Source organism: Nocardia sp. NPDC051321 (genome assembly GCF_044455225.1).
In the GTDB taxonomy this organism is placed as follows: domain Bacteria; phylum Actinomycetota; class Actinomycetes; order Mycobacteriales; family Mycobacteriaceae; genus Nocardia.
Genome location: NZ_JBITEM010000015.1, coordinates 57672 through 113305, shown reverse-complemented (window position 1 = coordinate 113305; position 55634 = coordinate 57672). Strand labels below are relative to the sequence as shown.

General features: G+C 66.6%; 59 protein-coding genes and 1 tRNA gene (2 of these 60 cut by a window edge). 39 read left to right on the top strand and 21 right to left on the bottom strand.

Going from position 1 to position 55634, the window contains the following annotated elements:
* Positions 1-192, bottom strand: partial view of a helix-turn-helix domain-containing protein gene (locus ACIA8C_RS32845; RefSeq protein ID WP_397141454.1) — the 5' portion only. It extends 1086 nt beyond the left edge of the window; the window shows 192 of its 1278 coding nt (coding positions 1-192); it begins with the start codon at positions 190-192; its stop codon lies beyond the left edge, outside the window.
* A 675-nt stretch (positions 193-867) separates the two neighbouring features.
* Between ACIA8C_RS32845 and ACIA8C_RS32840 the strand changes: the two genes are divergently transcribed.
* Both ACIA8C_RS32840 and ACIA8C_RS32835 read left to right on the top strand, forming a co-directional pair.
* Positions 868-1161, top strand: coding sequence for a hypothetical protein (locus ACIA8C_RS32840; RefSeq protein ID WP_397141452.1), 294 nt, complete (start codon positions 868-870; stop codon positions 1159-1161).
* Positions 1162-1303: 142 nt separating this feature from the next.
* A complete protein-coding gene (locus ACIA8C_RS32835; protein WP_397141450.1) occupies positions 1304-2470 on the top strand; it encodes a DMT family transporter in 1167 nt (388 codons plus the stop codon).
* Between the two features lie 109 nt (positions 2471-2579).
* On the opposite strand, the gene ACIA8C_RS32830 is transcribed toward ACIA8C_RS32835, so the two are convergent.
* A complete protein-coding gene (locus ACIA8C_RS32830; RefSeq protein WP_397141448.1) occupies positions 2580-3515 on the bottom strand; it encodes a helix-turn-helix domain-containing protein in 936 nt (311 codons plus the stop codon).
* Between the two features lie 765 nt (positions 3516-4280).
* Between ACIA8C_RS32830 and ACIA8C_RS32825 the strand changes: the two genes are divergently transcribed.
* A complete protein-coding gene (locus ACIA8C_RS32825; protein WP_397141446.1) occupies positions 4281-5447 on the top strand; it encodes a DUF3558 family protein in 1167 nt (388 codons plus the stop codon).
* Between the two features lie 334 nt (positions 5448-5781).
* Here ACIA8C_RS32825 and ACIA8C_RS32820 read toward each other — a convergent pair whose 3' ends face one another.
* On the bottom strand, positions 5782-6012 hold the full coding sequence (locus ACIA8C_RS32820; protein ID WP_397141444.1) for a hypothetical protein: 231 nt from the start codon (positions 6010-6012) through the stop codon (positions 5782-5784).
* Positions 6013-6257: 245 nt separating this feature from the next.
* Between ACIA8C_RS32820 and hrcA the strand changes: the two genes are divergently transcribed.
* The 3 genes from hrcA (at position 6258) to ACIA8C_RS32805 (ending at position 9323) form a co-directional block, all read left to right on the top strand.
* Positions 6258-7289 carry a heat-inducible transcriptional repressor HrcA gene (gene hrcA, locus ACIA8C_RS32815; protein ID WP_397141442.1) on the top strand — a complete coding sequence of 344 codons (1032 nt, stop codon included), beginning with the start codon at positions 6258-6260 and terminating at the stop codon, positions 7287-7289.
* Between the two features lie 141 nt (positions 7290-7430).
* On the top strand, positions 7431-8582 hold the full coding sequence (gene dnaJ / locus ACIA8C_RS32810) for a molecular chaperone DnaJ (RefSeq protein WP_397141440.1): 1152 nt from the start codon (positions 7431-7433) through the stop codon (positions 8580-8582).
* The gene (locus ACIA8C_RS32805; protein ID WP_397141438.1) at positions 8583-9323 is read left to right on the top strand and encodes a 16S rRNA (uracil(1498)-N(3))-methyltransferase; all 741 of its coding nucleotides are present in this window, start codon (positions 8583-8585) and stop codon (positions 9321-9323) included.
* A 26-nt stretch (positions 9324-9349) separates the two neighbouring features.
* Here ACIA8C_RS32805 and ACIA8C_RS32800 read toward each other — a convergent pair whose 3' ends face one another.
* Positions 9350-10585, bottom strand: coding sequence for an MFS transporter (locus ACIA8C_RS32800; RefSeq protein WP_397141436.1), 1236 nt, complete (start codon positions 10583-10585; stop codon positions 9350-9352).
* Positions 10586-10731: 146 nt separating this feature from the next.
* On the opposite strand from ACIA8C_RS32800, the gene ACIA8C_RS32795 reads away from it, so the two are divergent.
* The 6 genes from ACIA8C_RS32795 to era all read left to right on the top strand — a co-directional run bounded on the left by ACIA8C_RS32795 (position 10732) and on the right by era (position 16145).
* Positions 10732-11667, top strand: a complete 936-nt coding sequence (locus ACIA8C_RS32795) for a LysR family transcriptional regulator (RefSeq protein ID WP_397141434.1) — start codon at positions 10732-10734, stop codon at positions 11665-11667.
* Positions 11668-11794: 127 nt separating this feature from the next.
* Entirely contained in the window at positions 11795-12886 is a 1092-nt protein-coding gene (locus tag ACIA8C_RS32790; RefSeq protein ID WP_397141703.1) for a PhoH family protein, read from the top strand.
* A 74-nt stretch (positions 12887-12960) separates the two neighbouring features.
* On the top strand, positions 12961-13515 hold the full coding sequence (gene ybeY, locus ACIA8C_RS32785) for an rRNA maturation RNase YbeY (protein WP_040732959.1): 555 nt from the start codon (positions 12961-12963) through the stop codon (positions 13513-13515).
* On the top strand, positions 13512-14870 hold the full coding sequence (locus ACIA8C_RS32780; RefSeq protein ID WP_397141432.1) for a hemolysin family protein: 1359 nt from the start codon (positions 13512-13514) through the stop codon (positions 14868-14870). Before ybeY ends, ACIA8C_RS32780 begins: the two co-directional genes overlap by 4 nt.
* Complete coding sequence (locus tag ACIA8C_RS32775) at positions 14867-15247, top strand: cytidine deaminase (RefSeq protein ID WP_397141430.1); 381 nt, start codon at positions 14867-14869, stop codon at positions 15245-15247. The genes ACIA8C_RS32780 and ACIA8C_RS32775 overlap by 4 nt, the downstream gene beginning before the upstream one ends.
* On the top strand, positions 15240-16145 hold the full coding sequence (gene era / locus ACIA8C_RS32770) for a GTPase Era (RefSeq protein ID WP_379282572.1): 906 nt from the start codon (positions 15240-15242) through the stop codon (positions 16143-16145). The genes ACIA8C_RS32775 and era overlap by 8 nt, the downstream gene beginning before the upstream one ends.
* 117 nt (positions 16146-16262) lie before the next feature.
* On the opposite strand, the gene ACIA8C_RS32765 is transcribed toward era, so the two are convergent.
* Complete coding sequence (locus ACIA8C_RS32765; protein WP_397141428.1) at positions 16263-17702, bottom strand: amidase; 1440 nt, start codon at positions 17700-17702, stop codon at positions 16263-16265.
* A gap of 191 nt (positions 17703-17893) precedes the next feature.
* Here ACIA8C_RS32765 and ACIA8C_RS32760 point away from each other — a divergent pair, with 191 nt between their 5' ends.
* From ACIA8C_RS32760 to ACIA8C_RS32750, 3 genes are read left to right on the top strand one after another with little or no spacing between them, the layout of a single operon-like run.
* Complete coding sequence (locus tag ACIA8C_RS32760) at positions 17894-18760, top strand: alpha/beta fold hydrolase (protein WP_397141426.1); 867 nt, start codon at positions 17894-17896, stop codon at positions 18758-18760.
* On the top strand, positions 18747-19346 hold the full coding sequence (locus tag ACIA8C_RS32755; RefSeq protein ID WP_397141424.1) for a TetR/AcrR family transcriptional regulator: 600 nt from the start codon (positions 18747-18749) through the stop codon (positions 19344-19346). The genes ACIA8C_RS32760 and ACIA8C_RS32755 overlap by 14 nt, the downstream gene beginning before the upstream one ends.
* Positions 19347-19389: 43 nt before the next feature.
* Positions 19390-19527, top strand: coding sequence for a hypothetical protein (locus ACIA8C_RS32750; RefSeq protein WP_397141422.1), 138 nt, complete (start codon positions 19390-19392; stop codon positions 19525-19527).
* A 1-nt stretch (position 19528) separates the two neighbouring features.
* Here the strand turns inward: ACIA8C_RS32750 and ACIA8C_RS32745 are convergent, their stop codons facing one another.
* A complete protein-coding gene (locus ACIA8C_RS32745; RefSeq protein WP_397141420.1) occupies positions 19529-19909 on the bottom strand; it encodes a DUF1870 family protein in 381 nt (126 codons plus the stop codon).
* 141 nt (positions 19910-20050) lie between these two features.
* Between ACIA8C_RS32745 and recO the strand changes: the two genes are divergently transcribed.
* The 8 genes from recO (at position 20051) to ACIA8C_RS32705 (ending at position 26544) form a co-directional block, all read left to right on the top strand.
* Positions 20051-20803 carry a DNA repair protein RecO gene (recO, locus tag ACIA8C_RS32740; protein WP_396967479.1) on the top strand — a complete coding sequence of 251 codons (753 nt, stop codon included), beginning with the start codon at positions 20051-20053 and terminating at the stop codon, positions 20801-20803.
* Positions 20804-20863: 60 nt separating this feature from the next.
* On the top strand, positions 20864-21673 hold the full coding sequence (locus tag ACIA8C_RS32735) for an isoprenyl transferase (RefSeq protein WP_397141418.1): 810 nt from the start codon (positions 20864-20866) through the stop codon (positions 21671-21673).
* Complete coding sequence (locus ACIA8C_RS32730) at positions 21670-22101, top strand: YbjN domain-containing protein (protein ID WP_396967476.1); 432 nt, start codon at positions 21670-21672, stop codon at positions 22099-22101. Before ACIA8C_RS32735 ends, ACIA8C_RS32730 begins: the two co-directional genes overlap by 4 nt.
* Positions 22102-22201: 100 nt before the next feature.
* Positions 22202-23170 carry an ABC transporter ATP-binding protein gene (locus ACIA8C_RS32725; protein WP_397141416.1) on the top strand — a complete coding sequence of 323 codons (969 nt, stop codon included), beginning with the start codon at positions 22202-22204 and terminating at the stop codon, positions 23168-23170.
* A 1-nt stretch (position 23171) separates the two neighbouring features.
* Complete coding sequence (locus tag ACIA8C_RS32720; protein WP_397141414.1) at positions 23172-23957, top strand: ABC transporter permease; 786 nt, start codon at positions 23172-23174, stop codon at positions 23955-23957.
* Between the two features lie 255 nt (positions 23958-24212).
* Positions 24213-25379 carry a sensor histidine kinase gene (locus ACIA8C_RS32715; RefSeq protein WP_397141412.1) on the top strand — a complete coding sequence of 389 codons (1167 nt, stop codon included), beginning with the start codon at positions 24213-24215 and terminating at the stop codon, positions 25377-25379.
* A gap of 45 nt (positions 25380-25424) precedes the next feature.
* The gene (locus tag ACIA8C_RS32710; protein ID WP_397141410.1) at positions 25425-26030 is read left to right on the top strand and encodes a response regulator; all 606 of its coding nucleotides are present in this window, start codon (positions 25425-25427) and stop codon (positions 26028-26030) included.
* Between the two features lie 130 nt (positions 26031-26160).
* The gene (locus ACIA8C_RS32705) at positions 26161-26544 is read left to right on the top strand and encodes a hypothetical protein (RefSeq protein WP_397141408.1); all 384 of its coding nucleotides are present in this window, start codon (positions 26161-26163) and stop codon (positions 26542-26544) included.
* Between the two features lie 224 nt (positions 26545-26768).
* Here the strand turns inward: ACIA8C_RS32705 and ACIA8C_RS32700 are convergent, their stop codons facing one another.
* Positions 26769-27197: a hypothetical protein gene (locus tag ACIA8C_RS32700; RefSeq protein ID WP_397141406.1), complete on the bottom strand. Its 429-nt coding sequence runs from the start codon at positions 27195-27197 to the stop codon at positions 26769-26771.
* A gap of 111 nt (positions 27198-27308) precedes the next feature.
* On the opposite strand from ACIA8C_RS32700, the gene ACIA8C_RS32695 reads away from it, so the two are divergent.
* Both ACIA8C_RS32695 and ACIA8C_RS32690 read left to right on the top strand, forming a co-directional pair.
* Positions 27309-27767: a methyltransferase family protein gene (locus tag ACIA8C_RS32695; protein WP_397141701.1), complete on the top strand. Its 459-nt coding sequence runs from the start codon at positions 27309-27311 to the stop codon at positions 27765-27767.
* A 120-nt stretch (positions 27768-27887) separates the two neighbouring features.
* Positions 27888-28163, top strand: a complete 276-nt coding sequence (locus tag ACIA8C_RS32690) for a YggT family protein (RefSeq protein ID WP_396989352.1) — start codon at positions 27888-27890, stop codon at positions 28161-28163.
* Positions 28164-28167: 4 nt separating this feature from the next.
* On the opposite strand, the gene ACIA8C_RS32685 is transcribed toward ACIA8C_RS32690, so the two are convergent.
* Positions 28168-28773, bottom strand: coding sequence for a TetR/AcrR family transcriptional regulator (locus ACIA8C_RS32685; protein WP_397141404.1), 606 nt, complete (start codon positions 28771-28773; stop codon positions 28168-28170).
* A gap of 102 nt (positions 28774-28875) precedes the next feature.
* Between ACIA8C_RS32685 and ACIA8C_RS32680 the strand changes: the two genes are divergently transcribed.
* Positions 28876-29025: a hypothetical protein gene (locus ACIA8C_RS32680; protein WP_397141402.1), complete on the top strand. Its 150-nt coding sequence runs from the start codon at positions 28876-28878 to the stop codon at positions 29023-29025.
* The gene (locus tag ACIA8C_RS32675) at positions 29022-29846 is read left to right on the top strand and encodes a hypothetical protein (protein ID WP_397141400.1); all 825 of its coding nucleotides are present in this window, start codon (positions 29022-29024) and stop codon (positions 29844-29846) included. The genes ACIA8C_RS32680 and ACIA8C_RS32675 overlap by 4 nt, the downstream gene beginning before the upstream one ends.
* A gap of 105 nt (positions 29847-29951) precedes the next feature.
* On the opposite strand, the gene ACIA8C_RS32670 is transcribed toward ACIA8C_RS32675, so the two are convergent.
* From ACIA8C_RS32670 to ACIA8C_RS32650, 5 genes are all read right to left on the bottom strand, one after another.
* Positions 29952-30542, bottom strand: a complete 591-nt coding sequence (locus tag ACIA8C_RS32670) for a hypothetical protein (protein WP_397141398.1) — start codon at positions 30540-30542, stop codon at positions 29952-29954.
* Between the two features lie 205 nt (positions 30543-30747).
* Positions 30748-31728, bottom strand: coding sequence for a hypothetical protein (locus tag ACIA8C_RS32665; RefSeq protein ID WP_397141396.1), 981 nt, complete (start codon positions 31726-31728; stop codon positions 30748-30750).
* A gap of 138 nt (positions 31729-31866) precedes the next feature.
* Positions 31867-32313, bottom strand: coding sequence for a Fur family transcriptional regulator (locus ACIA8C_RS32660; RefSeq protein WP_397141394.1), 447 nt, complete (start codon positions 32311-32313; stop codon positions 31867-31869).
* A 3-nt stretch (positions 32314-32316) separates the two neighbouring features.
* Entirely contained in the window at positions 32317-32667 is a 351-nt protein-coding gene (locus ACIA8C_RS32655; protein WP_378680133.1) for an ArsR/SmtB family transcription factor, read from the bottom strand.
* A gap of 83 nt (positions 32668-32750) precedes the next feature.
* Positions 32751-33638, bottom strand: coding sequence for a hypothetical protein (locus tag ACIA8C_RS32650; protein WP_397141392.1), 888 nt, complete (start codon positions 33636-33638; stop codon positions 32751-32753).
* Positions 33639-33854: 216 nt separating this feature from the next.
* On the opposite strand from ACIA8C_RS32650, the gene ACIA8C_RS32645 reads away from it, so the two are divergent.
* Positions 33855-35246: a glycine--tRNA ligase gene (locus ACIA8C_RS32645; protein ID WP_396989357.1), complete on the top strand. Its 1392-nt coding sequence runs from the start codon at positions 33855-33857 to the stop codon at positions 35244-35246.
* 54 nt (positions 35247-35300) lie between these two features.
* Here the strand turns inward: ACIA8C_RS32645 and ACIA8C_RS32640 are convergent, their stop codons facing one another.
* Positions 35301-35753, bottom strand: coding sequence for a DUF1707 domain-containing protein (locus ACIA8C_RS32640; protein WP_397141390.1), 453 nt, complete (start codon positions 35751-35753; stop codon positions 35301-35303).
* A 172-nt stretch (positions 35754-35925) separates the two neighbouring features.
* Here ACIA8C_RS32640 and ACIA8C_RS32635 point away from each other — a divergent pair, with 172 nt between their 5' ends.
* The gene (locus ACIA8C_RS32635) at positions 35926-36846 is read left to right on the top strand and encodes an NADP-dependent oxidoreductase (protein WP_397141388.1); all 921 of its coding nucleotides are present in this window, start codon (positions 35926-35928) and stop codon (positions 36844-36846) included.
* A gap of 31 nt (positions 36847-36877) precedes the next feature.
* Here ACIA8C_RS32635 and ACIA8C_RS32630 read toward each other — a convergent pair whose 3' ends face one another.
* Positions 36878-37486 carry a TenA family protein gene (locus ACIA8C_RS32630; protein ID WP_397141386.1) on the bottom strand — a complete coding sequence of 203 codons (609 nt, stop codon included), beginning with the start codon at positions 37484-37486 and terminating at the stop codon, positions 36878-36880.
* Positions 37487-37572: 86 nt separating this feature from the next.
* Between ACIA8C_RS32630 and ACIA8C_RS32625 the strand changes: the two genes are divergently transcribed.
* Positions 37573-38808 carry an acyltransferase gene (locus tag ACIA8C_RS32625; RefSeq protein ID WP_397141384.1) on the top strand — a complete coding sequence of 412 codons (1236 nt, stop codon included), beginning with the start codon at positions 37573-37575 and terminating at the stop codon, positions 38806-38808.
* 200 nt (positions 38809-39008) lie between these two features.
* Positions 39009-40451: a molybdopterin-dependent oxidoreductase gene (locus tag ACIA8C_RS32620; protein ID WP_397141382.1), complete on the top strand. Its 1443-nt coding sequence runs from the start codon at positions 39009-39011 to the stop codon at positions 40449-40451.
* 78 nt (positions 40452-40529) lie between these two features.
* On the opposite strand, the gene ACIA8C_RS32615 is transcribed toward ACIA8C_RS32620, so the two are convergent.
* Positions 40530-41348, bottom strand: coding sequence for a MerR family transcriptional regulator (locus ACIA8C_RS32615; protein ID WP_397141380.1), 819 nt, complete (start codon positions 41346-41348; stop codon positions 40530-40532).
* Positions 41349-41392: 44 nt separating this feature from the next.
* Positions 41393-43372: a TPM domain-containing protein gene (locus tag ACIA8C_RS32610; RefSeq protein WP_397141378.1), complete on the bottom strand. Its 1980-nt coding sequence runs from the start codon at positions 43370-43372 to the stop codon at positions 41393-41395.
* 169 nt (positions 43373-43541) lie between these two features.
* Here ACIA8C_RS32610 and ACIA8C_RS32605 point away from each other — a divergent pair, with 169 nt between their 5' ends.
* From ACIA8C_RS32605 to dnaG, 4 genes are all read left to right on the top strand, one after another.
* Positions 43542-44219, top strand: a complete 678-nt coding sequence (locus ACIA8C_RS32605) for an MBL fold metallo-hydrolase (protein WP_397141376.1) — start codon at positions 43542-43544, stop codon at positions 44217-44219.
* 92 nt (positions 44220-44311) lie between these two features.
* Positions 44312-44992 carry a YdcF family protein gene (locus ACIA8C_RS32600; RefSeq protein ID WP_397141374.1) on the top strand — a complete coding sequence of 227 codons (681 nt, stop codon included), beginning with the start codon at positions 44312-44314 and terminating at the stop codon, positions 44990-44992.
* Positions 44992-46251, top strand: a complete 1260-nt coding sequence (locus ACIA8C_RS32595; protein WP_397141372.1) for a deoxyguanosinetriphosphate triphosphohydrolase — start codon at positions 44992-44994, stop codon at positions 46249-46251. Before ACIA8C_RS32600 ends, ACIA8C_RS32595 begins: the two co-directional genes overlap by 1 nt.
* Positions 46252-46396: 145 nt before the next feature.
* The gene (dnaG, locus tag ACIA8C_RS32590; protein ID WP_397141370.1) at positions 46397-48322 is read left to right on the top strand and encodes a DNA primase; all 1926 of its coding nucleotides are present in this window, start codon (positions 46397-46399) and stop codon (positions 48320-48322) included.
* A gap of 51 nt (positions 48323-48373) precedes the next feature.
* Here the strand turns inward: dnaG and ACIA8C_RS32585 are convergent, their stop codons facing one another.
* Positions 48374-48619: a hypothetical protein gene (locus ACIA8C_RS32585; RefSeq protein WP_396989371.1), complete on the bottom strand. Its 246-nt coding sequence runs from the start codon at positions 48617-48619 to the stop codon at positions 48374-48376.
* A gap of 225 nt (positions 48620-48844) precedes the next feature.
* Complete coding sequence (locus ACIA8C_RS32580) at positions 48845-48985, bottom strand: hypothetical protein (RefSeq protein ID WP_397141368.1); 141 nt, start codon at positions 48983-48985, stop codon at positions 48845-48847.
* Positions 48986-49164: 179 nt separating this feature from the next.
* Between ACIA8C_RS32580 and ACIA8C_RS32575 the strand changes: the two genes are divergently transcribed.
* Positions 49165-50064, top strand: coding sequence for an endonuclease/exonuclease/phosphatase family protein (locus ACIA8C_RS32575; protein WP_397141366.1), 900 nt, complete (start codon positions 49165-49167; stop codon positions 50062-50064).
* Positions 50065-50142: 78 nt separating this feature from the next.
* Positions 50143-50215 (top strand) — tRNA-Asn (locus ACIA8C_RS32570).
* A 171-nt stretch (positions 50216-50386) separates the two neighbouring features.
* Here the strand turns inward: ACIA8C_RS32570 and ACIA8C_RS32565 are convergent.
* Positions 50387-52537, bottom strand: a complete 2151-nt coding sequence (locus ACIA8C_RS32565) for a hypothetical protein (protein ID WP_397141364.1) — start codon at positions 52535-52537, stop codon at positions 50387-50389.
* Between ACIA8C_RS32565 and ACIA8C_RS32560 the strand changes: the two genes are divergently transcribed.
* Both ACIA8C_RS32560 and ACIA8C_RS32555 read left to right on the top strand, forming a co-directional pair.
* Entirely contained in the window at positions 52536-54023 is a 1488-nt protein-coding gene (locus ACIA8C_RS32560) for an ATP-binding protein (protein WP_397141363.1), read from the top strand. The two genes, ACIA8C_RS32565 and ACIA8C_RS32560, sit on opposite strands and share 2 nt — an antisense overlap.
* Positions 54024-54598: 575 nt before the next feature.
* The gene (locus ACIA8C_RS32555; protein WP_397141362.1) at positions 54599-55309 is read left to right on the top strand and encodes an SAM-dependent methyltransferase; all 711 of its coding nucleotides are present in this window, start codon (positions 54599-54601) and stop codon (positions 55307-55309) included.
* 3 nt (positions 55310-55312) lie between these two features.
* On the opposite strand, the gene ACIA8C_RS32550 is transcribed toward ACIA8C_RS32555, so the two are convergent.
* Positions 55313-55634 carry the end of a hypothetical protein gene (locus tag ACIA8C_RS32550; RefSeq protein WP_397141360.1) on the bottom strand. It continues 659 nt past the right edge of the window, so 322 of the gene's 981 nt are visible here — the last part of the coding sequence; the start codon falls outside the window, past its right edge; its stop codon occupies positions 55313-55315.

Below are 55634 nucleotides of genomic sequence, written 5' to 3'. Positions count from 1 at the left end.
GGCTGTGACGATTTCCTGCAATCGGTGCGCGACATCGACGAGCGTGAACCCGTACGCGATGCGATGGGCGCGCAGCAACGAGACGCCGCAATGCGACCGGACCGCGTGTACCTGGTCCCATGTCGATCCACCGGCGGCCTCGTATTCGCGGACCACCCTCCTTCCGCACGCGATGCTGTGCGGCCCGTTCATTCAATTCCCCCTTGCTGCCCTCACCTCAGCAATACGCGAACGCACGCTGTGTTGTCGGTCGGTGCGCCGCGCCAAGACGCGCTGTACTGCGGTTTCGCTCGCTCACGCGGACTCGTGCTGACCCTGCTAGCCCCGAGTCCGGTCGTGCGCGAAGGCGCATCGTGTTGGTTCGCTCGCGCATGCTCACCCATGGCTCACCCTGCTAGCCCTGAGCTCGGTCATGCGCGAGGGCGCACTATGTCCTCGATTCGCTCGCTCACGGCTCACCCTGCTAGCCCTGAGCTCCCTCGTGCGCGAAGGTGCACTGTGTTGTCGGTTTGCTCGCTCACGCATACTCATGGCTCACCCTGCTAGCCCGAGTTCTTTACGCGCGAGAGCGCTTCGTGTTGTCTGTTCGCTCGCTGTCGCTCGCTCATGACTGCACCTCGCTGGCGCTCGGTTCCGTCATGCGCGAGAGCGCACTGTGTTGTCGGTTCGCTCGCTGTCGCTCGCTCACAACATCTCCAGATCACTGCTGTTCCACTACCCGAACACGCATGACGATCTGCGTTGTCCGTGCTTACGACCGTATCCGCGTCCTGGTCCTTCGTCCATAAACATCGCGTTCTGCACGCCTGGCGCGCAAGGGCGGGGCAATCTATGGCCGGTCGCGGCGATCAGCGGCACCCTAGGGGCATGAGAAGAATCGTCATCGTCGGTAGGGTCCTGGCGAACCCGGAATGCACCGCCGACGAGGATGACCCCGTGTCATTCGCCCACAAGATGGTGCACGTAATGACGCCTATCGCGACTGCGGTGACCGCGCTGGCCACCTTCGTGACCTGCGCCTCGGCAATGAACACCGTGGCAGTGACGGTATTGGCCGCCGCGTGGGTGCTAGCCGGTTGGCTGGCCCGCGGGCGGCGCTGCCAGTGCCGGCCAGACCGGCGGCATGTCCGGTTACACCATGCCGCAGGGGGTTCCGCCTAGTCGAAATGCCACATGTAACTGAGGCACGCACGGGCACGTGACGCCGCAGCGGGACTTGTTTAGCCCCATACCGTTGTAGCTGCGGCGAATCACGTAAAAAATACCCGGGAGTACGGTTCCGGGTGTCGGTCATATCGGTAATGTGAGCGACATCAACGGGTCCGCGATCGTACAAAGCAGACAGTCAACTGACCTGCGCGGTATCGGAGCGCTGGTCCTGTTAACCGCGTCTTTCGCCATGCTCACGGTGCTGTCACGCTATCTCGGTAACGGTTTCACTCCCGCCCAACAGGTCTATCTTCGCACGGGCCTGGCGTTCTTCATCGCGATAGTCGTATTCAGTCGGTGGATCCGCTGGCGCATCATCCTCCGGACCCGCATGCGGGAATGGTGCGTGATCGTCGGACGCACTGTCCTGCTGTACGTAGTAGGGACCACATTATTTTCCAAAGCCGCGGGAATGACGGCGGTGAGCGACATTTCGTTCATCGCCGCCCTCCCGCTGGTCTCCGCGCTCGGGATGCTGTTGCGTAGCGTGCGCGTCTCCGCCGTCCGGGTGGTGTTCGTCGGCGGCTCCGCCGTCGGTGTCGCGATCCTGTCGGGATTCGGCGGAAATGCCGCGAGCTCGCTCAACTACGGCAACCTGATCGCGCTGGTCGCCATGGTGGCAATGTCGTTGGGTTATCTCGGACGGGGTTGGCACGACGGCACTTTGAACAATCACGAGCTCACCGCGTTGACCCTCGGCGTCGGCGCCGTTGGCGTTGTGCTGACTTCCGTTGTGCAAGGAGACAGTCTGCCGGATATTCCAGCGCACACATCAGCGGTAATGCTGTGGGCCGCAGTCGGTCTCGCCGGTGTGCTGAGTGTACTGAATGTCTTTCTCATCAATTATTCGTTCGAGCGCGTGGACCCGGTGCTCAGCGGCAACATGCTCACCGTCGAATGCGTGTGGGGCCTGCTGTTCGGATTGTTCTTCTTCGGCCAGATGCCCACCTGGAGCGGAATCCTCGGCGGCACAGTCATTGTGCTGTGCGCCCTAGCCCTCAACCTGCTGGACGGCCGCCCCACCCCCGCCGAAGACAAGCCCGAAGACAACGAACCCGCACCAACCCCAATCACCACGCCACACCCGGATTTCGCCCTGGCCACCGCCGACCAAACAGCCCCCGTCCTCCGAATGTACCTACCAGACAACATAAACGACCAACACCCCCACCCCGAAGAAGAAGCAGCAAGCCATTCCTGGATCGGAGCCTGGGTAAACGACCCAGCCAACAACCGAACCCCACACAGCCAAGCCAGCTGACCCCAAGCCGACTTGACGTACGTTGCATGCTCCTGACGCATGCTGCAACCTGCGTCAGGAGCGCGTTTCGTACGTTAAGTCGTTGGTTACCAACCGGAGTGGGGCGTGTTCAGGGGGTGTAGTCTTTGGCGATCTTGCGGATGAGTGTGCGGCTTTGGGGTTCGTTCAATGCGGAGCGCTGTAGGGCGGCGTGGGCTTGCTGGTATTGCTGGACCTCGTCGGATTTGTCTAGGTACAGCGCGTTGGTGTGGTTTTGCAGGTAGACGATCGGCGGCTCGGTGAGATGCGCCGTGGGGTGTGTTGGGAATTCGAGGAGCACGAACGGTCCAACGGCAAGTCCGGCGTAGGCCTCTGCGCCGAGCGGGATCACCCGCACCGAAACGTTCGGCAGCTCGCCAATTCGGGCAAGGTGAGCGAGCTGATCGGCCATCACCGCCGGGCCGCCGATCGCTCGGCGTAGGACGCATTCGTCCATGATGGCCTCGATGGTCAACGGGTTGTCGGCATCGGTCAGCCGGGCCTTGCGCCGAGTGAACAGTTCGACGCGCAGTTCCACTTCGGAGGCGGCCATTGCGGGTGATTCCACCCTGGTCATTACCCGCCGATAGGCATCGGTCTGCAACAATCCAGGCAACAGCACCGTCTGATACGAAATAATCCGCCGCGCCGCTTCCGCCAAACCGACGAACACATCGAAATGCTTCGGAATGGCATCCCCGTACGCACGCCACCACCCGGTGCGATGCGACTCTTCCGCCAGTCCGAGCAGCATGCGCGTCACGTCTTCGCGCGCGTCGTATACCGCGCACAGCCGCTCGATGAACAGCGGATTCAGCCGGACGGGTTGCCCGGTTTCCATCCGCCAGAGTGTTTGCTTGGCAACGCCTATCGCCTGGCGGGCGCATTCCGCGCTGACGCCTGAATTCTCTCGGAGCTCGCGAAGCTGTCGTGCCAGCATGCGTCGCGGGAGGGTCGATCCGGAGGGGGTCACGGCAATTCCCTTTCGTAGCCTCAGTATTGGCCAGGTTTGCAACTGGAACCGCATGACGGGAGTCCTTGGAACCTTGCGAATTTTCCGTGGTTCCACCACTGGGAATCGTTCCCGCCGATAATTTCCGGTGCTCTACTGAAGGCGCGCCCCGGTCCGTGTCGTCGAAGTACTGAAATCCTATCTGCGAGAGCGGGTTCAGGTCCACTCGAATCGCGCGTACCAAGCGACCGATCGAGGGAGTGGCGGTCCGACGTGAACGACCCACCATTCACGGATACCCCGCTGCGCAGATCACCTGTGGTCTACCCGTCCGGAACCCTCCGAAGGAGGTCTCGCGTCATGGCCACCCCGATGCGATACATCCTGCGCGGTCATCATCGACCACCTCCACGCCAGGAGGCGCACTCGCCATGCACGCTCCGTCGCCGAGAAGTCAACTGCCGCAGCCCATCAGTGCGAACGCACAGTTGCGCGGGCCGCGCGACAATCGGCCGGTAATTCTGTGCGTGACTACCTGGTACGCCGTGTCACCACTACATGTCCGCGCAAGCGCCCGGATGCGCGGCCGCGCACCCCGTGTGGCCTGTTGCCGATGAGAAGCCAAGTGCGGCAAGCCTGTCGTGTAAGCAGCGCCGACCACTTGTTGCTGCGTGGCCTACTCCGCACCGGCTCCTGGTCATGAGTTTTGTTCCGGCGGCACGGGTTCCGGCATTGATTCGGTCACGATTCGCTGGGTATTCGAGAATTAACAAGAGAGCGCCCATTATTGGGTTAACCTGCCGTGGATCGTTCGATAAGCCGAGGGAGTTGCCGTTGATAGTGGGCGGCAGTCGGCGCTGGGCGGCCGTGGTAGCGATAGCCACGGTCGCTGTCGCGCTTGGCGGATGCGGCACCATCTCCAAGGAGTCGACCGCGCGGTCCAGCGTCGAGTCCACCGCACCGCGGTCGGTGAAAGCGCAGGTAGGAGCCCCCGGCTCGGCAGAACTGGCCGCCATCGCGCCCGGCACGGCCGACCTGATGGCACGGATCCGCGCCACCGATCCATGCGCGTTGCTGAACCGCGAATTCGCCGAGCGACTCGGTGTTTTCCAGCGCTTCGACCGAAGTCCCGGCGTGGATCGCGGCAGCGGCTGGACCGGCTGCGGATTGATACTCAGTGCCCCTGATGACGCTTACTACTCGTTCAATCTGGAGCTCGACAAGCTTTATACGGCGGACAAACGCGCGGCGGACAAACCCGAACAGATCGACGGTCGCACCGTGTATCGCAGCGCGAGCAGCGACGACCGACCCGACGCGTACAGCTGCGAGTACCGAATCCCGGCCGGAGACACCGGATTCGCGCAGTTCCTCAGCGTCGCCAAGTTGGCGGGCTCGGCGAAGACGCCCGTCACCTGGTCGCAGCCATGCAGCTTCACCAGGGAGTACCTGGCCACCATCATCGACGGTCTGTCGGCATTGCCGCCGCGCGTCATCGATGACCAGGGCGGCCGGTCGCTGCTGCAGCGCAACCCCTGTGCGGCCACCGTCCAGATCAGCGCGCAATTCTCCGGCTGGCAGATGACATCGGTCGGCTGGCCCAAGGCCTACAAGTGCGCGATCACCCTCGTCCAGCCCGGTGGTGCGAACCGTGCCACCGTCGAGGTCTCCTTCGACCAAACCAGCGAGCAGATGGTCAAGACGGGCGAGGTCCTGCGCCTACCGTCGGGCCTCGACGGCGGCCAGTCCATCCAATACGCGCGGCACACGAACGTGGAGGGGTTCACCGGCATAGAGCTGCGCACGGTCCAGTCCACCGACCCGACTCGCCAAAACTCCAGTTGCGCAATCACCTTGAACTACCGCCGGGCCGACCCGCCCACCGCCAGCAACGCCCACCTGCTGACGGTTTCGGTGAACCTCGCTCCAGCGAGCCCGCCGTTCCCCTTCGACGCCTGCACCCAAGCCGCCCAGATCACCCCGACGGTCCTGCACGCGATCCCGTAGGTCCGGGCGCTCGCGTGCTGCCCCATCGGGTGCCTCGTCGTCGAGCCGTGGCAGCCGCGCCTCGTCAAACGCGGCCGCAAATGTCGGACATATCCAACGACATGGCGCAATGTAAAGAAGACGCTCGACGAGCGGTATGGCACAAGGTTGAAGCCTGGCTACGACGACGACGCCAAAATCAATGAGTTGTATGCCGTGGCATAAAGGACGATGAATGGGCGGAAATCTGGGATGACTCGGATGGCGAAGACGATTTGTAGCTAGCTTCCGATCGAGGCGGCGGGTCGTCGATCAACGGACCGCTGCCTGACGGAACTCGCTCCGCCGCCCCGAACTACGACGCGATCACGCCGTTCTGCGGCCACACCTGCGCCGTGTGTGCCCTGATCATGATCCGGGCACACACGGCCCGGAAGATCCCGTCCTCCGGTTGGTCGGTCCGGACGGACTCGTTCGTCTTGTCGATGATCAGGTTGCGGTCGAGGGCGTCTCGTAGGTCGCCGAACTGGTATTCCACTTCGTTCGGATCGTTCCTGATCTGGTTGTAATAGATCAGCAGTGCCATCTTCTGGTCCCCCTGGTCGCGAGCTTGCTTCACTGATTACCGACGCGGCAAGCCACCGATCGGTTCCATCGCGCCGAAAGTTCCCGCACCCACCCGCACCACCCACCCGCCCGGCGTGCAAGCGGGCGATTTGGGTATAGGCAATTAGACTGGTCGGGCAGACGGACCGGGATTCGCATGGTGTTGTGCGATGCGGGGTTCGCCCGTTGCGGCGGACCTGAGGACGAAGCGAGGAGGTGGGGCCGATGTCGAGCACCGAGGACAGGCGCTTCGACGTCCTGCGCGCGATCGTCGCGGACTACGTCGCGACCAAGGAGCCGATCGGGTCGAAGAGCCTGGTCGAGCGGCACAATCTGGGTGTTTCCAGCGCGACTGTTCGTAACGACATGGCGGTGCTGGAGGCGGAGGGCTACATCACGCAGCCGCACACCAGTTCCGGGCGCATCCCCACCGACAAGGGCTACCGGCAGTTCGTGGACCGGATCGCCGAGGTGAAGCCGCTGTCGGGGGCGGAGCGGCGGGCGATCATGGAATTCCTGGAGTCGGGCGTTGATCTGGATGACGTGCTGCGCCGCGGCGTCCGGCTGCTGGCTCAACTGACCAGGCAGGTCGCGGTCGTGCAGTACCCGTCGGTGTCCGCGTCGACGGTGCGGCACATCGAGGTGGTCGCGCTGAATCCCGCGCGACTGTTGCTCGTGGTGATCACCGACACCGGACGCGTCGACCAGCGCCTGGTGGAACTCGGCGCGCTGATCGATGACGAGGATCTGGCCGCCCTGCGCGGCATGCTCGGCGGTGCGATGGACGGCAAGCGGCTGGCACACGCCTCGGCGGCGGTCGCCGAGCTACCCGAGGGGGCGCCGCTGCGCCTGCGCGATGTGCTGGTCCGGGTGTCGACCGTGCTGGTCGAGACGCTGGTCGAGCATCCAGAGGAACGTCTGGTCCTCGGCGGCACTGCCAACCTGACCCGTAACGCGGCCGATTTCGGCTTCCCCGGTTCGCTGCGTGACGTGTTGGAAGCGCTGGAGGAGCAGGTGATCGTGCTCAAGCTGCTGGCCGCCGCGCAACAGCCGGGCACGGTGACGGTGCGCATCGGCGAGGAGACGCAGGTCGAGCAGATGCGCGGCACCTCGGTGGTGTCGACCGGTTACGGCACATCCAGCGCGATCCTCGGCGGCATGGGTGTGCTCGGTCCCACTCGAATGGACTATCCGGGAACCATCGCCTCGGTCGCGGCCGTTGCCCGGTACATCGGCGAGGTGCTCGCCGAACGCTGACGGCTCCGATGCCGCTGATACCCTCGTACTTCCGGCCGGATAAAGTTGAGTGCATCCGACTAATGCTGGCCATCAGCACGCGGTTGGAGCGGTGAAGCACCGTCGGCACTGTCGAGAACGACCAAGGACTAGAGAACTCAAGTGGCACGGGACTACTACGGACTGCTCGGCGTCGCGAAGAACGCGACCGACCAGGAGATCAAGCGCGCCTATCGCAAGTTGGCGCGGGAACTCCATCCCGACATCAACCCGGATGAGACGGCACAGGCCAAGTTCAAGGAAGTGTCGGCCGCCTACGAGGTGCTGTCGGATCCGGAGAAGCGGCGCATCGTCGACCTCGGCGGTGACCCGCTGGAGTCCGGCGGTGGCGGCGGCGGTTTCTCGGGCGCGGGCTTCGGCGGGCTCGGCGACGTGTTCGAGGCGTTCTTCGGCGGCATGAGCAACTCGGGTGGCGCGCGCAAGCCCCGCGGCCGGGTGCAGCCCGGCGCGGACTCGCTGCTGCGGACCCGGCTCAGCCTGGCCGAATGCGCGGTCGGCGTCACCAAGCACCTGACGGTGGACACCGCGATCCTGTGCGATGTGTGTACCGGCGCGGGCACCAACGGCAAGTCCAAGCCGGTGCGCTGCGAAACCTGCGGCGGCGCAGGCGAAGTGCAATCCGTGCAGCGGTCCTTCCTCGGTCAGGTACTGACCTCGCGTCCCTGCCCGACCTGCCGCGGCGCCGGTGAGACCATTCCCGATCCGTGCCACAAGTGTGGCGGCGACGGCCGGGTGCGCGCGCGTCGCGAGATCGCCGCGCCCATCCCGGCCGGTGTCGCGAACGGCATGCGGGTGCGGCTCGCCGCGCAGGGCGAGGTGGGCCCCGGTGGCGGGCACGCCGGTGACCTGTACGTCGAGATCGTCGAGCAGCCGCACGACGTGTTCGTCCGCGACGGCGACGACCTGCACTGCACCATCCGCGTCCCGATGGTCGACGCCACGCTGGGCACCACCGTCGTGATCGACACCATCCTGGACGGCCCCACCGAACTGACCATCGCGCCGGGCACCCAGCCGGGCGAGGTCTCGGTGCTGCGCGGCCACGGTATGCCCCGGCTGCGCTCCGGCGCGCGCGGCGACCTGCTCGCGCACCTGGACATCGTGATTCCCGCCAAGTTGGACGGCAAGCAGACCGAACTGCTGCGCAAGTACAAAGGCATGCGCCCGGGCGAGCGCGCCGAGGTCATGTCCACCCAGTCCGAGCACAACAGTGGCCTGTTCGCCAGGCTGCGGGCCTCGTTCAGCGGGCGCTGATTGGCCGCGACGGTCTTCTACCTCGACGAGGTGCCCGAACCGGGCGCCGTCGCCGTGCTCGACGGCCCGGAGGGCAGGCACGCCGCCACGGTGCGCCGCATCCGGGTGGGTGAGCCGATCACGTTGTCGGACGGGCGCGGTGTGCTCGCCGAATCGGAAGTCGTTGCGGCACAGCGTGACCGGCTGGACCTGCGGGTGCTCGATCGCACTGTCGCGCAACCCGTCTCGCCCCGCGTGACGGTCGTCCAAGCGTTGCCGAAGTCGGACCGCTCGGAGCTGGCCGTCGAGCTGATGACCGAGGCGGGCGCCGACGCGATCATCCCGTGGCAGGCGGCTCGCTGCATCGCCAACTGGGAAGGCAAGGCGGGCAAGGCCGTCGACAAGTGGCGCGCCGCCGCCCGCTCGGCCGCCCGCCAATCCCGCCGCCCCTACATCCCCGAGGTCGCGGACTTACACCGCACGCGTGACCTGCTCGACCTGATCCGAAAAGCTAAGGCGGACGGTGCGATCGTCGCGGCCCTGCACGAATCCGGCACCGGCCGCTTCGCCGAACTCTCGTTCGCCGACGCTGCCGAAGTTGTGCTGATCGTCGGACCTGAGGGCGGTCTCGATGGGGCTGAACTGGCAGCTCTGTCCGAGGCGGGCGCGGACATCGTCCTGCTCGGCCCCACCGTGCTCCGCACCTCGACGGCCGCCGCCGTAGCCTTGGGCGCCCTCGGCGCCCTGACTCCCCGCTGGTAGCGACAGCCGCACCAGGAACGCCGGTGTCAGGTCGCAGTCTGCCTCTGCGCGGGAACAGTGCGGGGCCGGGTTTGAAAGGCCAAGGTGGATACCAGGATCAAGGCCACCACTAACAGCGCCGCAACGCAGACAACAAGTCCCGCCCAGCCTTGCCTTGTGTAGGCGATGCCCGATGCGCCGCCGACAACGCCGCTGCCCACATAGAACGAGAACAGATACAGCGACGAGGCGGCGCCACGATTGCCCGCCGCGATCACCCCGACCCAAGCACTGGCCACCGTGTGCGCTCCGAAAAACCCTGCGGTGCACAGGGACATGCCGAGGATGAGCGTCACCAGGTTGTCGGGGATGGTCAGGGCCAAGCCGACACCCATCAGCACGACCGTGCCCGCGAGCACGCGAGGACGGCCGACACGATCGGCGAGCCGCCCGGCGACCGTCGCGACCGCGGTGCCCGCGAGATAGAGCAGAAACACCAAACCCGCTACCGCGTCGGGCAATTCGAACGGTGGCTGGGTGAGCCGGTAGCCGAGGAAGTTGTAGAGCGAGACGAAGGTACCCACCAGGACCAGCGCGAGCCCGAACAACGCGAGCAGCCCGCGGTTGCGCAGCTGAACGGCGAGATCGCTCAGTACAGTGCGGATTCCAGCAGGCCGGGCGACGAAACCACGCGACGGCGGCAGGCAGCGGACGAACCAGACGGTGCACACCGCAGCCGCCACCGAGATGGTCGCCTCGGCCCAGCGCCACGAGCCGAGGCCGAGGGTGAACGCCGGAATCACCCGTCCGGCCAGCCCGCCCATGCTGGTGCCCGCGATGTAGACGCCCATCGCGGCCCCGAGCCCAACGGTGCCGATCTCCTCCGCGAGATAGGCCATCGCCACGGCGGGCACCCCGGCCAGGGTCAGTCCTTGCAGCGCCCGCCCGGTCAGAAGCACTTCCAGCGACGGACTGAACGGCAGCAGCAGCCCGATCGTCGCCGAACTGATCGCCGACACCGTCATCACTCGCGTGCGACCGATCCGCGAGGACAGCGCGCTCACCGGAATGATCGCCAGCGCGAGAAACGCCGTGGTCAGCGAAACCGCAAGCGCCGCATGGGCCGGCGTCGCGTCGAACGCCGCGGACAGGCTCGGCAGCAGGGCTTGCGCGCTGTACATCGTCGCGAAGGTGGCCAACCCCGCCGCGAACAGCGCGGTGGTGATCCGGCGCTCGTGCGACGTGCGGCTCCCGGCGGCGGGCCGGGTCTTCGTCGAGGTCATGGCTTTCAGAATCGCCCGCACCCCTTCCGAAGGGAAATGAATAATAATGAAGGAGTTCATGCGTTGAGTGCATATAGAGAGCGCAGTTACAACCGCTCTGAGCTGCGCTGTGACGCTCATCACCACATATGCGGAGGTGACACCCGATGCTGAGCGAGGACCTCGAATGGTTCACCACACTCGCCCAACTGGAGCGGGTCGGTGCGGCTGCCGAACGCCTGCACATCGCCCAGCCGACCCTGTCCCGCATGCTCGGCAGGCTGGAGCGCAGGCTCGGCGTCGAGCTGTTCGACCGCCGTGGCAAACGCATCATCCTCAACGAGTTCGGCCGCATCTATTACGAGCACGCCCGCCGCGCCCATGCCGAACTCGACACCGCGGCCAAGTCCATCGCCGACCTGAACAGTCCCGCCAACGGTGTTGTGCGCCTGTCTTTTCTGCATTCCTTCGGCGGCTGGCTGGTCCCGCAACTGCTCGGCGAATTCCGCCGCGGTTCGGCCAGAATCACTTTCGCGCTGCGGCAAGGGCCCGCCGAAATGGTGGCCACCGATGTGCTCGACGGGACATCGGATCTCGGTATCGTCTCGCCGCGCCCGACCATGGCGGGCATCGGCTGGCGCGGCTTGCTGCGGCAGCGGCTCGCGCTGGCCGTGCCAACCCATCATCGGCTGGCAGGCCGCAGACAGGTGCGCCTCGACGAGGTCGCCGACGAGGACTTCATCGCCATGCATCCCGGTTTCGGCATGCGGCGCATCGTCGACGAACTGTGTGCCGCCGCCGACCTGCGCCCGCGGATAGCCTTCGAGGCCAGCGATCTGATCACCGTCGCGGGCCTGGTCGCCGCCGGTCTCGGCGTCGGTGTGCTGCCGGAGGAGGACATCGGCCCGGCGAACTCGCCGCGGGTGGCCGGGGTGAAGGCCGATGTGCGGCTGGCCGGGCCGGTGCTGATCCCGCTCGCGGACGCGGGCGCGACCCGGGAGGTCGGGCTCGTGTGGTCGGCCTCGACGTCGGCTTCGGGGGCAGCGCGACGCTTTCGTGATTTCACCGAGGATTGGGCGCAGCGACGCCGGGGAATCCCCTGATCATCCGGCCCCCGTTAGCGGCTTATTCACTGGGCGGTGTCGGTGGGGCGCGTTAAACTTTCATCAACACAGCAGCACGTCGAGACCGGAAAGCAGGCTATAGCCACTTTTGAGAACACAAGGCGAGATCGGCGACCCGACCACCTCCGCGGCAGGGGCTAGCGCTGACGACAACATCTCGGGTCCCGCAGCACGCACCGTGCGTTCCAGTATCGAACTCGCGCCCGAATCCGTGTTCCCGTTTCTCGGTTCGGCCGACCAGAACCTGCGTGAACTCGAAGAGTTGCTAGACGCGGACATTCACGTCCGCGGCAATTCCGTCACCCTCACCGGCAAGGCGGCCGACGTTGCCCTCGCCGAGCGGGTGATCGAACAGCTCGTCGCGCTCACCGGCCGGAACCGAGTGGTGACCCCGGAAGCGGTGCGGCACACCGTTTCGATGCTCACGGAGGGTTCCTCCGAGTCCCCGGCCGAGGTGCTCAGCCTGGACATCCTGTCCCGGCGCGGCAAGACCGTCCGGCCCAAGACGCTGAACCAGAAGCGCTACGTCGACGCGATCGACGCCAACACCATCGTGTTCGGCATCGGCCCCGCGGGCACCGGCAAGACATATCTGGCGATGGCCAAGGCCGTGCAGGCCCTGCAGACCAAGCAGGTCACCCGGATCATCCTCACCCGCCCCGCGGTGGAGGCAGGCGAGCGGCTCGGCTTCCTGCCCGGCACGCTCAACGAGAAGATCGACCCGTACCTGCGCCCGCTCTACGACGCATTGCACGACATGATGGATCCGGAAGCCATTCCGAAGTTGATGGCGGCCGGGGTCATCGAGGTCGCGCCGCTGGCGTACATGCGTGGCCGGACGTTGAACGACTCGTTCATCGTGCTCGACGAGGCACAGAACACCACGGCCGAGCAGATGAAGATGTTCCTCACCCGGCTCGGTTTCGGTTCGAAGATCGTGGTGACCGGTGACGTCAGCCAGGTCGATCTGCCGACCGGCGCGCGCTCGGGTCTGCGGGCGGCGAGTGAGATCCTCACCGACATCGACGACATCCACTTCTCGTACCTGACCAGCAGCGACGTGGTCCGGCACCGGCTGGTCGCCGACATCGTCGACGCCTACGACCGGGCTGAGTCGGAACGTACGCCGCAGGTCGGCCCGCACTATCCGGGCAATCGGGCGCAGCGCCGGGCCGCGAGTCGAGGCGATCGACACTGAGTTGTGCGCAATGTCGGTCATTCGGTCGACACCCAACGGCGTTGGGTGTCGACCTGCGGCATTAGGCTGACCGGGTGAGTATCGAGATCGCCAACGAGTCGGGTATCGACGTGCCCGAAGAAGATCTGGTCAGTGTCGCGCGCTTCGTGATCACCCGGATGGATGTGCACCCCGCCGCGGAGCTGTCGATGGTGCTCGTCGATCTCGACACCATGGCGGACCTGCACATGCGCTGGATGGACCTACCCGGCCCGACCGACGTCATGTCCTTCCCGATGGACGAACTCGAGCCGGGCGGGCGCCCAGACAGCCCCGAGCCTGGCCCGTCCATGCTCGGCGACATCGTGCTGTGCCCCGAGTTCGCCGCGGGCCAGGCCCGTAAGGCGGGCCACTCGCTCGACCACGAGCTCGCGCTGCTCACCGTGCACGGCGTGCTCCACCTGCTCGGCTACGACCATGCCGAGCCGGAGGAGGAGAAGGAAATGTTCGCGCTGCAGGCCACGCTGCTCGAGGAGTGGTACGAGAGCCTGCGCGAGGCACAGCGGCGGGCCGAGCTCGCCGCCCGAGACGCCAGGTTGCTGGGGAAGGCGGGCTTCACCACACCGGGTGACGCATTAGGACCCGCGTGAATTCGCTGACCCTGATACTGCTTGCCGTCCTGCTCGTCCCAGTGGGGGGATTGTTCGCGGGCATCGATTCGGCGTTGAACACGATCTCGCAGGCCCGCGTCGACGATCTGGTGCGGGCCGACCGGCCCGGCGCGGTGCGGCTGAGCAAGATCGTCGGAGACCGCGCCCGCTACGTGAATCTCATGGTGCTGCTGCGCATTCTGTGCGAAATCGGCGCCACCGTGCTGCTGGCCGCGGCGCTGATCTCGGTCTGGGAGGACGACTGGGCGCTGCTGGTCACCGCCGTCGTGATGGTGCTGGTGTCCTATGTGGTGATCGGCGTCGGCCCGCGTACGTTGGGTCGCCAGCACGCCTATTCGATCGCGTTGGCCGCGGCGCTGCCGTTGCAGTTCATCGGCGCGCTGCTGGGCCCGCTGTCCAGACTGCTGATCCTGCTCGGTAATGCGATCACGCCCGGTAAGGGTTTCCGCAATGGTCCGTTCGCCTCCGAGATCGAGCTGCGCGAGGTGGTCGAGATGGCCAGCGAGCGCGGCGTGGTGGCCGACGAAGAACGCCGAATGATCCAGTCCGTCTTCGAACTCGGCGACACCGCCGCCCGTGCGGTGATGGTGCCGCGCACCGAGATGGTCTGGATAGAAGCGGATAAGACTGCGGCACAGGCGATGTCGCTCGCCGTGCGGTCCGGGCACTCGCGCATTCCGGTGGTCGGCGAGAACGTCGACGACATTCTCGGCGTGGTGTATCTGAAAGACCTTGTGCCCTATGCGGAACGAGGCCGCAAGGTGCTGGTGCGCGAGGTGATGCGCCCGGCGGTGTTCATGCCCGACTCCAAACCTCTCGACAGTCTGCTCGACGAGATGCAGCGCAGGCGCAACCACATGGCGCTGCTCGTCGACGAATACGGCGGCATCGCCGGGCTGGTCACCATCGAGGACGTGCTCGAGGAGATCGTCGGCGAGATCGCCGACGAATACGACACCGACGAGACCCCGCCCATCGAGGACCTCGGCGACGGCCGCTACCGCGTCTCGGCCCGGCTTCCGGTGGAAGACCTCGGCGACCTCTACGGGCTCGACATCGAGGAAGAGGATGTCGACACGGTCGGCGGGCTGATGGCATACGAGCTCGGCCGGGTGCCGCTGCCCGGGTCGAAGGTCGTGGTACACGGGCTGATGCTGCGTGGCGAGGGCGGCGCGGACACTCGTGGGCGGGTGCGGGTGCACACCGTGGTGGTGCGTGCGGTGACGGACAAGGCGAAGGACACCGACGGCGAGAAGCCGAACGGCAAGCGCAAAGGTAATGGCGCGGATCGGGAGACCCCGGCCGGTCGACACGAGGACGGAGACACCGAATGACCGAATTGGATCCCGAGGACAACAAACTGCTGGTGCTGGCACGCGGCGCGATGGGCCGCGCGGGCGGGGCCAGCGGTGCGGCGGTGCGCGACACCGACGGCCGCACCTACGCAGCGGGCGAGGTCGGCCTGGCGGCGCTGCGGCTGACCGCGCTGCAGGCGTCGGTGGCGGCCGCGATCTCCAGCGGCGCAGAGGGATTCGAGGCGGCCGTGGTGGTCGGCGGACGGTTGTCGGACTTCGGGGTCGCCGCCGTGCGGGAGGTATCGCCCGCGGCCAGGATCATCTTCACCGACCGGGACGGTGCGGTATTCGAGATCGTCGACGACTCGCAGCTTGCCGTCGACACGGAGCCGGCCAGCGAGGTGCGCGGTGGCTGACCGCGAATTCCGTTCCGGCTTCGTCTGTTTCGTCGGCAGGCCGAACACCGGCAAGTCGACGCTGACCAATGCCCTTGTCGGCCAGAAGATCGCGATCACCTCTTCGCGCCCGCAGACCACCAGGCACACCATTCGCGGCATCGTGCACCGCGACCACACCCAGCTCATCCTCGTCGACACCCCCGGCCTGCACCGCCCACGCACCCTGCTCGGACAGCGGCTGAACGACCTTGTGCGCGATACGTATTCGGAAGTCGACGTGATCACGCTGTGCATCCCCGCCGACGAGAAGATCGGGCCCGGCGACAAGTGGATCGTGCAGCAGATCAAGCAGATGGCGCCCAAGACCACCTTGCTCGGGGTAGTCACCAAGATCGACAAGGTGAGCCGCGACCAGATCGGCGAGCAACTGCTCGCCCTCTCGAACCTGCTCGGACCCGACTGCGACGTGGTGCCGGTGTCCGCGGTCAAGGGTGAGCAGATCGAGGTGCTCATCGATGTCATCGCCTCGAAAATGCCTGAGGGACCGGCGTTTTACCCCGACGGCGAGCTGACCGACGAGCCCGAGGAAACCCTCATGGCCGAGCTCATCCGCGAGGCGGCACTCGAAGGTGTCCGTGACGAACTCCCACACTCGCTGGCCGTGGTGATCGAGGAGATCCTGCCGTACGAGCAGAACGAGGAAATGCTCGACGTACACGCCATCCTCTACGTCGAACGCCCCAGCCAGAAGTCCATCATCATCGGCAAGGGCGGCGCCCGCCTCAAAGAGGTAGGCACCAACGCCCGCCACCAAATCGAACACATCCTCGGCACCCGCATCTACCTGAACCTGCACGTCAAGGTAGCCAAAGACTGGCAACGAGACCCCAAACAGCTAGGCAAACTGGGCTTCTAGCCCAACGACACCCTCGCGAGCCGTCCCGGTGACTTGACGTACGTTGCATGCTCGTGACGTAGGCATACAGCATGCGTCAAGAGCATGCAACGTACGTCAAGCGGTCTGTGCAGCGCTTCAGCGGGATAGCCACCACGGGGTGGGGCGGTCGCGGTCCCAGTGGAGTTCTGACTCTAGTTGTGCGGCAACCGAAATCAGTAACGGTTCGGTGGAGGCTGTGCCCATTAGTTGGGCGCCGATGGGTAGGCCTGCGTTGGTGAAGCCGGCGGGGATGTTCACGCTTGGCCAGCCGAGGACGTTCCATGGCCAGGTGTAGGGGCAGGCGGCGGTGATGAGGTTGTTGGTGGCGTGGACGCCGATGTTGTCGATGTCTTCGGCGCGTGGGGGAGGGGTTGCGGTGGTGGGGGCCAGGACTAGGTCGTAGTCGTGGAAGAAGGTGCCGATGCGCTTGTGTAGCAAGGGTTCTGCTCGGCGGGCGGCGAAGAGGGCAGGGCCGTCCAGTAGGCGGCCGAGGCGAGTGTTGGCGATGGTGCGTGGATCTACTTGGGCGCCAGGCAGTTTCTGGTGGGCCGCGCGGATGCCTGCCATGGATCGGGGGAGGAATGTTGCGCCGATCATGAGGCCGTAGTGCAGATCGGCGATGGTGACCGTGTGGCCCAGCTTGCGCAGAGTGTCGCCGATGCGTCGTACCGCGGCGGCGATTTCGGGGTCGAGGGCGGTCCTGGTCGCGGTGAACGGGGTGCGTAGCGAGAGTGCGATGCGCAGTCGGCCAAGATCGCGGCCCACCGCTTCGGTGGCGGAAATCGCTGGGGGAGTGTGTAAATCACCTTGATGCGGCCCTGCGGCGACGTCGAGGAGCAGTGCGGCGTCGGCGACCGTGCGAGCCAACGGCCCGTTGACGGTGAGTCCGTAGAACGCTTCGGCGTGCGGCCAGGTCGAGATTCGTCCGCGCTGCGGTTTGATGCCGACGAGATTGGTCCACGACGCCGGGATGCGGACGGAGCCCGCACCGTCGGAACCCAGTGCGGCGGGCACCAATCCGGCCGCCACCGCGGCCGACGAGCCACCGGAGGAGCCGCCGGGCGTGTGATCGGCGGACCACGGATTCCGGGTATACCCGAAGGCGGCCGCACTGGTGAACGGCAACTGCCCGAGCTCACACGTATTGGTCTTGCCGACGATCACCGCCCCGGCCGCACGCAGTCGCCGAACCGATTCGGCGTCTTCGGTTTTCGGTGCGAAGTCGCCACCGCAGCCGAATGCTGTTGGCTCGCCCGCGATATCGGTGTCGTCCTTCACCGCGATCGGCACCCCGAGCAACGGCAGCCGTTCGCCCGCCGCGAGCCGCCGGTCGGCGTCGGCCGCCTCGGCGAGTGCGCGCTCGCGGCGCACGATCCGGAACGCGTTGAGCGTCGACTGCGACGCCTCGATGCGGTCCAGGACGGCGCCGACGGCGGTGACGGAGCTGATCGTGCCCTGCGCGATGGCGGCGGCATGGTCGGCGAGGCCGAACTCGCCGGTCTGCGTCTCGGAGGTTTGCCGAGTGAGGTCCGTCATGTGTGGGCTCCGTCTCGTTGTGCTTTCGGAAGACGGTAGCGCGCAACTGGTCAAGTGACTAGTTCGCGTCCGGTGTCCAGTCCCGCTTCGTGACTCCCGGGGCGTCGATTCCTGGCTTCTATCGGCCAATCCATAGACATACATACCGAATGTATGTAACAGTGTTCGAACCGCGACGCACTGGAGGAACGATGGGAATCAGCACCGAACTCGGCCGCACACACGAGGTGGACCTGCCCGGCGGCCGCATCCGCTACCACGACACCGGGAAGGGCTCGCCGGTCGTTTTCGTGCACGGCCTGCTCGTCAACGCAGACCTCTGGCGCAAGGTCGTCCCGGGCATCGCCGCCGCGGGCCACCGCTGCCTCACTCCGGACTGGCCGCTCGGTTCGCACGAGATCCCGGTCCCGGACGCGAACCTGACCGTGCCCGGCCTCGCCGACCTCATCGCGTCTTTCCTCGACCGCCTGGACCTGACCGATGTCACCGTGGTCGCCAACGACACCGGCGGCGCGCTCACCCAGGTCCTGATGACCCGCCATCCGGCCAGGATCGGTCGGGTGGTGCTCGCCTCGGTGGACAGCTACGAGGCCTTCATGCCGCCACCGTTCAACGTGTTCACCTGGCTGGCCAAGATCCCGGGCTCGATGCGCCCGGTGGTCGAGGTGGCGCGCATCCGTGCGCTGCATTCGACGCCGCTGGTATTCGGCTTGATCGCCAAGCGCCCGCTGCCGCCGGAGATCGCCGACTCCTATCTGGTGCCCAGCCGCGAGTCCGGCGCCGTCCGCAAGAACCTGCGCTTGTTCCTGAAGAACGCGAAGGCTCGCTACACCCTGGAAGCCGCGTCCCACTTCGGCTCGGTCGAGATCCCGGTCCTGGTGGTGTGGGCGGGCGAGGACAAGATCTTCCCGGTGTCCTATGCCGAACGCCTGACCAGGGAACTGCCGAACGCGACGCTGAAGATCATCGACGATTCCTACACCTTTATCTCGGAAGACCAGCCCGAGTTGCTCACCGAGTCGATCCTGGAGTTCACTCGGCTGCATGCCACGCCGTAGCCAGGAGGACCGCTCCCGCACCACCAAGGCCGCGCTCGAGCAGGTCGGCCGACGGCTGTTCACCGAGCGCGGCTTCGCGGCGACCTCGGCCGAGGAACTCGTCACCGAGGCGGGAGTCACCCGCGGCGCGCTGCACCACCACTACGGCGACAAGCGCGGCCTGTTCCTCGCGGTCTTGGAACAGATCGAGGTCGAGACCACCGAGGAGATCGAAACAGCCATCGGCACAGTCGATCCCGACGATGTGATGGCGGGCATGGCGGTCGGCCTCAGTGTCTTTCTCGAGGCCTGTCAGCGTCCCGCGATGCTGCGTATCGCCCTCACCGACGCGCCAGCGGTGATGGGCTGGCAGGCCTGGCGCGAGTTCGAAAGCCGGCACGGTCTCGGCATGATCACAGCAATGCTGGAACGCGCGCGCGGCGCGGGCCTGATCGCCGACGGCCCCATTCAGACGCTGGCGCAGCTGCTGCTCAGCGCGCTCACCGAGTCGGCCTTGATCGTCGCGCACGCCGACGACCCGGACCGTGCCCGCGCCGAGGCGCAACAGGCGGTGCTGCTGCTGATCTCCGGCATCGTGCGGACCTGAATCAGCTCGAGCGCAACCGGGCGCGGCCGACGGACGCGCGCTGGTGATCAACCCGAACGGGCACTGCCTGTTCGACGGTCCGGGCGCGCGGCCCGCCGACCTCGGCGCGACCGCACTGACCCCGGTGCGTGTTGACACCCCGATCGTCCAGCTCGTCATCGAACCGACGCTGTACCGCTGATCTACTCCACGAACTGCAGCTCTACCTGCGGTAACTCGATCATGACCCGGGCGCACACGGCACGATGCCAGGTGGCCGGGTACCGCGTGTCCGGCTCGTGCCGGGAGTAGTCGTCGTTGGTTCGATACGTGTGCAGGCGCGCGGAGATCTCACCGGCGCCGATCGCGCCGACCATCGCCTCCACCACCTGCTCGGTCTCGTCGGCGATCTCGGCGAGCTCGCGGGCCGCGGTGTCCGGAATCTGGAAGGCTCCCCGTTCCCACCGTTCTACGGTGCGCTCGGCGACGGCGAAGAGCCGGGCGCACCAGGGCACCGGCAAACCGAGTAGTTCACGAGTGGCCCGAAAACCTGCGGCGGTTCCGGTACCAAGTAGGTCGTCCAAATCCGAAAACCCCTCCCCAGCAGTACGGTAGAGAAAAAGGATAGGTCAGCGCGCCGACCGGCATGGTGGATTCGTCTGTGGAAGTGGCAGTGGGGTGCCGCGCCTGCCAGGGGCTGTCGGGTCTTCGTGGGAGGATGAGGCGTGCGTTTGTATCGGGATGTGGCGGTGGTGGTACGCCAGCACAAGCTTGGCGAGGCGGACCGCATCGTCACGTTGCTGACCCGTCAGCACGGTTTGGTGCGCGCGGTGGCCAAGGGGGTGCGCCGCACCAAGTCGAGGTTCGGCGCCAGGCTGGAGCCGTTCGCCTACATCGACGTGCAGCTGCATCCGGGTCGCACGCTCGATGTCGTGACCCAGGTACACACCGTTGAGGCGTTCGCCTCCGACATCATCGACGACTACGGCCGCTACACCACGGCCTGCGCGGTGCTGGAAACCGCCGAACGGCTGGCCGGTGAGGAGCGGGCGCCCGCGCCGCGGCTGCACGCGCTCACCGCGAGCGCGTTGCGCGCCATCGCGGCCAAGCAGCGGCCGCACGAGCTGATTCTGGACGCATTCCTGTTGCGCGCCATGGGTTTCGCGGGCTGGGCGCCCGCGCTGGACGAATGCGCCAAGTGCGCGACGCCGGGCCCGCATCGCGCGTTCCACGTCGCGGCAGGCGGCGCGGTGTGCGTGCACTGCCGCCCGCCAGGGTCGGCGACACCGGCGCCGGGGGTGCTCGATCTGCTGGTCGCGCTGCTGCGCGGCGAATGGGAGTACGTCGAGACGGTGCCGGAGGGGGTGCGCAGGCAGGCCAGCGGTCTGGTCGCGGCGCACCTGCAATGGCATCTGGAACGGCAGCTGCGCACGTTGCCGCTGATCGAGCGGTCGAGCCCGGTGCGCGCCCCCGCCTGATCGCCTGCGTCCGTGGAGACCTTCACAAGGCCTCCACAACCATCAGGCAGGATAGGGGCCGTGATCCTCCGCCGAGACTCCTCCACCGCGACCAAGTCGGGCGCGACCCGCACCGTTCGGGCGCCCTCGCAGCACCCCTCGGGCGCTCGTCCGCCGGAAATCCCGGCCGTGCTGGTGCCCAACCACGTCGCACTGGTGATGGACGGCAACGGCCGGTGGGCGCAGGAACGCGGGTTGCCGCGCACCGCGGGCCACGAACGCGGCGAGGCCGTGCTGATGGACACCGTCGAGGGCTGCATCGAGATCGGCGTGAAGTGGCTGTCGGCCTACGCCTTCTCCACCGAGAACTGGCGGCGCAGCCCCGAGGAGGTGCGCTTCCTGATGGGCTTCAACCGCGACGTGATCCGGCGGCGCCGCGACGAGATGCACGAGATGGGCGTGCGGGTGCGCTGGGCCGGACGGCGACCTCGGTTGTGGCGCAGCGTGATCAACGAACTCGAGGTCGCCGAGGAGCTGACCAAGGACAACACGGTGATGACCCTCACCATGTGCGTCAACTACGGTGGCCGGGCCGAAATCGCCGACGCGGCAAGGGAAATCGCGCGGCGAGTGGCGGCGGGCGAGATCGACCCGGAGAAGGTCACCGAGTCGACGCTGGCAAAGTACCTGGACGAGCCGGACATGCCGGACGTCGACCTGTTCCTGCGGCCGTCCGGCGAGTTCCGCAGCTCGAACTTCCTCATCTGGCAGTCCGCCTATGCCGAATTCGTCTACCAGGACACCCTGTTTCCCGATTTCGACCGGCGCAACCTATGGCAGGCCTGCCTCGAGTACGCTTCGCGGGACCGACGCTTCGGCGGCACCAAATGAACGGCGGTACGGACATGGAATCAACGGTGAGTCCGGAACACGAACTGCAGGCGCGGGCCGGTGCCTGCCTGTCGATCTACGACATCGACGTGCGCGTCGACCCCGAGGGTTCGATCGGCTTCGAATACGAGGGCTCACTGTGTTCGTTGCGCGCGGTGCGGCTGGCGCCCGGGCTCGACGTGCTGACGCTGACCTGCGTGCTGGCCTGGGACCGTCCGGTCAAGGCGCAGCTGCACAAACGGGTCGCCGAGCGGAACAACGAGCTGCAATTCGGCTCGCTGACCGTGATCGTCCGGGAGAAGCTCGCCGACGTCATCCTGCGCTACACCTTCCCGGCCGCCGGCCTCGACGACCAGGCGCTGGCCACGATGCTGGTGCTCGTGCTCTCCGGAGCCGGGCGAGCCCGGCAGGGTTTGCTGCTGCCCTGACCGCCTGATTCACACTGTTTGTACTGCCATGACAACTGTCATGGCAGACACGTGACATGCGTGCGAGGTATTCGGGGCGCTGATGCGCGAACGTTGACCCATGACATCAGCACTGACGACCGCGGCCGTCTTCGCCGCGGCTGGTGGATCGGGGAAGCGGGCCACGGGGGCGACACCGGCCATCGAACTGCACGATCTGCGCAAGAGCTTCGCGGTGCCCGGCGGCGGCGCCGTGCAGGCTGTCGACGGGCTCGACCTGGTCATCGAACCGGGCGAGATCGTCGCGTTCCTCGGGCCCAACGGCGCGGGCAAGACCACCACCCTGGACATGGTGCTCGGCTTGGCGCGACCGGACTCCGGCACCGTCGAGGTGTTCGGCGGCACGCCGACCGAAGCGCTTGCGGTAGGCCGGATTTCGGCGGTGCTGCAATCCGGCGGGCTGCTGCCCGATCTAACCGTCGGTGAAACCGTGCGGCTGGTCGGCACGCTGTACTCGGACGTGCGTCCGGTCGAGGAGGTGCTTGCCCGTGCGGGCATCGCCGATATCGCCGGCCGCATGGTCGGCAAATGCTCAGGCGGACAACGGCAGCGGCTGCGGTTTGCGCTCGCGCTGCTGCCCGATCCCGACCTCATCGTGCTCGACGAGCCGACCACCGGCATGGATGTCGAAGGGCGACGGGATTTCTGGAACGCGATGCGGCAGGACTCCGAGCGCGGCCGCACCGTCCTGTTCGCCACCCACTATCTGGACGAGGCCGACGCCTACGCCGATCGGATCGTGCTGGTCCGGGCCGGGCGGGTGGTCGCGGACGGCAGCGCCGCCGAGATCAAGAACCTGGCCTCGGGTCGCGCGGTCAGCGCGACCCAGCCCGGTGCCGTGCCGGCCGGGCTGATCGCGCTGCCCGGCGTCGATGACGTCGAGGTGCGCGGCGAGCGAATCATCGTGCACACCAAGGACTCCGACGCGGTAGCCCGCTACCTGCTCACCGAGACCACCGCGACCGATCTGGAAATCACCTCGCACAACCTCGAATCCGCGTTCCTGGCGCTCACCACCGGAGAAAACTGACATGACAACCCTTGCCCCACAGGGCGTTACCCGGCATCGGCGGACTCCGCTCGGCGGCTTCAGCGCCGGATTCCTGCGCTTGGAACTGCGCAGAATGCTGCGCAATCGCCGCACGATGATCTTCACGCTGCTCATCCCGCCGCTGTTCTTCGTCATCTTCGGGCTGCAATCCGACTTCCGGACACAGTCTTTCGGTTCCGGCAATATGACCGGCTACGTCATGGTGTCGATGGCCGTCTACGGCGCGATGCTGGCCAACACCAGTGGTGGCGCCATGGTGGCGATCGAACGTGCGCAGGGCTGGAGTCGCCAGTTGCGGCTCACCCCATTGCATCCGGTCGCTTATATCGCTACCAAGGTCACCGTCGCGATGGTGCTCGGATTGGTGTCGGTCAGCGCGGTCTTCGTGGTCGGTGCGGTACTCGGTGCCAAGCTGACGCCGGTCGCGTGGGTGAGCTGCTTCCTGCTCGCGTGGATCACCTCGGTGGTCTTCGCGGCCTTCGGATTGTTCGTCGGCTACCTGTTGCCGTCGGAGAACGTGATGCAGCTGCTCGGGCCGGTGCTCGCGGTGTTGTCGTTCGCGGGCGGGCTGTTCGTTCCGCTCGGCGGTTGGTTCGGGACGGTGTCGAAGGTGCTCCCGACCAACGGTGTCGCCACGCTTGCGCGGATTCCGTTCGGCGACACCGGCGCGGGGTCGATCGCGATCGCGGTGCTCAATGTCGTCATGTGGGCCGCGGTGTTCGCCGGCGGATCGGCGATGTTGTTCCGTCGTGACACGTCTCGCTGAGCTATCCGGTGTGCCGCGGTGCGGCCGTCCCCGTGGGGTGGACGGCCGTGCTGTGCCATTTGTTGGCACAGCGGCCGCGGAGTCCCTTGTCATCCCGCACTTGTCCCGGGATCGGGTGGTGATGTTCGGCGCGAAGACCCGTCTCGACACCGGTGTTCGCTGGGATATCCAGCAAGGTTCGGTACCGTTTGTCCTCGTGATCGACCGAGGCGCGCGACAACTCCCGCACGACCCGTCGCGCGCAAGGAGCACGGCATGGACGTGAGGTCACGGCTCGCGTCGCTGCGCGACGGTGGGGCGTTGGGCTTGATCGACAGCATGGTCTCCGATGGCGCCGCGGTGAACAGTCGACGGCGCGGCTGGTTCGGTGCGCTGATGTCGACGGCCTGGCTGTCGTACATGATCGCGCCGATACTGCAGGCGTGGTCGGACGGTGAGCGGCTGCGAGTGGCGCTCGCGGCGCCGACGTTGCTGATATTCGCAGCGTTGGTGCTCGGCGCGTTCGTCATTTTTCGCCGCCGCAACTCCGACGCCTGGGTGGATCGGCCTACCGATCCCAGGCTGTGGCCGTTCCTGGCCGGTATGGCCGCGGGCACGGCCACCCTGATCGCGTTGCTCGGTCCGGTCGCGCTGCCCACCACGATCTTCATCGCGGTGACCGCGATCTTCCATATGCCGGGGCGCGAGTCCGGGTACGTGACGCTCCTCGTCGTGCTGGTGCTCCTGCTGCTGCCCCTGATCGTCCCGAGTCTGTCCGGGCTCGGGTTCTACTTCGCCTTCATCCCGGCCGTGATCTGGGTGGCCAGGCAGTTGGGCCTGCGCGGCGAGCGGCTCGGGGAGCTGGCCCGTAAGCAGCGCGCCGAGCTCGACATCGTGGAGGAACGCAACCGGGTGGCGCGCGACGTGCACGATATCCTCGGCCACTCCCTGACCGTGATCACGGTGAAAACCGAACTCGCGCAACGGCTCATCGATGTCGATCTGGGGCGGGCCAAGACCGAGCTTGCCGATATCGAGCGGCTCGCGCGGGAGGCGCTGGCCGGGGTGCGTGACACCGTCGGCGGGTTGCGGGAGGTCACGTTGCGTGGCGAACTCGCCAATGCGCGAACGGCATTGGCGGCCGCGGATATCGTCGCGGACCTGCCGGAGGTCGAAAACGCCCCGCACAGTGAGTTGTTCGGCTGGGTGCTGCGTGAGGCGATCACCAATGTGATCCGGCACAGCGCCGCCAAGCACTGCACGGTGACGGTTACGCCGTCGAGCATCGAGGTGGTCGATGACGGACGCGGGGTCGGTGCGGCGGTAGCGTCCGGCTCCGGGCTGGCTGGTCTTCGTGCCCGTGTCAAGGCCGCGGGCGGAACCTTGACGTTGTCCGCGCCGGAAGGAGGGGGAGTGCGTGTCCGTGCGACCATCCCCGAGTAGGGCAATACCGATGTCGGGTGCTCTTCGAAAAAGAAAGTGGGACAGATGATCCGGCTGTTGCTCGCCGACGACCAAGCGCTGGTACGTGGCGCGCTCGCGGCGTTGCTCGGACTGGAATCCGACCTGGAGGTGGTCGGCGAGGTCGGCCGTGGTGACGAGGTGGTCGATGCCGTCGCTCGTACGAACCCCGACGTAGTGCTGCTCGATGTGGAAATGCCCGGCCTGGACGGCATCTCGGTCGCCGCGCAGCTGCATGCCGCGCACCCCGACGTGCGAGTGCTGATGGTGACCACCTTCGGCCGACCAGGATACTTACGCCGCGCGATTGATTCGGGTGCCAGCGGGTTCGTCGTAAAGGACACCCCCGCAAGGGAACTGGCCGATGCGGTGCGCCGGGTCCAGATGGGCCTGCGGGTGGTCGATCCGGCCCTGGCCGCCGAAACCCTCACCGCGGGCACCTCGCCGCTGACCGAACGGGAACGCGAGGTCCTGTCCGCCGCGGCCGACGGCGCCACCGCGGGTGCCATCGCCAAACAACTGCACCTCTCGGAAGGCACTGTCCGCAACCATCTGTCCGCCGCTATCGGAAAAACGGGCACCACCAACCGTGCGGAAGCGGTCCGCGCCGCCGAACGCCTCGGCTGGCTCTGAGGTAACCCTTTTTCGGATCCGCGCAGCGACTGAGCACACAGGACTTACACAACAGATCCGCAGAGTAGTCCCACCCTTCGCTCGTACCTTCGGGGTACAGGTCGGGACAATTCACATATAAGGCGCAGTCATGGCAGAAGTGGAAAACACCGGGGAAAGTGCTCCGGTGCAGCATACGAATCCAGCAGCGGCACCGAAGCCGCCATCGCGGCTAGCGGCGCGCTGGCGGGGCTCACGCCCGTTGCGAATCGCGAGCGCGGTGCTGGTCGCCGTGGTGATCGGCGGCGTCGGATTCGGCGCGGGGCTGGCCGTCGGCGGCGGCGATGGCCATCACCACGGCGGGCATCAGCTGGCCGCCGCCCATCGTTTCGGGCGGGATGAGGGACCGAGGATGCATCGGTCCGAGCGCGGCGACCGGCCAGGTCGTGGCGACCGGCCGGGCGACAACGGCTCGGCGCCTGGAGCGCCGACACCGCCGTCCGCGACGCCGACACCGAGTCCGGCGCCGCGCTGATCAGTGGCACGGCCAGCCGCCGTGGCAAATCGCGGCCGGCTGTGCCACTGACGGCGATCGATGGCCGACTCGGCCCGGGGCGCATCCGCGGCCGGCTCGTTGGCTACTTGATGGACGAGATCAACACGGAGACAAGCGAATACGGCGAGCCGGTCGCTTCGCGGTGGACGGACACGTGTCAGCCGCACGCGAGGTGCGGCCGACCGCGGACGTGCGCCAGGTGATTACGGCAGCACGGCGCACGCGGGGCCGAGGTTGATGCCCGTCCCGACGTTCACAGTCGTCATGATGTAGGACTCGCCCTGGATGTACTCGGCCGCCCAGATATCGTGCTTGCCCTTCTTGGCTGGGGTCCAGATCGTGCTCGCCTTTCCGGATGCGTCCGCGACCTGGGTGATCGGCTTGAACGTATCGGCGGTCCGTCCGCCGTCGACGTCGTCGAGGTAGGTGACGGTCGCGCCGGGTCGCGCGGTCGCGGTGACCGTGTAGGAGCAGCCTGCACCGTAGCCACCACCTGAGCTACCGAAACTCAGTCCGGGTGCGACGTCGACGCGGGTGACCGAGGCTCCCGCGGTCGGGGCGGCTAGCGCGATCGCGGCGGTCAGCGCGCCCAGTGTGGTCAGCGTGGCGGCGGTCTTCTTTGAAACGGTCACAGCAGTTTTCCCTTCCGACAAAACCGATTTCCCCGCGAGGGGCCGCCCCGACACTTGCACAGGTGGTGTCCGCGATCAATGGCCCGGCACGGATCGGCGGGCCAATAGACCATCGTTCTGCTCGTCGCGGTCGCCGTCAACGGCGCCGTAGTCGTCGCGGCCGTGCTGCCCGCGACCAGCGTGTTCCAGTTGCCGGGCCGAGCACACCTGCCATGGGAGATCACCGGGCTCGCGACCATGTGGCTGGGGTTGGTCGTGCGAGCCTGGGCGATCACCGTGCTCGGTAGCTCGTTCCGGACGACCGTCGAGGTCGACACCGACCAGACCGTCGTCGATCGCGGCCCGTATCGCTGGGTGCGTCATCCGTCCTACACCGGTGTCCTGCTGATCACGACCGGCCTCGGCCTCGCCGCGGGCAATTGGCTCTCGCTGCTCATCGCCGTCGCGCTGCCAGTGTTCGCGCTGAGCAGACGGATCGACGTGGAAGAGCGAGCGCTGGTCGAGACCATCGGCCGCCCCTACGAGACCTACCGAGCCGGGACCAAACGGCTTGTCCCGGGCCTGTGGTAATCATTCGTCATCCGCTCGCTGATAGTCATCTGAGAATCCGGCAAACGCGACACTTTTCGTCCGGTCTGGTGCGTTGAGACTGGTGAGAAGGCCAACGCGGCCACCACAAAGGAGTGCGGAATGAGCCTCATCGGGACCCTGCTCGGCTACGTGTTGACGGTGTTCATCGTGTTGCTGCTCGCGCGGATGGTGTTCGACTGGATGGCCGCGCTCGGCAACAGCCCGAGCTGGGCGAACCGCCCCCGCGAACTGACGCACGCCGCGACCGAGCCGGTGATCGCACCGGTCCGGCGGGTCCTGCAGCCGATCCGGGCCGGTGGGCTGTCCATCGACCTGGCCTTCACCGTGGTGTTCATCGTCGCGCTGGTGCTGCGCGGGATCGCGTTCAGTCTCTGACGCGTCAGGCGGCGGGGCCGTTGTAGGCGAGCAGGGTGCGCAGACCGCGGGCGAGAGTCTGCGGGTCGAGGTCGCCGATTATCAAGTGCTGCAACATGAATCCGGGCAGCACGCCCATGAGGGCGGTGGCCGTCGCGTGGGTGTCGGCGTCGGCGGCGAGCCAGCCCGCGTCGCGCATGCGCTCGGTGTATTCGTAGCAGCAGCCGCGGATGCCGAGGATCGCGTCCTTGACGTACTCGGCGGCATCGGCGTCCACCAATGCCAGTGCCCACGCCTGCGGGGCTAGTCGCACCGGGCCCTCGGGTCCACTGTTCGCGACCATGTGCTCGGCCATCGCGGCGACGAAACGGTCCGGTGTCGGCAGGGGATCGGCGTGGATCAGCTCGGTCATCAGTGCGCGCAAGGGCACCGTCGTCTGGGTGGCCAGCGCCGCGATGAGGTCGTCTTTGCTCTTGAAGTAGCGGTACACCGCCCCGGCGGATAATCCCGATTCGGCGAAGACGTCCTGCATGGAGGTCTCGTGGAAGCCCTTGCGGGCGAAGCACAGGCGCGCGGCGTCGAGGATCTGCTGTCTGCGGCGTTCCAGGTGCTCTTCGCTGACCTTAGGCATGCTTACAAACTAAAACGAACATCCGTTCTTGACAAGCTCCTTGGTGCGGGCGACGATATGTGCATCGAAAGAGAACGGTCATTCGATTTACGGGAGAACGTCATGACCACCACCCAGCGAGCGCTCGCCGTCGGCGTCGGCGCCGCACTGCTCCAAGCGCTGATGCTGATCGCCTTCGCCTGGCCCGCCGCCAATATCGCCCGCGCGATCTGCCCATCGCCGTCACCGGCCCGCAGGCCGACCTGGTCGTGACGCAGCTCGCCGCGCACAGTCCGGACGCGTTCGACATCGCGCGCCCGGCCGACGAAGCCGCCGCGCGCGCCGCCATCGAAGACCGAGAGGTGTACGGCGCCATCGTCACCGGCGACGGACCGCCCCGCGTCCTGATCGCCTCCGCCGCGAGTCCGGCTGTCGCGCAACAACTCACGCAGATCGGCCAGCAGCTGGCCGGGGGACCGGCACCGCGGGTGGACGATGTGGTGGCCGCCGACTCCGACGATCCGCGCGGCACCGCGTTCGGCGCGATGGTGCTGCCGTTGGCGTTGTCGGGCATCGCGGCGGGCGTGCTGCTCAGCCTGCTGATCCCGACGGTCGGCGGAAAAGCATTGGGACTGCTCACCTTTGGCGTGGTAGGCGGTCTGCTGAGCATGGAGATCATTCAGGGTTGGATGTCGGTGGTACCGGGTTCTTACCTCGAACTGTCCGCCGTCGCAGGCCTCGTCTCGTTCGCCGTCGCGGGTGCCGTCGTCGGACTCTCCACCGCGATCGGCCGGGTAGGCATCGGCATCGCCGCACTCACCATGTTGCTCATCGGCAACCCGTTCTCCGCCGCCACCTCGGCCCCGGAACTCCTCCCGAAGCCCTGGGGCGCCATCGGCCAGGTCCTCCCACCCGGCGCCGCCGCCTCGCTGCTCCGCTCGGTCGCCTTCTTCGACGGCGCGGGGGCCGGCAAACCACTTGCGGTGCTACTGATTTGGGCTGCCGCCGCCCTCGTGCTCCTTGGTATCGGCGCATTGCGCGCCCGCGTCCCCGAGGCCGCAGCCCCGGCTCCCGTCGCTGCTACCACCGGCTGATGCTCCGCTCGCGGGACATGACGGCGCCGAACGTCGAGTAGACGCGCCGTCATATCCCGAGAGTAATTGCGGCTGCGACATGCAGAGGTGCGGGATTTTGTCCAGCTAGCAGTAGGACTTGTTTTTGTCGCAGGTCCAGAGGTTCAGATATTTGAGATCGTTATCGTTCCCCTTGTGCTCATCCGCGTACCTCTCCTCATCGTCGATCGCTTCGAGTTGTTTCTCGTTATTTGCGATCTGATCGTCGAGCTTCTTCTCGAAGAACTTCTCCATGCCGTCCTCGGTAGCGCAGCACGCCTTGATGTCACCCTTGTGGTCGACCACGTTGTTCTTCAATGCTCGAGAGAAATCCGTCAGATCCGAGCACATCTTCTCCCTGGTCACGGGATTGAATTCGTCACCGTAGAGCTCGTACAGCGTACTCTCGAACGGGTTGCAATTCGGATTGTTGGAGCGGTATTTATCGTTGAATACCCAGGTGTACGGCGCCTGGCGCTGGATATCGTTATGCGTCGTATACCATATGTGGCTACGCGGCGCTGTGCCTCCGTCTTCGCAAACGAAGTTGATGATCTGCATGGCTTTCTGCTGTTCAACTTCTTCGGGATACGCCTTGGCGTGACCTGCCGACGCACAGAGCAGCACGGCCACAGCCATCGCGAACACGGCCAGCCAACTGCTTCTTATCGCGAGCATGTTCGGGTTGTTCCCTTCGGTGTGAGAGTCCGTCCGATCGGCCTGCGCTATCTATAATCAAATGTTCGGCCGGTCGAGCGACAGGTGTCGATTAGGTCTTCGTCACCGGAGACGTTCTGGATGGAAACAGGTCGGTGGACAATAGAAACGGCCCCGGAGAACATCTCCGGGGCCGTTTCGTAGCGGCTGAACCCGCTTTCGAGAATCAGCTGACGGTGAAGGCGAGGGTGGGGGCGGTGGCCGCGCCTTCCTCCTTCTGACTGTTGTAGGTCAGGACGTAGTTGCCGGTGGCCGGGGCGGGCACGACGAAGACGACGTAATCCTTCGCGTTGTCGATGGTCTTGTTCGCGTCGAGCAGTTCGTTGATCGGGCTGCGGTCGTCGGCGACGATGCTCTGGCCGTCGGGGGTTTTCAGCGAGAAGTATTCGGTGAAGATGTTAAGGCCGCCGGCCGAGATGCCGGATCCGCCAATGATTTTGATGTGCAGGGCGAGTTCGTCCTTGCCGTGCTCGTCCTTGGTGTAGCTCGGGCCGAGTTTGCCCGCGGTCACCTGGATGGTGGTCTGGTCCTGCACCAGCGTGCCGGTGACGGGGAGGGTCTTCGGCTGCACGCTGTCCACCTTGCCCGCGGCGCTGAGCGGGATCTTGGTCTGGTTGTCCGCGGCCTGGCCGTACACCACGGTCATCGTGTCGATCAGGTGCTCGGCGTCCTTGGCGGACTTGACCGACGTGGTCACCTTGCCCGCGGCAGAACCGCCGCCGGGCACCGTCGGGTTGTCCCACAGCGCGCCGCCGTCGACCTCGTTGCCGACCAGCAGCGAGGTGTTGTTGCTGATCGTCTTGTTGTCGAGAGTGGTGTTCTTGTAGGTGATGTCGATCAGCGCCTTCGCGCCGCCGAATTCGTCGGGCACCACGGTCGCCTTGTTGACGGTGATGTCGAAGCCCTCGTACCAGCCGGTCTTTCCGACGGTCCGCACCGTCGACTGGCTCGCGTTGTTGCTGCCCGGCGCGCCGTTGGCGGCCACACTGGTCGCCGGGGTCGCCGAAACCGGGGTCGCCGCGCCGTCCTTGTCGTTGCATGCCGTCAGTACCAACGCGGCCGCGCTGAGCATCGCCGCTGCTGTTGCGGCGGTGCGGATTCGACGGTTACGCGCCGGAACTACAGATGAAATCAGGGTCGTACGCACGCTGAGCCTCCCGGAAATATGCAAACCCCAGAGCGCGACACCCGGGTCGGCCGGGCGTTCGTGGGTTCGCGTTGAAATCTGCACGGGAAGGTGCGGTGTTAACCAGGGCTCGGTCCGCTGAGTGAACCGAAGCGTGGACTACATCGTGGTCCGGCCGTCGCCGTCGCCCGCGGACGCACAGGACTCGCAGGTGCCGAACACCTCCATGGTGTGGCTGACCTCGATGAACCCGTGCTCGCGCGCGATGGCGCCTGCCCAGGCCTCCACGGTGGGACCCTCCACCTCGACGGTGCGCCCGCACTGCCTGCACACCAGGTGGTGGTGGTGCCCGGTGGAACATTGCCGATAGACGGACTCGCCGGAGTCGGTGCGCAACACATCGACCATGCCCGCGTCGGCCAGCGACTGCAGCGTGCGATAGACGGTGGTCAGGCCGATGCCTTCGCCGCGCTTGCGCAACTCGTCGTGCAACTCCTGGGCGGAGCGGAACTCCTCGATGTCGCCGAGCAGTGCGGCGATGGCACTGCGCTGTCTGGTGCTACGGATGCCGACCGCCTTCTGCGGAACGACACTGTTCTCTGGCACGAATTACCCTTCCTCGGCGTGCGCGACGGCGTCGACCACGATGTGCGCGAGGTGGTCGTCGACGAGTTCGTAGAGCACCTCGCGACCGGACCGCTCGCCGTGTACGACGCCCGCGGACTTGAGGATGCGCAGGTGCTGACTCACCAGCGGTTGGGTGACCCCGAGCGCGTCGACCAGCTCGTGCACGCAGCGCGGCGACTCGCGCAGTTGCAGCACAATGGCGATGCGCACCGGTGCGGCCAGTGCGCGCAGCAGCTCACCCGCGTCCTCCAGGACGGTGCGCGCCGGTACCGGCGCGGGCGCGGGCGAGCGGTACGGGTTGTGCGGATGGGCGGTGGCGGTCTCGGCGGTCATGGCACCAACTCCTTAATGGAAAGCGATTCCATTTTGATATGCACAGTTGCGCATGTCAAACGGGCGCGCCGAGAGTCGGTGATTCAGCAGTCGTTGTCCTGTGGGATCGGCACCGACGGATCGAAGTATTCCGCTTCGTTGCGCGGTGCCGCGGGCGCGGCCGGTCCGAAGTGGGGTGGGGTGGGGTAGCTCGGCGCAAGCAGGCCGCGACGATGCAGCGGGCAGTTGGCCGCGTAGACGAAGCCCTTGACCTCGCCGAACCACATGCCCTGCGACCCCGCGTCGTACGCCGGATCATCCACCCACACGTAGTCGACCTCCTGCCGGTCGACCGCCATGATGTCCATCGGACCGTCCACCGTCGTGGTGCCGACGTCGAAGGCGTAGGCGATCAGGTAATTGGTTTTGATCGTCAATTCGCTCTTGTCGTTGAGCGTCGGTGTCATCGAACCGGTGACGCGGGGGAGCGCAGCCAGCAGTGGGTAGCGGTCGGCGAGTTTGGTGGTGACCCACCAGGTGTGCGCGTCGTCGCCGAGTCGGCCGCGGATGTCCTCGACTTGATGCGCGGCGAGCTGGGCGAGCACCGGTTCCGGATCGTGGGTCTGCAGCACATGCCGATCCAGTCGCGCGGTGATGATCAGCTGTCGCACCTTGGCCATGATGTCGGCCACCTGATCGGCCGGGTAGCGGCCGATCGGTTGGGCGGGTGGCGGCATGATGCCCGCCTCGCCCTCGGGCCAGATCGCCGCCGGTGTGTGCTCGAAGGGGCGACTCGGGTCGACCTCGGCACGGTTGTCCACCGCAGGGGTGGCCCGTGCGGTCGAGTGTGACGGCGACGGCGCGTTCCTCAGGACCAGATAGCCGACCACCAGGACAACCACGATGATCCCGACGACGATCCCGATAGTGCGGTGGCGTTTCGCACGGTCGAACCGCTGATGATCGAATTCGTCTGGCGGATACTGATACATCGCCTACCCCCGGAAACGCTCCTGCCGGGCAAGCATCGCACCGGCGTCCCCTCGATGCTGCCTGCCGGCGGTCAAGGCCGCAATACCAAGAACCTGCCGGTGACACGGGCGAGGTTGCCCGTGCGGTGGAAACTCGATTGGGCAGGGCCGATAGTCTGTGGGCGAGGTCTGATCGGACCGAATGAATCCGACTCGTAGTGGATGGAGAATTCTCGAGTGGCACCCAAGTCGAAGGTGGACACCGTTGCCAACCTCGCCAAGCGCCGGGGTCTGGTGTACCCGAGCGGTGAGATCTACGGAGGCACCAAATCGGCCTGGGACTACGGTCCACTGGGCGTCGAGCTCAAGGAGAACATCAAGCGGCAATGGTGGCGGTCCATGGTCACCAGCCGCGAGGACATCGTCGGCCTCGACTCGTCGGTGATCCTGCCGCGCCAGGTGTGGGTGGCCTCGGGCCACGTCGGTGTGTTCAACGATCCGCTGGTGGAGTGCCTGAACTGCCACCACCGCTTCCGGCAGGATCACCTGCAGGAGGCGTACGCGCTCAAGCACAAGATCGACGACCCGGACACCGTCTCGATGGAGCTGATCGCCTGCACCAGCTGCGGCACCGTCGGCAAGTGGACCGAGCCGCGCGACTTCAACATGATGCTCAAGACCTACCTCGGCCCGATCGAGTCCGAGGAGGGCATGCACTATCTGCGGCCCGAGACCGCGCAGGGCATCTTCGTCAACTTCGCGAACGTGATGACCACCGCGCGCAAGAAGCCGCCGTTCGGCATCGCGCAGATCGGCAAGAGCTTCCGCAACGAGATCACCCCCGGCAACTTCATCTTCCGCACCCGCGAGTTCGAGCAGATGGAGATGGAGTTCTTCGTCAAGCCCGGCGAGGACGCGGAGTGGCACAAGTACTGGATCGAGACCCGCTTCTCCTGGTACACCGACCTCGGCATCAACCCGGACAACCTGCGGCTCTACGAGCACCCGAAGGAAAAGCTGTCGCACTACTCGGCAGGCACCACCGACATCGAGTACCGCTTCGGCTTCCAGGGCAACGAGTGGGGTGAGCTCGAAGGCGTGGCCAACCGCACCGACTTCGACCTCAAGACGCACTCCGAGCACTCGGGCACCGAGCTCAGCTTCTTCGACCAGACCACCAACGAGCGCTACGTGCCGTATGTCATCGAGCCCGCGGCCGGCCTGACCCGCTCGCTGATGGCGTTCCTGGTCGACGCGTACGCCGAGGACGAGGCGCCGAATGCCAAGGGCGGCGTGGACACTCGCACGGTGCTGCGACTGGATCGCAGGCTCGCCCCGGTCAAGGCTGCGGTACTTCCGTTGTCGCGCAACGCGGATCTGACGCCGAAGGCGAAAGACCTTGCCGCACAGTTGCGCCGGAACTGGAACGTGGAGTTCGACGACGCGGGCGCCATCGGCCGCCGCTACCGGCGTCAGGACGAGATCGGCACCCCGTTCTGCATCACCGTCGACTTCGACACCCTCGACGATCAAGCGGTGACCATCCGCGAGCGGGACTCGATGGCGCAGGAACGGATCGCGCTGGACAAGGTGGAGGGCTACCTGGCCCAGCATCTGCTGGGTTCCTGAGGCTTTCGCGAACGAACGGCCCGCACCGGGTGATCGGTGCGGGCCGTTCGTCGTTCAGTGCCTCGGCGGCAGTGGCGGCGTCGGTGGCGTCGGCGGCAGCTGCGGACGCTGCGACCCGGAACCGTTGCCGCGCACGGTGATTCCGATCGCCGTCGGGATGAGCAGCGCCATGCCCCACGGCACCGCCACCCAGAACGGCCAGAAGTAGCCCGCGCCGGTGGCCACCCAGATCAACAGGGTCAGCATGTTCACGAAGACCCAGGGGATCCACATGATCACGACCCACTGCGGGATCCGGTTGGTGGGCACCATCGCGCGCGAACCGCGTTGCGCGGGAAGGTCGGCCAGCACCGGGGTCAGCTCGCCGTAGGTCTTGGCGCTGTATACCTGCTGCAGTCGGTCGTCGTACTCGTGCAGCGTCAGCCTGCCCTCGTTCATCGCGTGCCGCAATTGTTCGACGATCTTCTCGCGGTCCGCATCAGACGCCCGCACATTCTCCGCACCCACGATTGCCAGCGTAAGGCCGTCGCGGACGATCCGCGCTTCAATCGCGCACGGATATTCGGTGGCAAGCGGGGTTGACGTCGCTGTTTTCGAATCCGCTGCCGCGGGAATTAACCGAGCCGGGCGGGCCGTTGACGCACGAGATGCCTTAAGTCACCGAAGCGAGGAGCTCAGCATGGCAAGAGCGGTGAAGTTCGATCGGTATGGCGAGATCGATGAGTTGAAGGTGGTCGACGTGCCGACCCCGACGGCCGGGCCTGGGCAGGTGGTGGTCGCCGTGGTCGCGGCGGGCATCAATCCGGGCGAGGCGTACATCCGTAGCGGGGCGTTGCACGATCGGTGGCCCGCGACGTTTCCGTCGGGGGAGGGGACCGATTTCGCGGGACGGATCGTCGAGCTCGGGTCCGAGGTAGGTGGACTCGAGGTCGGTGCCGAGGTGCTCGGGTTCACCGACGATCGTGCCAGCCACGCGACGCACGTTGTGGTGCCTGTCGCGCAGGTGACGCCCAAGCCCGCCGGGCTGGACTGGGATGTCGCGGGTGCGTTATATGTCGCGGGCACAACGGCTTTCGCGACGATGCGGGCGGTGGAGGCCAACGAAGGCGATGTGGTCGTCGTGTCCGGTGCCGCAGGGGGCGTCGGTTCGATCGCGGTGCAACTGCTGCGGGCGCGCGGGGCCGAGGTGATCGGCATCGCCAGCGAGGCGAACCACGACTGGCTGCGGAAGGTCGGCGCGACGCCGGTCGCCTATGGCGACGGGCTGATCGACCGTCTCCGAGCCGCCGCGCCTGACGGTGTGGACGCGTTCATCGATACGTTCGGTGCCGATTATGTGGACATCGCCGTGGAACTCGGTGTTCCGGTCGAGCGCATCGACACCATCATCAACTTCGCCGCCGTGGAGAAGCACGGCGTGAAGGCCGAGGGCAACGCTGCCGCGGGCACCATCGATGTGCTCACCGAGCTGGCCGATCTCGCCGCGGCAGGCGCCATCGAGGTGCCGATCGCCGGTGTCTACTCGCTCGACAAGGTGCAGGACGCGTACCGCGAGCTGGAGCAGCGGCACACCCGAGGCAAGATCGTGCTGCGGCCCTGACTCCTCGCCTCTGCTGACTCCTCGTGCGTCTTCAGCGCGGGACGTCCCAGAAGGCGAGTTCGTGGCGCATGCCCTCGCGGAACAGTTGTTCGGCGCGGTCTGGATCGGGGCCCGCTTCGTCGATCATTTGGGCGCAGCGGCGGGTGAGGGCGGCGAAGGCCGGGTCGGCGTAGGTGTCGACCCAGCGGCGGTAGCGCGGTTCGGCGGGCGGGTTTTCGGCGAGGCGTGCGCCCAGCGTGGAGTAGCCCCACATGCACGGGTACATGGCGACAAGGCCCTCGGCGTAATCGGCGGCCGAGTCCAGCAGGAAGCCCGTATATGCCGCGCAGGCAACACCTTTGGTGATACCGCCGAGGTCGGCGCCGAACTCCGCGGCCAGCGAACGGTGCAGCGCGAGCTCGTCGTGATAGGTGGCGTGCGCCAGATCCACCAGGTCGCCGAGGTGCGCGGCGGGGGCCTGCCAGGCCAGGCGGCTGAACACACGGACATAGTCGAGCAGGAAGAGGTAGTCCTGCTCCAGCCAGGAACGGAAGATCGGCTCGGGCAGGTCGCCCGTGGCGATGCCGGCCACGGTGGGATGGACGAGCTGATGCTCGACCAGTGGACGGCCGAGTTCTTCCAGATGCGCGGCGAGACTCATGCCGTCCAGTCTTGCGCATCCGTTCGTTTGCGCCCCGGCCGGTGTTGCCGCACGCTTGCGAGGTGTTGCGGGATGAGGATCAAGTGGTGCGCGTGTTGGCGCCGTCGGAACAGCGGTTTGTCCGGCACGGTACCTACACCGGCCGGTCGGTGTCGGTGGCGGGGGAGCTCGATGTCGCGGCGTTGAAAGAGGCCTTCGCCGCATTGCAGTTAGCGTTTCCGGTGGTGCTCTGCCGGATCGAGGAAGACGACGCGGGGACGGGATATCTACTGCGACCGGGGGATTCGCCGATTGGCGCCTCGGTGGCCGACGGTGATGTGGAGACTGTGGGTTTGCCGGGGACTCCGGTGGACCCGGGGACGCAGCTGGCTTATCTGGATGCGGTAGTGTCCGGCGCGGGTCGGTGGCGGGTCACCCTGTTCGCGCATCACAGCATCGCGGATGCTGGGCATTGCGTCGAACTGTTGTCGCGGTTCTGGGGGTTTTATACCGACGTCGTCGGGTCGGTTCCGATAACCGTTGTGCCGCAGGAGTATCCGCAGTCGTTGGAGTGGCATGCGGCACGGCGTGGCATTGTCGCCGGTGCGGTGTCCGGCTTCGAGGATGTGACCAAGCCGTTGCCAGCGACGGCAGCGCCTGTCCCTGTTGGTGATTCAGCACCCAGTTCGCTCGCCCGGCCGAGACGTACTCGGCTGGACGAGGCGGCGACGGCGCGAATCGTGGCACTGGGTCACCATCGGGGTGTCAGCGTCAACGGATTGATCACGGCCGCACTGCTGCGTGCCTACGCGTCCGAAACGGCTGGCGGTCCGGTGCCGTTGGGTGGCCTGTACCCGGTGGATATGCGGTCGCGGCTGGATCCGCGAGTGGCGCCCGCCGAGGGCACCAACATGGCCGGACTCGCGTCATTCGCCGCCGAGGTCGATCCCTCGGGCAGTGTTCTCGAACTGGCCCAACAGATTTCGGCGCGACTACGTGCCGACTTGGCCAGCGGAGTCGTCCAACAGTCGGTGTTGCACTTTCCCGACTTCTACGGGCCGACCCGAATCCACTCGCTGGCCGGTCACGTCGCGATCACCAATACCGGTGCGGTGCCGCGATTCCGAACCCCCGCCGGACTCACTCTCACCGACTACGAAATCGTCTACCTGTCCGCACATCCCAAGCCTTCGACCGGCGCCTCCGCCGCGATCACCTTCCTGGTCTACACCTTTCACGGCCAGCTGACCGTCGGCCTGCTCGGCGGCGACGGCGCGGACCGGCTGCTCGCCGCGGTGCTCAAAGAGCTGACCGCGTTGTCGGCCGAGGAGATCGACGAGTAGCCGGGGCCGCCGAAGTGAGCCGCCAGTGCTACTGGTAGCTGACGCGGGTGGGGCGCATGACCAGGACGACGCGTCGTGGATGGTCGCCGACGGGCGGTCGGCGGACCGCCTGCCGCGGGTGAAACGATCTGGCCGGTGCGCCGTTCAGGCAGAATGCAAGGTGACAGCGGACGATCGGGTTGGAAGCGGGTGTGCCAGCGGTGCTGACGAACGGAGATCGGAGCGGGGTCGGAGCGGCCGCGGTCGGGGTGGCGGCGCTCGGGGTCGGCGAGGCGATCGCGGCGACCAGGGGTGGTTCGCTGATCGACACCGTCGGGCGCGCGCTCATCGATGCCGTACCGGTGCCGGTCGTCGAGGCCGCCGTCGCTATGTCCGGTCGGCACGACAAGGTGGTCACTCGGTTCGGTGTCGCCGCGGGTGTGGTCGTCGGCGCCGTCGGGCTCGGTGCCTTGCCCGAACGGCTGCGCACACCCGTCGCGATGGCCTCCGGTGCCGGTGCGGCGGCGTTGGCGACGCGCCTGTCGGCCCGTTCCACCTCTACCGTCGCCGGTGCGGTCGCGGCCGCCGGAGTGCTCGCCGCTGGCCTGCGCAGGCGGCCGCACGGACTGCTCGGCGCGCTGGGCTGGTTGGCGACGGGCGCCGGGATGTTCGCGGCCGCGTACACCCTGCAGCACGATCTGGACCGCAAGCAGGACAACGATATTCGCCGGATCGGTCCGATGGGCGCGCTGGGCGTGGTGCCGCAGGACGGGCTGGAGGACGAGCCGGGGCTGTCCCCGTTGGTCACCGCCGCCCATCGAATGTACGTCGCCGATGTCAATCTGCGGCCACCCCGGATCGATCCGGCCCACTGGCGACTGTCCGTCACCGGCAAGGTCGCGCACCCCTTGCGCTTGACGCTGCATGAATTGGCCGAGGACGCAGTGGAATTCGACGCCGTCATGGTGTGCATCCACAACCATCCGGGTGCGGGCCGTGCGGGTAACGGCCGCTGGTTCGGGGTGCCGCTGTCCGATCTACTGAAGCACGCGATCCCGGAATCCGACGCCACCCGCCTGGTCACCAGAGCCATCGACGGTTACACGATCTCGCTACCGATCGAACCGCTGCGCTCCGGCGAATGGCCCGGCTACGTGGTCATCGGCATGAACGGTGAACCACTCACCCCGGCGCACGGCTTCCCGGCCCGCGTCTTCGTGCCCGGCCTGTACGGCCAATACACCGGCGCGAAATGGCTTGGCGAACTGGAACTTACCGACGACACCCACGTCGACTATTGGCCGCGCCGCGGTTGGCCAGCGGGCCCACTCTGGATAACACCACAGGCCCGCATCGACGTAACCGCACCCGGCCGAATCGCCGCGGGCATCACGACGATCGCCGGAGTCGCCTGGGCCCCGCCCCACGGCGTCGCAGGCGTAGAGGTGCGCATCGACGAAGGCGACTGGCACCCAGCCGATCTCGCCACCGAACTCGCCCCCGCCGCCTGGCGCCGCTGGCGCACCGCGGTAGAACTCTCGCCAGGCGAGCACCGAATACAGGCCCGCGCGATCAGCCGCTCCGGCGAAGTCCAAGAAGGCAGGCACCGCCCCTCATTCCCCACCGGCCCCTCCGGCTACCACACGATCACCGTGCACGCCTGAGCAGCCGCGCCCTCTCTCGGGATCTGCACCGAATATAGGGCGAGTGCGGATCCCGAGTGAGAGTGCGGATTTCGATGGTTACTTGGGGCGGATCGGCTCCTGGAGTTCGGTTACCCAGCCGGATGGGTCTTCGGTGTAGACCAGGGTTACCTCGCGGCTGGGGCCGCTGAGGCGGTAGCCGTTGTCGTCGACCCAGCGGCCTAAAGCCTGCCAGGGTTCCAGGACCTCGTACATGCTGCCGCGGTGGACGACGGTGGCGGCCTGGGGGATGGCGGGGAGGTCGACGACGGTGAAATCGTGGGCTTCGCCGGGGTCGAGATCGACCGGCACGGCGGCGTGGGCGAGCACCGAACCGTCTTCGCGCTCTTCGTAATACGCGATGCCGTAGCCGACGATCGGTATGCCTGCGTGCTCCAGCCGTTTGCAGATGTCTTCGAACAGCGGACCGATGACCGGGCCGATCGATTCCGGCTCGAAACTGGCGGCGACAGCGGTCAATTCGGCGACTCGAACCGCCGGTATGAACTTGATGATCACATCATGGACAGGCATGGCGCCCTCTTTCTCGATGATGCGGAGCCTCGTTTCGACCTGGACCAACCTGGCGCGGTCGCCCGCGATGCGCTGTTCGAGCTCGGCGCGGCGCAGTGTCAGCATGCCGCGCAGTTCCGCGCCGCTGACCTGGTCGTCCAGGATCTGGCCGACCTGCTCCAAGGTGAAGCCGAGATCCTTCAGTGCGACAAGGCGATTGAGCCGGGCCAGCTGCCCGCCGGAGTAGAAGCGGTAGCCGCTGTGCTCGTCGACCCGATCCGGGCGTAACAGCCCGATCGCGTCGTAGTGGCGCAGCATGCGCACCGACACCCGTCCGTGTCTGGCGAAGTCTCCGATGGTGAACATAACGACTCCTGGTCTATGACCTCACACGGTGTCAGGGTCAAGCGTCAGAACCGGCCGCCGCGGCTGATCCGCCGCGAACCCGTGGATCCGCCGTAGGAGCCCGCGCTCCAGCCGCCCGACCCGGATCGGCGTCCGCCGCTCGCGGCGCCGCGCAGCAGTCCGTCGATCAAGATGCCACCGAGCACCGCGCCTGCCTGCGACCTACCCGACACCGGTTGTGCCGTCTCCCAAGCCTGCACGCTGGCCTGCGCGGCCTGTAGTGCGCGTCCGCCGAGGTCGGCCGCGGCTTGGGCACTGGTCAGTGCCCGCGCGGGATCGGTGGCGCCGAGTTGTTGTGCCGCATCGAGATTGCGTTGCGCCTCGGACAACCGGGTGCGTGCCTCGGCATCGATGCCGCCGCGCCGGGTGGTGATGTAGTCCGATGCGGCGCTCACCCGGGAGCGGGCGGCGGTCAGCGCCTGGTCGAGACGGCGCCGCAGATCCTCCACGGCGAGTTTGCGATCGGTGGCCGCGGCGATGGCGCGGTCCAGTTCGCCGTCGGCGGCGACCGCGTCGTGGAAGGCATCGAGTGGGTCGGCTGTCGCGGTGGCCGCCGCCTTGTCCAGGGTGGTCTGCGCGGTTGCTGTCGCGGCCGCCAGCTCCGCGCCGCCATAGCCGGAAAGCTCTGTGGCGGCGGCGATATCGCGGCGCAGTTCATCGAGTACCGCGGCCAGGCCGTCGCGAGCCTGCTGAATGTTGGTGGACGCGTTGTCGATGCCGTCGAGCAAGGTGCGGGCCTGGCCGACCGCCGCCTCCGCCGAACGGATCGCGGCGACCGCCCCGCCCTGTTTGCCCACCGGGTTGGTGAGTGCCGCGCGACCCGTGTCGATGTTCTGCTCCGCGAAGGTGATTCGTTCGCGCGCCATGGTCGTGTTGTCGTGGATCGGGGCGAGCACGCTGGCCGGGTGCGCGGCGGTGAGCCGGGAGAGCTCCGCCTCGGAGGTGGGCAGGCGGCTCTTTAGTTCGACGAGATCCCTTGTCAGCCCGTCCAATCGATCGGCGGCGTTGATCAGCAGATTGCGCATGGCGTCGAATTCGGCGACCTGGGCGTCGAGTTCACGGTCGGCTCGACCGACCGTGCCGATCAGGTCGACCAAGAGCGTGCGCTGCTCGTCCGGCGTTTCCGGGATTTCGTCGTCGAGCCGCTGCCTGATCGAGAAGGCTTTGGCGGCGGCGGCTTTCGCGTGATCGAGCGCGGTGATGAAGGGCAGGGCGGCGGTGGTGCCGAACTCGCCGGTCGCCAGCTCCAACTCCTCGGCGCTGGTGCGGATCGCATTATCGATTTCGACCAGCGCCTCCCGTGAGCGTGCGTGCAGCGCCGCCAACGGCAGCGCGGCCAGCGCAGCGGTGTTGTCCGGGTCCACCGCCCGCGCCACCGCGAGCTCGTCGTTCGCCCGGTCGCGCCGCCGCTTGCGCGCGAACAACAGCAACCCGCCAACCACCAGCACGACCAGCACGCCGATGACGAGCAGAAAGCCGACGTTGACGCCGCCGCCCCGCATCGCCGACTTCAGCCCGTCCGCCGTCGCGATACCGGCATCCGCCCACCGGCCGTCTCGCATCGCGGGCTCCACCTCGCGCGTCAGCAGCTTGTCCAGCTCGGAATCGCTGACACCGCTGGGCAATTCCCCATAGAACCAGTACGACCGATCCCGCGTGGCGACCGCGAGCATCAGGTCGCGATCGCCGAACCCGGATTCCGACGCCGTGCGCTGCGCCCACGCCTCCGGTCCGAGCCCACCGAAATCGCGCACGTACACCACCCACAGCCGCACCTGCTGGTCGGCATACAGCTGATCCACCGCCGACCGCACCCGATCGAGCTGCCCGCCGTTCAGCGCCTGCGCCGAATCGACGACGTAGGTGTCCATCCGCAGCGGCGGCTCCGCCACCCCCGTCGGCGCACCGACCAGGGCTGCTCCGGCGAACAGCACGCTGAGCACCACCCAGGAAGTCCAGCGGGCAACACGATTCGGCAGCGACATAGCACGAATCTATCGCGCGACCCGTCCGTGCGGCTGCTGGTCAACGCCGCAACCCAGAAGTTCGGCGCCGGACACCACGGGCGAAGCCGTGCGCTTCGGGTGCGGTCTGCCGAGCATTGGGGAACGCGCGGAATGGCAGGGGATCGCGTCGGTCGATAGCATCGACGGTGTGATCAACATCGATCGCCCGTATACCGGTCATGTCTCGCCGGGTTCCGATCCGCAGCAGCATGACGTTCCGGGTGCCCGCATCATCAAAATGTCCGTCGGCGGCATGGACAACAACTGTTACCTCGTGCAATGCACGACCACCGGAGCGGCGCTGCTCATCGACGCCGCGAACGAGGCCGAGCGCATCGCGGAACTCATCGACTTCGTGGCGCCGGGCCAGATCGGCGTCATCGTCACGACGCATCAGCATCCCGACCACTGGCAGGCGCTGAAGCAGACGACAGCCGCCACCGGAGCGCCCACCGCCGCACACGAACTCGACGCCGACCCGCTCCCGGTCAGTCCCGACCGCTTGCTCGCCGACGGTGACCACATCCACATCGGCGAGCTGTTCTTCGAGGTCATCCACCTGCGCGGCCACACCCCGGGCTCGGTCACCCTGGCCCTCACCGACGGCGACCAACGGGTCCACCTGTTCACCGGCGACTCGCTGTTCCCCGGCGGGCTCGGCCGCACCACCAGCCCGGCGGACTTCGACTCCCTCTACCACGACGTCACCACCAAACTCTTCGCCCGCTACCCCGACGACACCGTCGTCTATCCCGGTCACGGCGACGACACCACCCTCGGCACCGAACGCCCGCAGCTGGCCGAGTGGCGGGAACGCGGCTGGTAGCCGGGATCCGGACCTACCCGACTCAGGTAGATCCCCGAACAACCCGAGCGAAGCACCTGTACTGGCAGACTTGGGGAGTGGATTCGCCAACGATGCGCGCTCGAGCCGATGCGGCGCCCGGTCCCGTCCCGCCGCGAGGCTACGGCGCGGGGCTGTTCCGGTGGATTCGCCGGCTCATCGTCGGGTCGGTGTTGATGGGGTTGGTGCTGGTCGGCGGGACGGCGTTGCGGGTGTGGCAGGTGGCGCGCATCGACGATTACACGACGGCCGATGCCATCGTGGTGCTCGGCGCCGCGCAGTATTCCGGCACACCGTCCTCGGTGTTCGAGGCGCGACTCGACCAGGCGTACCGCTTGTTCCGGCTGGGGGTGGCGCCGCGGGTAATCACTGTCGGCGGGAAGCAGGAAGGCGACCTGTACACCGAGGCGGCGTCCGGCAAGAACTATCTGCAGGCGCGCGGGGTGCCGAGCGACAAGATCCTGGCCGTCGAGACCGGGTCGGACACCTTGCGCAGCATCGAGGCGGTCGCCACGGCCATGCAGGCCCGCGACATGGGCTCCGCGGTGCTGGTGAGCGATCCGTGGCATTCGCTGCGCACCCGCACCATGGCCCGCGACGAGGGCCTCGACGCGTGGACCGCGCCGACCAGGACCGGGCCCGCGGTCTATACCCGCGAGTCGCAGGCGCACGGAATCGCCAGGGAGACAGGCGCTTTGCTCTGGTATCAGCTCACCCATTTCGCGGCGGACTTCCGATACACGGCGGGACAGTAGTGCACGGCTACACCGAACACGATTACGAGCGGCTCGTCGTCGAGCGCGCCAAGACCGCCGGGCTCGGGCCGCCGCGCAGCGAATTCGAGTCCGGTCACCGCACCGAATTCGCCCGCGACCGCGCCAGGGTGCTGCACTCCGCCGCACTGCGCCGCCTCGCCGACAAGACCCAGGTGATGGGCCCGCGCGACGGCGACACCCCGCGCACCAGGCTCACCCATTCGATCGAGGTCGCCCAGATCGGTCGCAGCATCGCCGACGGCCTCGGCTGCGACCCGGACCTGGTCGATCTGGCCGGGCTGGCCCACGACATCGGCCACCCGCCGTACGGCCACAACGGCGAACGAGCCCTCGACGTCTTCGCCGACGCGCACGGCGGTTTCGAGGGCAACGCGCAGAATCTGCGCATCCTCACCCGCCTCGAACCGAAGGTGCTCGACGCCGACGGTGTCAGCGCGGGTCTCAACCTGACTCGCGCGTCCCTCGATGCCGCGCTCAAATACCCTTGGGGCAGAACGGGTCCCGGCACCAAGTTCGGCGCCTATGACATCGACACCGATCGCCTCGGCTGGATCCGCAAGGGCGCTCCCGAGCGTCGCCGCAGCCTGGAATGCCAGATCATGGACTGGTCCGACGATGTCGCGTACTCCGTGCACGACGTCGAGGACGGCGTGATCGCGGGCCGCATCGACCTGCGCGCGCTGGCCGACCCCGCCGAACAGGACGCGCTGGCCAGCCTCGGCAGACACAAGCACTATTCCCTGTCGGCCGACGAATTGGTCGCTGCCGCCCAACGACTTTCCGAACTACCCGTCGTCGCCGCGGTCACCGTATACGACGGCACCCTCGCCAGTTCCGTTGCGCTCAAACGACTTACCAGCGAACTTGTCGGCCGCTTCGCCACCGCCGCCATCCTCGCCACCCGCGAGACCGCGGGCAGCGACAGCCTCTCCCGCTACGGCGCGGACCTCGAGGTTCCGCACGTGGTCGCCGCCGAGGTGGCCGTGCTCAAAACCGTTGCCCTTCGCTACGTCATGTCCGATCCCGATCACAAACATCGCCAAGCCGCCCAGCGCGACCGCATCCACGCCGTCGCCGAGGGCCTGCTCGCCGCCGCACCACGGAGCCTCGATCCGCTGTTGCTGCCGTGGTGGGAGGCCGCCGCCGATGACACCGCGCGGGTGCGGGTGATCGTGGACCAGATCGCGTCCTACACCGAGAGCCGGCTGGAGCGGGTCGCGTCCGAGTTCGGGGCCTGAGTGCGGTGTGGCTGTTTTCGTCGCGCCGCTCGATGTGATCCGGATCATCGCGGCGGCAGCCGTCAGGGGTTGTCGCTGTGCCGCCGCGCATCGAGCGAGCAGCCATAGGTGAAAGACGTCGGTCCCGACGGGTACGCTCACTGCCGTGGCCGGACGACTCCCTGATCGCGATATCGCGGCGATACGTGACCGCGTCCGCATCGAAGACATTGTGGGGGAGTACGTCGCGTTGAAGCGCGCGGGCGCCGACTCCATGAAGGGGCTGTGCCCGTTCCACGACGAGAAGTCACCGTCGTTCCACGTGCGGCCCAATCACGGCCTGTTCCACTGCTTCGGCTGCGGCGAGGGCGGCGACGTCTTCGCGTTCCTGCAGAAGATCGACCACGTCGGTTTCGTCGAGGCGGTCGAGCAGATGGCCGACCGGATCGGCTATCAGATCAACTACGAGGGCGGCGGCACCTCGGTGCAGCGCGATCGTGGCACCCGTTCGAGGCTGGTCGCCGCCAATGCCGCCGCGCACGAGTTCTACATGGCTCAGCTGCGCGAGCCCGGCGCCGAGACGGCGCGCAAGTTCCTCACCGACCGCAATTTCGATGCCGCCGCCGCTGAGCAATTCGGCTGTGGCTACGCGCCCGCGGGCTGGGACACGCTGACCAAACACCTGCTTCGCAAGGGCTTCGAGTTCAAGGAGCTGGAGGGCGCAGGCCTGTCCAGGCAGGGCCAGCGTGGGCCGATCGACCGGTTCCATCGCAGGCTGCTCTGGCCGATCCGCAACCTCGGCGGCGACGTCATCGGGTTCGGCGCGCGCAAGCTCTTCGACGACGACACCATGCCGGGCAAGTACATCAATACCCCGGAAACGATCCTGTACAAGAAGTCTCAGGTGCTGTTCGGCCTGGACCTGGCCAAGCGGGACATCGCCAAGGGGCATCAGGCGGTCGTCGTCGAGGGCTACACCGACGTGATGGCCATGCACCTGGCCGGTGTGAAGACCGCCGTCGCCTCCTGCGGCACCGCCTTCGGCGACGAACACCTCGCGCTGCTGCGCAGGCTGCTGCTGGACGACAACTTCTGGCGCGGCGAGATCATCTACACCTTCGACGGTGACGCGGCAGGCCAGGCTGCGGCGCTGAAAGCCTTTGCGGGCGACCAGAAGCTGGCCGGGCAAACCTACATCGCGGTGGCGCCCGATGGACAGGACCCCTGCGAGCTACGCCAGCACTCCGGTGACGGCGCCGTTCGCGACCTGGTGGCCCGGCGAACCCCGCTGTACGAGTTCGTGATTCGCGGCCTGCTCGCCGACCACAACCTGGACACCGCCGAGGGCCAGGTCGAGTCGCTGCGCCGGGCGATTCCGGTGGTCGCGCAGATCAAGGACAACGCGTTGCGCAAGGCGTACGCGACGAAGCTGGCCGGGTGGGTCGGCTGGGACGATATTCAGACCGTCGTGCGCCGGGTCGGCGACGAGGCCAGGCGCAACCGCATGGGCGGCGGTAGCGCGGGCGGGCGGCAGGCACCGGCCGCTCGGCAGACCGAGGTGGTCGCCGAACATCCCGCGGCGCGGCCGAATCCGAACGATCCGACACTGATGCCGCAGCGGCAGGTGCTCGCGGCGGCGCTGCAATATCCGGCGATGGCCGGGGCGGTCTTCGATTCGCTGGAGGCCGACGCCTTCACCCATCCTGCCTACGCGGCCGTTCGGCTGCTGATCTCCGAGGTCGGTGGCACCGGGGCCGGGCTCGGCGGAGCCGAGTGGGTCAACGCGGTGGCGGATCGCACCGACGACCTGACCATGCGTGCATTGCTGTCCGAATTGGCGAACGAGCCGTTGCCGGTGAAAAACGCGGCCGGTATTCCCCGGTTCGTCGCCGGGGTGCTGGCGCGGACCCAGGAGGCTTGGGTAGGTCGGCAGATCGCCGAGCTGAAGTCGAAGCTGCAGCGAGTGTCGTCTACTGAGCAGCCGGACGCTTACATGGCGTTGTTCGGGGATCTGGTGGCGTTGGAGCAGTACCGCAAGAGCCTGTTGACGCAGGCCATGGGCAACCACAACGACTTCGCAACCGGGGCTTAATAACTCGCGTCGATCATCGCGCCAGCACCATTCGAGCGTTCGGCACCGTTGTCAGCGGCGCAGCTGATCCTGCGGCACGAGGATGGTGGTGCGTTCGTCCAGCGGCTCCATCGGTTCCAGCCGCGGCTTGGTGCTGAGCTTGTCGGACAACCGCTGCCTGCCGACCAGCACCAACTTGCGGGTCACCGGGCTTTCCGACAGCGCACGGGTCGCCGCGCTGATCTGTTCGTAGCGAGCCCGCCCGGCCTTGCTGCCGAGTACATACCCGGCCGCCACGCCGATGATCAACCGCAGCATCTCGATGTGCTCCTCCCAGTTGCCTGTTCGCGGCTCTATCCTGCCCGACGCGCGGTGGCCGTGTCGATCCGGATAGGCCCACCACTTCCCGGGCCGTGGAAAGGCAAGACCCGGACCACGTTTGGTAGTGGACCTCGGCGAAGCGATAAGTCCGCCGGAAAGGACGGTGTCGGCCTGGCCGGGCTACTTCCAGTGACCCGACCAGGGATCGAGACCGGACGGTGCTCAGGCGGCGAGTTCTTCTCGCTTGGCCCGATGCTCCTCGCACAGCTGTCGCATGCTCCGGCGGATGAGTGCCGGATCCAATCGTTGTGCGAATGTCAGATTCTCGTTGCGCCAGCAATCGCCGCATGCGAATTCGCTCATGTCGGCCTCCTCGTTCCTTTGCTCAGCGGGTTGCTGAGGAGTGCCCACTTCGCCACCTGCTCAGCACTATGTGTTCATACTCGCCCCCGATGGTGGCCGTACCGTTACTTCCATGTGAGAAAAGTCGAACACGCCCGGTTTTCATGAACCTCTCATCTGCCGCGTCGATCGTTGGCGGCATGCTGCACGGAACCCGAGACATCACGTTCGCGGCGACCGCCGTACTCCTGGGTGGGCTGCTCGTTGCCCATCGACTGTTGCCAGAATTCGGCGGGATTCGCCAGCTCGTCGGCAGTTTTCTGCCGTGGCTGCTCGTCCCGGCGCTGCTGCTCGCCGCCGCAGCGCTCGGCACCGGATCCCGGATCGGCCTCGCCGCCGTCGCGGCGCCGATCCTGGCATGGTCGGTGCTGTTCGTGCCGCAGCTCATCGAACGCCCCTACGGCGGGTCATCCACCGGCGCGTTGCGTGTCGCCACCCAGAACCTCGGTGCACACGGCACCGCCGCCGAATTGACCGACGCCGCAATAATTTCGGTCCAGGAACTCACCGACCGCAACCGCCCATCCGTCGCGGCGGCGTTGAATCCAGACCACCCACACGTCGCCACAGTCGGCACTATCGGCCTCTGGAGCCGCTACGCCCTCGACGACGTCGAACGCCTCGATCTAGGCCAAGGCTGGGCGCGCGCCCTACGCGCCCGAATCGACGCGCCCACCGGCGACGTCACCGTCTACGCCGTCCACCTCGGCTCCCTCCGATTCGGCGAAACCGAATCCCGCAACCGCACCCTGCGCACCCTGACCGACCTGGTAAACCGCGACCGATCCGACCGCCTACTAGTCCTCGGCGACCTCAACACCGCATCCACCGACCCAGAACTAGCCGCCCTCACCCACACCCTCCAGGACGTCCGCAACGGCCTCGGCTTCACCTGGCCCGCCGACTTCCCCCTGACTCGCCCCGACCACATCCTCACCCGAGGCTTCACCCCCCTCGACGCAACCGTCCGCCGAACCCCCGGCAGCGACCACCGAGCCCCCACCGCCACCCTCGCGTTGACCCCACAAGTCAGCAGGTAGCGACGCGATTTGGGCGGGCGCCCGCCCATACGCTAAAGTTTCTCCTCGGCCCGCCTAGCACAGACGAGCCGAGGATAGTCCCCTATAGCTCAATTGGCAGAGCAGCCGACTGTTAATCGGCAGGTTTCTGGTTCGAGTCCAGATGGGGGAGCGCAAAGGCCTCTGACCAGGATATTTCCGGTCAGGGGCCTTTATCGTGTAATCGCGGTGGTGATGGTGCGTGGCGCGGTCGAGGTAACCACCGGCAGCGCGGCAGACGTAGCGTTCGAGACAAGGTTCTCGGGACGATCGCATGCCCAGTAACGCATTTCGTACTCAACCGTCAGATCGGTAGCGCGCCGCGACGCAGGCGGTGTCCTAGCGAGCGCGGTATCGCCAGTATTCCGGTGCCTTGGACCGTGGTGTGGGGGCCGAGGCTTTCCAAATCTATCGATAGTCGTTGGGCGGCCGGCTGTGCTCCGAACACCAGGTCCTGCGTTGGGTCTACTGGAGGGGCCAGTTCGTCGAGTTCCGCGGGCTCCTGATCTTCCGGGGGCAAGCGATCGTCCCCGTTACGCTCGTGCAGCATGGCCGCAAACCCCTGTGCCCGTAGTTCCTCGTGCTCCGGACACGGATCGGCTCTGTGATCGTTTGCTTCGATCCAGGCATTCAACTCATCGAGTGAGTCCACGGGGCTTTCTTCTTCGCACCGGTAGACGTACACATCATCGGCAGATACACAGTGCATGCGGATTTCGCCGTCGCGGGCGACGCACCACTGGCTCCATGCGGTCGGCGTGGGGTCCTCGACCGGCTCCTCGATGATCTCGTCGGGGGTCTCGCCGTAGACGTAGGCGCTGTCGTCGCAGTCGGGATAGATGTCGTCGGGGAACTGTTCGTACCAGTGCGCGGTGCCGAACCGCCTGCTCAATTGCGTTAGGCGCGCATACATTTCGTAGCGGTCGTGCGCTGAGGTTTTGCCGGGTATCGCTCCGCCGAGTACCTCATTGCGGCAGAAGATCAGGGTCCACCCGTCCAGCGCCGGGCTGACGAACACCTCGGGATAGTGGGGGCTTTGGTAGGCGGGAATGTAGCGCGGTTCTGTCCCCTGCCATGGCGCGAATCCCATGCGCATCGTCGCGGGAACCGGATCGATGAGGTCGAAACTGTCCAGGACCGCAGCCTGGTCGGTGGTCGCCAACGCGTACCACGCTCCCCGCAACGTGTCGAAAAGCAGCGGTTCGGGGGTCTCGTCCCGTTGCTTCATCCCGATCAACCGCCGCAGCGTCACCTGATCCTCGGTGCGGAGGTGATGCCAGCCGAACTCGGCAAGCATCACAAGCGCTGCTCGTCGACCGGGCAGGCTCGATCGCCGCAGCGAGCGCAGTAGGTCGAGCGTGCCCGGCCCGAAGCCGTACAGCGCGCTCATCGCCTCGTCCCGGACCGGTTCGCGCGAACTGTTGACCAGGGCGAGGAAAACGGGCAGATGGCGGCAGCGGTGCGCGGCAACCACGCCGCCGCAACCCCGGGAGCAGTCGATCGGCGAAGACGACTGCACCGGCGAGATCTGCGGCCATAGTGGTGTCGTAGCTGGCAGACCGACCGCAACCAGTAGCCGCGCACGCAGCCCTTCCTCCGTCGCATCCGCCAGCGCGGCGATCACGATCTCGAGGTCGGCCGGCCAGTGCAGCACCGCGATGCACTCCGGCCAGGCATAGTCGAAGCGTTCGTCCGCGAACAGCTCCAACGCCACCCGGATGAGCGGTCTCTCCTCAGTGCTCCAGGTGTTCACCCTGCGCACCCGAGTCCGAACACACGGGTCGACGTCGGTGAGCAGCATCCGTACTTGCGCCTCGGCGAGACGGTCTATCAGTGCCGCGTGGAAATCGTCTCGATCGCCCTCGCCGACAAGCGAATCCAGCACTTCCCACGTTCGTCGTCGGATCTCCGGATCCGCGTCGGTGACCAGCCGCCCCACGCCATCGAGCGCCTTCTTTGCAGTGTAGCGATATAGCCACCCCGACATTGGCTCTCCTGCGTGTGCAGCCAGCAGAGCTTGCAGTCCGTTTAGATCGACCTTCGTCACCTTCCGCAACTTACTGGCGGACCTCCGATTGTCAATCCGCCAATTCCGCAGTCCCCCAGCTATTTCGTCTGCCGAGGACGACCTGTTGGACAGGCTGGAGATCGAGCGCGTGACCACGGCCATCGCGGCGTTGCCTGCCGACCAGCGCCGGGTGCCGACCGGCCTGGTGTCCGAAACTGTTGTGCTCCAGGCGATATTGGGCCGGTGCACCTTCATCCGGTTGCGTGCCAACGAATCTGCGGGTACGCAACCGATCATGGTTCGCCAGCACAGGTCGGCAATATCGTGCGTGAGATCGCCGAGGGTGCGAGAGCTACTCAGAAGACGACGTGGCAGGGGTGTAGCGAGATAAGGAGAGCACCGGTAAGCATGTAGAACTATAGTTCTTATAAGTATAGTTCTAACCATGGAACCTCTGGTGAAGCCGGATCGGGTGTTCGATCGTGAGCGTGAGTGGGAGGGGCTGGTTCGGTTCGCGACGTCGTCGAGTCCGGATGTGCGGTTGGGGATTGTCAGTGGGCGGCGGCGGCAGGGTAAGACCTTCTTGCTCGATGCGTTGGCCGAAGAGGTGGGCGGCTTCTTCTTCACTGCGACCGATGCGACCGAGGTCGAGGCGTTAGAGGGTTTCGGGGCTGCGGTCGCAGCGTTCGCGGGGGGCGGGCGGTATGCCTTCCGGGATTGGGACGAGGCGTTCGAGCGGCTGTTCGCCGTGGTGGGGGACGGATTGGTCGTCATCGACGAGTTCCCGTATCTGAGCAAGGCGAGCCCGTCGTTGCCGTCGATGTTGCAGCGGGCGTTCGATCCTCGTGGCTATGCGCGGCGGGCCAATTCCCGGGTCTTGCTGTGTGGGTCGGCGATGTCGGTGATGGGGCGGTTGCTCTCCGGTAGTGCACCGTTGCGTGGCCGGGCCAGTCTGGAGTTGATCGTCAAGCCGTTGAACTACCGGGAGGCGGCCCGCTTCTGGGGGATCGAGGATCCACGGTTGGCGGTGTTGGTGCATTCGATTGTCGGTGGCACGCCGGCGTATCGGCGTGAGTTCGTTGCCGGTGATGCGCCGGCGTCGTTGGCAGATTTCGATTCCTGGGTGCTCCGGACGGTGCTCAACTCTCAGGTGCCGTTGTTCCGGGAGGCGCGGTACCTGCTGGCGGAGGAGACCGAGATCCGTGATGTGGCGCTGTACCACGCGGTGTTGGGTGCGATCTCCGGTGGACACACCACCCGCGGGAGCATCGCGAGCACCATCGGCCGGAGCTCCACCGATATCGGGCATCCGCTGTCGGTGCTCGAAGATGCGCAACTGATCGTTCGGGAGGCTGACCCGTTCAATCGGGGTAAGTCGGTGTACCGGGTCGCCGAACCGCTGCTCGTGTTCTACGAGGCCGTTATGCGCCGTGAGTGGACTCGGCTCGAGCGGGGGAATCCCGAAGCGGCGTGGCGTAATTCGCGGTCGACGTTCTTGTCTCAGCTGGTCGGTCCGCATTTCGAGGGGATTTGTCGGGAATGGGCGATGTCGGTGGGGCCCGAGGTGTTCGGTGATCTGCCGGGGCAGGTGGCTGCCGCGACCGTCAATGATCCGCGGGACAAAAAGCAGATCCAGATCGATGTCGCGGTGCTCGCTCCCGAGGAAACCGGGCAGCCGCGTCGTATCTTGTCACTGGGTGAGGTCAAGTGGGATCGCACGATGACACTCGGGCATGTGGATCGTTTGCGGCGGGCGCGGGAGTTGCTGGCGGCTAAGGGGTACGACACTGATCGAACCGTCCTTACCTGTTACAGCGGGGCAGGATTCGATGAGAACCTCCGTGCTGCCGGGGCTGAACCTGGTGAACGGTCGGACGGCGCCGACGTACCGATGCTGGTCGACCTGAATGCTGTGTACTCCCAACCACACTGACAATCTCAGCTTTCGCAGGTCAGTTCCGCTATCTGCTAATCGGCAGGTTTCTGGTTCGAGTCCAGATGGGGAGCCTGAACGGGCCCTGACCAGGAGTTACTTCGTAGTCGGCGATCGAACTCGTACCAGGACGCGCAACGGTTTCTTTGCTCGCCGACAACGGAGCAGCTCCTGATCACGTGGGAGCGGCTGAAGGCTGAGCGGTTGCGACCGGCTGCCTGCGTGCATCTCGGGATATGGAACCCCACGCCGGTTGAGTCAACGGCAGGCGCCCGGCGCGGGTATGTGGGCGGTCGACGTGGTGGGGTCCGTTCGATCGGACACGCGCGTGCTCAGGAGCTTGCCGGCTTGACGGACGCGTCGACGTGATCACCGGGCGTCCGGAATGGGCGTATTGGCGGACCCGCTGGTCGGTGACCGCTCGGCTTCGGGCTGTTTGCAGATCCGTTGCCACGCATGGCAAATCTTCGATATGATCGCCGTGCTGCGGTCAGTGAGAGACTCCTGTGCCTGAAGCAGAGATGTTGTCGGGGGGTGGCTGCTCGAGTGCCCTCGATCCGAACGGGAGTCCGGTTATGGATGTCAGTCAGGCGGAGTTGGACGGCGCGCGCCCGTACTCGACGATTCTGCTACGCGCATACGATCTTTGGGTGCTGGGCTTCAACAACCGGTTCGTGTGGCGTTGTCCCACAAAGCATCTACGGCGGCTGTACGCCGACAACATTTCCGGCGACCACCTGGACGTCGGCCCCGGCAGCGGTTGGCATCTGAGCCATGCCACGTATCCCGTTGCGGCCCCGAAGGTTACCCTGGTCGACCTGACCGAACGTTCGATGGAAATGACCACCCGTCGGCTCCGTCAGCGCGACATCGAACCCGTCAGTCACGTCGGCAGTGTGCTGCAGCCGTTGCCGGTCGATCGCCAGTACGCCTCAGTCGCTGCGAGCTTGCTCATGCACTGTGTTCCGGGCACCTGGGACACCAAAGGCATCGCGTTCCGGCACATCGCCGACGCGACCACCGACGACGGGGTGTTCTTCGGCGCGACAGTCCTGTCGCACGGCGTTCCGGACACCGCGCTCAGCCGTGCCACGGCCAAGGCATTCCAACGTCGCGGCCTTTTCCATAACCAGGATGACGACCTCACCGGCCTGGTCGACGCGTTGGAGCGAGCGTTTGCCGCCGTCGAGGTGAATACCATCGGCTCGACGGCGTTGTGGACCGCCCGCCGGCCGCGCCGCGCGGCGCAACCGGGCGCAGCCATCGCCCCGGACCCACAGCCCTGAGCGCTAGGGCGTGTCTCCTCTGCCGGTCGCGGGCACGAGAAGAATCGCCACCGGAGCCGCGGTGGTTTGCCGAGCGTTCGGCACCGCGAACAAGGCGACGTTGTACTGGTCCCCCTCGATCGAAATCGTCTGTTCCACAACGGTTTCGTGCGACGCTGCCGGGGGGATACGGTGCAGGTCGACCTGATTGAGCACTTTGCCGAGAAGCTGCTCATCGCTGTCGAATGCCGGAGCCAGTTCGCCGGTGGTGGTCACGGTGAACCCGGTCCTTGCGTCCACCATCAGCAGCGTGGAGTGCGTGTATTGAACGAGAGTGCCCATGCGC

What these genes read in the sequence shown, in the direction of transcription:
- ACIA8C_RS32760 (WP_397141426.1), top strand. Translation starts at nt 17,894, where the DNA reads ATGGGAATCAGCACCGAACTCGGCCGCACACACGAGGTGGACCTGCCC.
- ACIA8C_RS32610 (WP_397141378.1), bottom strand. Translation starts at nt 43,372, where the DNA reads ATGTCGCTGCCGAATCGTGTTGCCCGCTGGACTTCCTGGGTGGTGCTC.
- ACIA8C_RS32560 (WP_397141363.1), top strand. Translation starts at nt 52,536, where the DNA reads ATGGAACCTCTGGTGAAGCCGGATCGGGTGTTCGATCGTGAGCGTGAG.
- ACIA8C_RS32650 (WP_397141392.1), bottom strand. Translation starts at nt 33,638, where the DNA reads ATGTATCAGTATCCGCCAGACGAATTCGATCATCAGCGGTTCGACCGT.
- ACIA8C_RS32670 (WP_397141398.1), bottom strand. Translation starts at nt 30,542, where the DNA reads ATGCTCGCGATAAGAAGCAGTTGGCTGGCCGTGTTCGCGATGGCTGTG.
- hrcA (WP_397141442.1), top strand. Translation starts at nt 6,258, where the DNA reads ATGTCGAGCACCGAGGACAGGCGCTTCGACGTCCTGCGCGCGATCGTC.
- ACIA8C_RS32820 (WP_397141444.1), bottom strand. Translation starts at nt 6,012, where the DNA reads ATGGCACTGCTGATCTATTACAACCAGATCAGGAACGATCCGAACGAA.
- ACIA8C_RS32600 (WP_397141374.1), top strand. Translation starts at nt 44,312, where the DNA reads ATGCGCGCTCGAGCCGATGCGGCGCCCGGTCCCGTCCCGCCGCGAGGC.
- ACIA8C_RS32830 (WP_397141448.1), bottom strand. Translation starts at nt 3,515, where the DNA reads ATGCGGTTCCAGTTGCAAACCTGGCCAATACTGAGGCTACGAAAGGGA.
- ACIA8C_RS32800 (WP_397141436.1), bottom strand. Translation starts at nt 10,585, where the DNA reads ATGACCTCGACGAAGACCCGGCCCGCCGCCGGGAGCCGCACGTCGCAC.
- ACIA8C_RS32705 (WP_397141408.1), top strand. Translation starts at nt 26,161, where the DNA reads ATGGCAGAAGTGGAAAACACCGGGGAAAGTGCTCCGGTGCAGCATACG.
- ACIA8C_RS32555 (WP_397141362.1), top strand. Translation starts at nt 54,599, where the DNA reads ATGGATGTCAGTCAGGCGGAGTTGGACGGCGCGCGCCCGTACTCGACG.
- ACIA8C_RS32685 (WP_397141404.1), bottom strand. Translation starts at nt 28,773, where the DNA reads ATGCCTAAGGTCAGCGAAGAGCACCTGGAACGCCGCAGACAGCAGATC.
- ACIA8C_RS32715 (WP_397141412.1), top strand. Translation starts at nt 24,213, where the DNA reads ATGGACGTGAGGTCACGGCTCGCGTCGCTGCGCGACGGTGGGGCGTTG.
- ACIA8C_RS32575 (WP_397141366.1), top strand. Translation starts at nt 49,165, where the DNA reads ATGCTGCACGGAACCCGAGACATCACGTTCGCGGCGACCGCCGTACTC.
- ACIA8C_RS32755 (WP_397141424.1), top strand. Translation starts at nt 18,747, where the DNA reads ATGCCACGCCGTAGCCAGGAGGACCGCTCCCGCACCACCAAGGCCGCG.
- ACIA8C_RS32720 (WP_397141414.1), top strand. Translation starts at nt 23,172, where the DNA reads ATGACAACCCTTGCCCCACAGGGCGTTACCCGGCATCGGCGGACTCCG.
- ACIA8C_RS32585 (WP_396989371.1), bottom strand. Translation starts at nt 48,619, where the DNA reads ATGCTGCGGTTGATCATCGGCGTGGCGGCCGGGTATGTACTCGGCAGC.
- ACIA8C_RS32655 (WP_378680133.1), bottom strand. Translation starts at nt 32,667, where the DNA reads ATGACCGCCGAGACCGCCACCGCCCATCCGCACAACCCGTACCGCTCG.
- ACIA8C_RS32580 (WP_397141368.1), bottom strand. Translation starts at nt 48,985, where the DNA reads ATGAGCGAATTCGCATGCGGCGATTGCTGGCGCAACGAGAATCTGACA.
- ACIA8C_RS32775 (WP_397141430.1), top strand. Translation starts at nt 14,867, where the DNA reads ATGACCGAATTGGATCCCGAGGACAACAAACTGCTGGTGCTGGCACGC.
- ACIA8C_RS32765 (WP_397141428.1), bottom strand. Translation starts at nt 17,702, where the DNA reads ATGACGGACCTCACTCGGCAAACCTCCGAGACGCAGACCGGCGAGTTC.
- ACIA8C_RS32565 (WP_397141364.1), bottom strand. Translation starts at nt 52,537, where the DNA reads ATGGTTAGAACTATACTTATAAGAACTATAGTTCTACATGCTTACCGG.
- ACIA8C_RS32840 (WP_397141452.1), top strand. Translation starts at nt 868, where the DNA reads ATGAGAAGAATCGTCATCGTCGGTAGGGTCCTGGCGAACCCGGAATGC.
- ACIA8C_RS32635 (WP_397141388.1), top strand. Translation starts at nt 35,926, where the DNA reads ATGGCAAGAGCGGTGAAGTTCGATCGGTATGGCGAGATCGATGAGTTG.
- ACIA8C_RS32725 (WP_397141416.1), top strand. Translation starts at nt 22,202, where the DNA reads ATGACATCAGCACTGACGACCGCGGCCGTCTTCGCCGCGGCTGGTGGA.
- ACIA8C_RS32795 (WP_397141434.1), top strand. Translation starts at nt 10,732, where the DNA reads ATGCTGAGCGAGGACCTCGAATGGTTCACCACACTCGCCCAACTGGAG.
- ACIA8C_RS32690 (WP_396989352.1), top strand. Translation starts at nt 27,888, where the DNA reads ATGAGCCTCATCGGGACCCTGCTCGGCTACGTGTTGACGGTGTTCATC.
- ACIA8C_RS32615 (WP_397141380.1), bottom strand. Translation starts at nt 41,348, where the DNA reads ATGTTCACCATCGGAGACTTCGCCAGACACGGACGGGTGTCGGTGCGC.
- ACIA8C_RS32680 (WP_397141402.1), top strand. Translation starts at nt 28,876, where the DNA reads ATGACCACCACCCAGCGAGCGCTCGCCGTCGGCGTCGGCGCCGCACTG.
- ACIA8C_RS32730 (WP_396967476.1), top strand. Translation starts at nt 21,670, where the DNA reads ATGAACGGCGGTACGGACATGGAATCAACGGTGAGTCCGGAACACGAA.
- ACIA8C_RS32710 (WP_397141410.1), top strand. Translation starts at nt 25,425, where the DNA reads ATGATCCGGCTGTTGCTCGCCGACGACCAAGCGCTGGTACGTGGCGCG.
- ACIA8C_RS32630 (WP_397141386.1), bottom strand. Translation starts at nt 37,486, where the DNA reads ATGAGTCTCGCCGCGCATCTGGAAGAACTCGGCCGTCCACTGGTCGAG.